General features: G+C 48.8%; 48 protein-coding genes and 2 tRNA genes (2 of these 50 cut by a window edge). 40 read left to right on the forward strand and 10 right to left on the reverse strand.

What is annotated here, in order from left to right; translation table 11 throughout:
• From BUB73_RS07355 to BUB73_RS07380, 6 genes are all read left to right on the forward strand, one after another.
• On the forward strand, positions 1-1,850 hold the final stretch of the coding sequence (locus BUB73_RS07355; RefSeq protein ID WP_073284759.1) for a cadherin repeat domain-containing protein. The gene continues 6,046 nt to the left of window position 1, outside the view; the window shows 1,850 of its 7,896 coding nt (coding positions 6,047-7,896); the start codon falls outside the window, past its left edge; it ends in the stop codon at positions 1,848-1,850.
• Positions 1,851-1,954: 104 nt separating this feature from the next.
• Positions 1,955-2,281 (forward strand): SUI1 family translation initiation factor, encoded by a 327-nt coding sequence (locus BUB73_RS07360; protein WP_073159914.1) that lies wholly within the window; start codon positions 1,955-1,957, stop codon positions 2,279-2,281.
• A 118-nt stretch (positions 2,282-2,399) separates the two neighbouring features.
• Positions 2,400-4,034 carry a FecR family protein gene (locus tag BUB73_RS07365; RefSeq protein WP_073236788.1) on the forward strand — a complete coding sequence of 545 codons (1,635 nt, stop codon included), beginning with the start codon at positions 2,400-2,402 and terminating at the stop codon, positions 4,032-4,034.
• A complete protein-coding gene (locus BUB73_RS07370; RefSeq protein WP_139259145.1) occupies positions 4,034-7,135 on the forward strand; it encodes a right-handed parallel beta-helix repeat-containing protein in 3,102 nt (1,033 codons plus the stop codon). Before BUB73_RS07365 ends, BUB73_RS07370 begins: the two co-directional genes overlap by 1 nt.
• Before the next feature lie 2 nt (positions 7,136-7,137).
• Positions 7,138-7,971, forward strand: a complete 834-nt coding sequence (locus BUB73_RS07375; RefSeq protein ID WP_073284764.1) for a deoxyribonuclease IV — start codon at positions 7,138-7,140, stop codon at positions 7,969-7,971.
• A 58-nt stretch (positions 7,972-8,029) separates the two neighbouring features.
• Complete coding sequence (locus tag BUB73_RS07380) at positions 8,030-9,790, forward strand: glycoside hydrolase family 9 protein (protein ID WP_073284767.1); 1,761 nt, start codon at positions 8,030-8,032, stop codon at positions 9,788-9,790.
• Here BUB73_RS07380 and BUB73_RS07385 read toward each other — a convergent pair.
• The 4 genes from BUB73_RS07385 to BUB73_RS07400 all read right to left on the reverse strand — a co-directional run bounded on the left by BUB73_RS07385 (position 9,770) and on the right by BUB73_RS07400 (position 12,927).
• Positions 9,770-10,591, reverse strand: a complete 822-nt coding sequence (locus tag BUB73_RS07385; protein WP_073284769.1) for a YdcF family protein — start codon at positions 10,589-10,591, stop codon at positions 9,770-9,772. The genes BUB73_RS07380 and BUB73_RS07385 overlap by 21 nt on opposite strands.
• A gap of 16 nt (positions 10,592-10,607) precedes the next feature.
• The gene (gene rimI, locus BUB73_RS07390) at positions 10,608-11,051 is read right to left on the reverse strand and encodes a ribosomal protein S18-alanine N-acetyltransferase (protein ID WP_073284772.1); all 444 of its coding nucleotides are present in this window, start codon (positions 11,049-11,051) and stop codon (positions 10,608-10,610) included.
• 18 nt (positions 11,052-11,069) lie between these two features.
• Positions 11,070-11,717, reverse strand: coding sequence for a tRNA (adenosine(37)-N6)-threonylcarbamoyltransferase complex dimerization subunit type 1 TsaB (gene tsaB / locus BUB73_RS07395; protein WP_073284775.1), 648 nt, complete (start codon positions 11,715-11,717; stop codon positions 11,070-11,072).
• Between the two features lie 175 nt (positions 11,718-11,892).
• Positions 11,893-12,927, reverse strand: a complete 1,035-nt coding sequence (locus tag BUB73_RS07400; protein ID WP_073159930.1) for a D-alanine--D-alanine ligase family protein — start codon at positions 12,925-12,927, stop codon at positions 11,893-11,895.
• 228 nt (positions 12,928-13,155) lie between these two features.
• On the opposite strand from BUB73_RS07400, the gene BUB73_RS07405 reads away from it, so the two are divergent.
• Positions 13,156-14,076 (forward strand): NAD-dependent epimerase/dehydratase family protein, encoded by a 921-nt coding sequence (locus tag BUB73_RS07405; protein WP_073159932.1) that lies wholly within the window; start codon positions 13,156-13,158, stop codon positions 14,074-14,076.
• A 117-nt stretch (positions 14,077-14,193) separates the two neighbouring features.
• Here the strand turns inward: BUB73_RS07405 and purF are convergent, their stop codons facing one another.
• Together purF and BUB73_RS07415 are read right to left on the reverse strand one after the other, a co-directional pair.
• Positions 14,194-15,579 (reverse strand): amidophosphoribosyltransferase, encoded by a 1,386-nt coding sequence (gene purF, locus BUB73_RS07410; protein ID WP_073159934.1) that lies wholly within the window; start codon positions 15,577-15,579, stop codon positions 14,194-14,196.
• 243 nt (positions 15,580-15,822) lie between these two features.
• Entirely contained in the window at positions 15,823-16,716 is an 894-nt protein-coding gene (locus BUB73_RS07415) for a geranylgeranylglycerol-phosphate geranylgeranyltransferase (RefSeq protein ID WP_249269332.1), read from the reverse strand.
• Positions 16,717-16,838: 122 nt separating this feature from the next.
• Between BUB73_RS07415 and BUB73_RS07420 the strand changes: the two genes are divergently transcribed.
• The 12 genes from BUB73_RS07420 (at position 16,839) to BUB73_RS07475 (ending at position 28,686) form a co-directional block, all read left to right on the forward strand.
• The gene (locus BUB73_RS07420) at positions 16,839-17,216 is read left to right on the forward strand and encodes a desulfoferrodoxin family protein (RefSeq protein ID WP_073236767.1); all 378 of its coding nucleotides are present in this window, start codon (positions 16,839-16,841) and stop codon (positions 17,214-17,216) included.
• A 93-nt stretch (positions 17,217-17,309) separates the two neighbouring features.
• Positions 17,310-17,639 (forward strand): hypothetical protein, encoded by a 330-nt coding sequence (locus BUB73_RS07425; protein ID WP_073159940.1) that lies wholly within the window; start codon positions 17,310-17,312, stop codon positions 17,637-17,639.
• Positions 17,629-18,894, forward strand: a complete 1,266-nt coding sequence (rsgA, locus tag BUB73_RS07430; protein ID WP_073159942.1) for a ribosome small subunit-dependent GTPase A — start codon at positions 17,629-17,631, stop codon at positions 18,892-18,894. The genes BUB73_RS07425 and rsgA overlap by 11 nt, the downstream gene beginning before the upstream one ends.
• A 1-nt stretch (position 18,895) precedes the next feature.
• Positions 18,896-19,303 (forward strand): hypothetical protein, encoded by a 408-nt coding sequence (locus tag BUB73_RS07435; RefSeq protein WP_073159944.1) that lies wholly within the window; start codon positions 18,896-18,898, stop codon positions 19,301-19,303.
• Entirely contained in the window at positions 19,300-19,929 is a 630-nt protein-coding gene (locus tag BUB73_RS07440) for a hypothetical protein (RefSeq protein WP_073159946.1), read from the forward strand. The genes BUB73_RS07435 and BUB73_RS07440 overlap by 4 nt, the downstream gene beginning before the upstream one ends.
• Entirely contained in the window at positions 19,919-20,560 is a 642-nt protein-coding gene (locus BUB73_RS07445; RefSeq protein WP_073159948.1) for a nicotinate-nicotinamide nucleotide adenylyltransferase, read from the forward strand. Before BUB73_RS07440 ends, BUB73_RS07445 begins: the two co-directional genes overlap by 11 nt.
• Positions 20,561-20,743: 183 nt before the next feature.
• Positions 20,744-21,736: an RluA family pseudouridine synthase gene (locus BUB73_RS07450; protein ID WP_073284780.1), complete on the forward strand. Its 993-nt coding sequence runs from the start codon at positions 20,744-20,746 to the stop codon at positions 21,734-21,736.
• 91 nt (positions 21,737-21,827) lie between these two features.
• Positions 21,828-21,900: transfer RNA gene (locus tag BUB73_RS07455), tRNA-Asn, on the forward strand.
• Between the two features lie 84 nt (positions 21,901-21,984).
• Entirely contained in the window at positions 21,985-22,383 is a 399-nt protein-coding gene (locus tag BUB73_RS07460) for a hypothetical protein (protein ID WP_073159952.1), read from the forward strand.
• A gap of 32 nt (positions 22,384-22,415) precedes the next feature.
• Entirely contained in the window at positions 22,416-23,834 is a 1,419-nt protein-coding gene (locus tag BUB73_RS07465; RefSeq protein WP_073236755.1) for an MBOAT family O-acyltransferase, read from the forward strand.
• Positions 23,835-23,892: 58 nt separating this feature from the next.
• The gene (locus tag BUB73_RS07470) at positions 23,893-26,988 is read left to right on the forward strand and encodes a hybrid sensor histidine kinase/response regulator (protein WP_139259146.1); all 3,096 of its coding nucleotides are present in this window, start codon (positions 23,893-23,895) and stop codon (positions 26,986-26,988) included.
• A complete protein-coding gene (locus BUB73_RS07475; protein WP_073159958.1) occupies positions 26,989-28,686 on the forward strand; it encodes a Na+/H+ antiporter NhaC family protein in 1,698 nt (565 codons plus the stop codon).
• An 87-nt stretch (positions 28,687-28,773) separates the two neighbouring features.
• Here the strand turns inward: BUB73_RS07475 and metK are convergent, their stop codons facing one another.
• Entirely contained in the window at positions 28,774-29,970 is a 1,197-nt protein-coding gene (gene metK, locus BUB73_RS07480) for a methionine adenosyltransferase (protein WP_073284783.1), read from the reverse strand.
• Positions 29,971-30,170: 200 nt separating this feature from the next.
• Positions 30,171-30,243: transfer RNA gene (locus BUB73_RS07485), tRNA-Asn, on the reverse strand.
• A gap of 353 nt (positions 30,244-30,596) precedes the next feature.
• Here BUB73_RS07485 and BUB73_RS07490 point away from each other — a divergent pair.
• The 7 genes from BUB73_RS07490 (at position 30,597) to ribD (ending at position 37,913) form a co-directional block, all read left to right on the forward strand.
• A complete protein-coding gene (locus BUB73_RS07490) occupies positions 30,597-31,358 on the forward strand; it encodes a Nif3-like dinuclear metal center hexameric protein (protein ID WP_073159961.1) in 762 nt (253 codons plus the stop codon).
• Between the two features lie 266 nt (positions 31,359-31,624).
• A complete protein-coding gene (locus BUB73_RS07495) occupies positions 31,625-32,545 on the forward strand; it encodes a M23 family metallopeptidase (protein ID WP_073160051.1) in 921 nt (306 codons plus the stop codon).
• A gap of 84 nt (positions 32,546-32,629) precedes the next feature.
• Positions 32,630-34,069, forward strand: coding sequence for a hypothetical protein (locus BUB73_RS07500; RefSeq protein ID WP_073284786.1), 1,440 nt, complete (start codon positions 32,630-32,632; stop codon positions 34,067-34,069).
• 8 nt (positions 34,070-34,077) lie between these two features.
• Entirely contained in the window at positions 34,078-34,791 is a 714-nt protein-coding gene (locus BUB73_RS07505; RefSeq protein ID WP_073159965.1) for a hypothetical protein, read from the forward strand.
• A gap of 21 nt (positions 34,792-34,812) precedes the next feature.
• Positions 34,813-36,051, forward strand: coding sequence for a PAS domain-containing protein (locus tag BUB73_RS07510; protein ID WP_073284789.1), 1,239 nt, complete (start codon positions 34,813-34,815; stop codon positions 36,049-36,051).
• A gap of 13 nt (positions 36,052-36,064) precedes the next feature.
• Entirely contained in the window at positions 36,065-36,508 is a 444-nt protein-coding gene (locus BUB73_RS07515) for a rhodanese-like domain-containing protein (RefSeq protein ID WP_073159969.1), read from the forward strand.
• A gap of 43 nt (positions 36,509-36,551) precedes the next feature.
• Positions 36,552-37,913, forward strand: coding sequence for a bifunctional diaminohydroxyphosphoribosylaminopyrimidine deaminase/5-amino-6-(5-phosphoribosylamino)uracil reductase RibD (gene ribD, locus BUB73_RS07520; RefSeq protein ID WP_073284792.1), 1,362 nt, complete (start codon positions 36,552-36,554; stop codon positions 37,911-37,913).
• 26 nt (positions 37,914-37,939) lie between these two features.
• On the opposite strand, the gene BUB73_RS07525 is transcribed toward ribD, so the two are convergent.
• Positions 37,940-38,314 carry an FISUMP domain-containing protein gene (locus BUB73_RS07525; protein ID WP_073284795.1) on the reverse strand — a complete coding sequence of 125 codons (375 nt, stop codon included), beginning with the start codon at positions 38,312-38,314 and terminating at the stop codon, positions 37,940-37,942.
• A gap of 361 nt (positions 38,315-38,675) precedes the next feature.
• On the opposite strand from BUB73_RS07525, the gene BUB73_RS07530 reads away from it, so the two are divergent.
• From BUB73_RS07530 to BUB73_RS07580, 11 genes are all read left to right on the forward strand, one after another.
• A complete protein-coding gene (locus tag BUB73_RS07530; protein ID WP_073159982.1) occupies positions 38,676-39,275 on the forward strand; it encodes a riboflavin synthase in 600 nt (199 codons plus the stop codon).
• Positions 39,262-40,473, forward strand: a complete 1,212-nt coding sequence (locus BUB73_RS07535; RefSeq protein WP_073284798.1) for a bifunctional 3,4-dihydroxy-2-butanone-4-phosphate synthase/GTP cyclohydrolase II — start codon at positions 39,262-39,264, stop codon at positions 40,471-40,473. Before BUB73_RS07530 ends, BUB73_RS07535 begins: the two co-directional genes overlap by 14 nt.
• Positions 40,474-40,482: 9 nt before the next feature.
• A complete protein-coding gene (gene ribH, locus BUB73_RS07540; protein ID WP_073159986.1) occupies positions 40,483-40,944 on the forward strand; it encodes a 6,7-dimethyl-8-ribityllumazine synthase in 462 nt (153 codons plus the stop codon).
• Between the two features lie 47 nt (positions 40,945-40,991).
• On the forward strand, positions 40,992-41,429 hold the full coding sequence (nusB, locus tag BUB73_RS07545) for a transcription antitermination factor NusB (protein ID WP_073159988.1): 438 nt from the start codon (positions 40,992-40,994) through the stop codon (positions 41,427-41,429).
• 1 nt (position 41,430) lies between these two features.
• Entirely contained in the window at positions 41,431-44,517 is a 3,087-nt protein-coding gene (locus BUB73_RS07550; RefSeq protein WP_088658714.1) for a glycosyltransferase family 117 protein, read from the forward strand.
• 36 nt (positions 44,518-44,553) lie between these two features.
• Positions 44,554-45,477, forward strand: coding sequence for a glycosyltransferase family 2 protein (locus BUB73_RS07555; protein WP_073159990.1), 924 nt, complete (start codon positions 44,554-44,556; stop codon positions 45,475-45,477).
• 55 nt (positions 45,478-45,532) lie between these two features.
• A complete protein-coding gene (locus BUB73_RS07560) occupies positions 45,533-46,249 on the forward strand; it encodes a polyprenol monophosphomannose synthase (RefSeq protein ID WP_073159991.1) in 717 nt (238 codons plus the stop codon).
• A gap of 18 nt (positions 46,250-46,267) precedes the next feature.
• Positions 46,268-47,854: a glycosyltransferase family 2 protein gene (locus BUB73_RS07565; protein WP_073284801.1), complete on the forward strand. Its 1,587-nt coding sequence runs from the start codon at positions 46,268-46,270 to the stop codon at positions 47,852-47,854.
• Positions 47,855-47,915: 61 nt separating this feature from the next.
• Positions 47,916-48,161, forward strand: a complete 246-nt coding sequence (locus BUB73_RS07570) for a Trm112 family protein (protein WP_073159995.1) — start codon at positions 47,916-47,918, stop codon at positions 48,159-48,161.
• 14 nt (positions 48,162-48,175) lie between these two features.
• Positions 48,176-51,070: a tetratricopeptide repeat protein gene (locus BUB73_RS07575; RefSeq protein WP_073284804.1), complete on the forward strand. Its 2,895-nt coding sequence runs from the start codon at positions 48,176-48,178 to the stop codon at positions 51,068-51,070.
• Positions 51,070-52,179: a type IV pilus twitching motility protein PilT gene (locus BUB73_RS07580; protein ID WP_073159999.1), complete on the forward strand. Its 1,110-nt coding sequence runs from the start codon at positions 51,070-51,072 to the stop codon at positions 52,177-52,179. The genes BUB73_RS07575 and BUB73_RS07580 overlap by 1 nt, the downstream gene beginning before the upstream one ends.
• A gap of 186 nt (positions 52,180-52,365) precedes the next feature.
• On the opposite strand, the gene BUB73_RS07585 is transcribed toward BUB73_RS07580, so the two are convergent.
• Positions 52,366-54,525, reverse strand: coding sequence for a carbohydrate-binding domain-containing protein (locus BUB73_RS07585; RefSeq protein ID WP_083539691.1), 2,160 nt, complete (start codon positions 54,523-54,525; stop codon positions 52,366-52,368).
• A gap of 344 nt (positions 54,526-54,869) precedes the next feature.
• On the opposite strand from BUB73_RS07585, the gene BUB73_RS07590 reads away from it, so the two are divergent.
• The 3 genes in view from BUB73_RS07590 to BUB73_RS07600 are tightly spaced (at most 22 nt apart) and all read left to right on the forward strand, a layout consistent with a single transcriptional unit that may run on beyond the window.
• Positions 54,870-56,297: a hypothetical protein gene (locus tag BUB73_RS07590; RefSeq protein WP_254794929.1), complete on the forward strand. Its 1,428-nt coding sequence runs from the start codon at positions 54,870-54,872 to the stop codon at positions 56,295-56,297.
• A 6-nt stretch (positions 56,298-56,303) separates the two neighbouring features.
• On the forward strand, positions 56,304-57,614 hold the full coding sequence (locus BUB73_RS07595; protein ID WP_073160004.1) for a U32 family peptidase: 1,311 nt from the start codon (positions 56,304-56,306) through the stop codon (positions 57,612-57,614).
• Positions 57,615-57,636: 22 nt separating this feature from the next.
• On the forward strand, positions 57,637-57,671 hold the start of the coding sequence (locus BUB73_RS07600) for a hypothetical protein (protein WP_073160006.1). The gene runs 406 nt beyond the window's last position; the window shows 35 of its 441 coding nt (coding positions 1-35); the start codon lies at positions 57,637-57,639; the stop codon falls past the right edge of the window.

Below are 57,671 nucleotides of genomic sequence, written 5' to 3' on the forward strand. Positions count from 1 at the left end.
CTAATGGCGATGCTGCAAATGCTCATAACATCTATACCATCGTCGAAACTCCGGATGTTTCTGATACTACGATTTACGTAAATCACGAATCCAACGATGTGGTTATTAAGATTCACGATCCCGCCAAGGAAATGCTGGGCGACAAAAAGTCTGCAGATACCGTTATCGTGATTTCTATGGAATTGGGTACGGCTAAGGTTGATTCCAAGACCTACACCAACCTGGACAAGGTTGTAAAGGAAACTGTGGCCCTGGATCTTGATGCTGCCGCCGATGCCAAGCGCAATGTCAAGGCCGATGGCAAAACCGATGTGTCTTACACCGAAAAGGTGGCTGGCATCCAGGTGACTATCAGCTACACTGAAGACAAGCATGGCGACGTGGTGAAGGTTCCTGTTGTTCAGGATAATGGCAAGGTGGAAAACATCGAAGTCATTAAGGTCAGCTATGTCACTAAGGACCAGAAGGGTAACGAAATCACGGTTTCTTACTATGCCGATGCTTACACTGGAGTGGCCCTCATGTCTGATTCTCAGGGCAACCTGATGACCAGCGGTGCCGCAAGTAAGCAGGAAGGTGCTTCTAGCAAGACTTCTACTGTGGGTATCTACAACGTATCTTACCTGCCTACTATGGAATCTAAGGATACCTTGCTTGTGTCTTACACAGTGGATCGTAAGGGTAACCTGATCAAGAATGCTAGTGGCGATATCGGTTACCATGTGTCTTACACTTATACCGATGCCTGCAACAACTCCATGACCAGTTCCGTATTCATTGTGCTGGATAAGGTTAAACCTGAAGTTGTGATTCTTTCTCCTGCAAACAGGGACATTATCTATTCTAACTTCACGGAAGTGATTTGGACCGTAGATGGTGTTAATCAGGATACGCTTACGACACAGGGATTGCAGCCTGGTGGTAATACCATCGTGCGCTTCTTCCGTGATAAGGCCGGAAATGAGGCTTCCGACACTGTATTCGTAATCATGAAGGACGGCAAGAATGTTGTGCTTTCTGTTGAAAATCCGGTGACCGAAGTTTCTAAGGAAAGGGTTGATAAGTACTACAGCAAGAATCCTCCCTCCGAGGGACAGACTTATGCTGTAACCGTGCAGAATCCCAAGACCGGTAAGGAAGTTGAAACCATTAAGGGTGGCAGCTTCGGTACCAAGAAGGGCAGCGGAAAGGAACCGTATCCGGGTCTTGATGAAGATGAAGGTCACCTCGGTCCCACCTTGGTCATGGAAGTCAAGCTCCCCGTTATCTCCGGTAAGGACGGCCTGGCAACCTTGGACGACATCTTGAGCAAGGATGGTCTGTATGTTCTTAAGGAAGGTATTGACGCCGCTTCTGGTGATATCAAGGGCGTTGATCCTCTGACTGGAGAGGTTCCGGATGACGGCAAGATTCTTATCGCCGACTACGTCAGGGAACATTGCGTTGATGAAGTCCAGAACAGCTACAAGCCTGGCGATGACCTGAGCAAGCTGAACCTGTATGACACCAAGGTGAACATCAAGCTCTGGATCTACACCACGATCGGCGGCTTTGTGGATTACTACACCTTCAGCCAGGATATGAACAACCCCGACTATACCGATGAAACTGGTATGTCGAAGCTGTTCTTTGAACTGAAGCCGGATATCAATGGTAATGTTCGTGCTGAAGATGGACGTCTGATTGCTACGGGCGCCTACCTCTACAAGGTTGAAGCTTCTGTCCGCGCCAAGGCTCGCTGCGACATTCCTTCTCTGACCAGTTCTAACGGTCGTAAGAAGAATGACGTGGTCAAGAACGATGATGACCTGCTGAAGAGCTTCGGTTACAAGCGCCCGACAGAGAAGTAACTCTAACTTTTTAAAAGCGAAGACGCCCGGACATAATCCGGGCGTTTTTGCTATTTCGTGCAAAACTTTTGCTAAAATTGTGAAAAAACAGAAAAGGGTTTAATATGGGTATTGAAGAACGTTCTACACTTGTCTATTCTACCGGAGTCGGCCGCATTAAGGAAGAAAAGCCTAAGGCTGAACGCCCTAAGGGCGATGGAGTCGTCCGTATCATGTTAAAACGTCTGGGTGGCGGCAAGATGGCTAGCGTGGTCACCGGTGTGCCCATGGACGAGGATGAACTGAAGGAACTGGGACGCCAGTTGAAGCAGAAATGCGGTGTTGGCGGTTCTGTGAAGGACTTTGCCATCGAAATTCAGGGTGATAAACGCAATATTTTGAAGGCTGAGCTGGAAAAACGCGGTTTTACCGTGAAATTAGCTGGCGGTTAGCTTGATTTGTATCACCTATTGTAAAGAATACTTGACGTTTCCCCTCAAAAAAGCATATTTTTAACATAAAAAGTGTACGAGGCGGTGCCAAAGTACGTTCTTTAAAAGTTGAGGGATTATGTTCGGTAAAATCCTTAATTCTCGAGTAAAGTTTGATTTTAGACTGGCTGTCGCTGTGGCCTTGCTTCCGGCGATGGCATTTTCTGCTCCTGCCGTGGGTAAGGTTCGTTCTGCCTTGGGTACTGTGGACCGTATCAAGATTAAGCAGAGTGAATGGTCCGCCCTTCGCGTGGGGGCCCACGTCTATCAGTCTGACCGCGTTCGTACTGGCGTGGAATCCGAAGTGATTTTTGGCCTTCCTGATGGAAGCTCCATTACTATTGCCGAAAATGCTGAAGTCGAAATGACTAACCTTCTTGAACCAAATAACGAAGGTGGCTTTGAAACCCGCCTCGATATTAAGAAGGGGCACCTTAACTTTGCTGTTCCCAAACTGCTGAAGGACAAGTCCAAGTTCATCTTCAAGACCGGAACTGCAACGGCATCTATCCGTGGTACTGAAGGTTATATTGGCGGCGAAGGCGTTTTCTTTGCTGGTCTGAAGACCGGTAAGCTGGAAATTTCTCCCAACGGTAGCGAACAGAGCGTGGCCATCGTTGCTGGCGAAACGACTTTCGGAACCGACTCCCTGGTGGTCTTGAAGTTGGCTTCTTCCGGTGAAGCTCGCTTTGCCAAGAAAATCGAGAAACTTCTGGCCGACAAGTCCAAGAATGTTGCCGACTTGATTCCCGAAATTCAGAAGGCTGACTCGACCTATCAGGAAGAACTGAAGGAAGAAGCTCGTAAGGCAGCCCAGTCCCTTCCCGAAAACGGTTTCTCTGTTTCTACGAATTCTCCGGTGGATGTCTGTGACCAGGGCCTGATGGTAGAAGGCTTCTACCGTACCAAGGACGAAGCGGCTACCCTTATTCTCAAGGTTGGCAATTCCTATCAGTCTGCAAACCTGATCCGTGTTGCCGATGGCGTATCTCATTCCTTTGCCCAGAAGGTTGTCCTGACCGATGCAAATGGTCTGTGGAATGTCAATAAGGCTACTCTAACCTTTATGAGTGCCGGTTCTGTTACTTCCAAGACAATCGATATCAATGTCAACAAGGCCTGTTCCGAGGTTAACACCAAGGCTCCCGTGGTGACTATTTCTGCCTACGATTCTCTGCGCTGCTCTGCAACTGCCTCGGTGAGCGAAATGCAGAATGATGCAGGCGATGTTTCTGTGGAAATGGAAGGATCTCCTATTTCTGGATTGTCCATTACCAAGAATGCTCAGCATCGTGTCAAGCTGATTCCTGGCAATCATGAATACTTTGTAAGAGTCAAGGATCAGGCCGGTAACGTTTCTACGATTTCCAAGTTTATGGGATGCTATCCCAAGAAGCGTTTCAGCGTAGATGTTATCGGTGGTAATCGACAGCTTCTGAATCCTCCGCCTCCTCCGCCGGGAATGGATAATCGTATCACCCAGACATTACAGTTTAGAATAAAGATGTCTGAAAATAATCCGACTTATCTGTATAAGGTTGTTGTAAAACAGAATGGAAAAACTATATTACAAGAAACCCAATCCCAGATCCAAGGCTTGGATTATCAGATTCCTGTGGAATTGAATCGTGAATCCGTCAACAAGTTCGATATTGAAGTCATTCACAAGAGCGGATATAGGGTAAAGGCTAAGAAGGTTTACGAGGTCCGTTAATGAATTTTAGAGTTCATGCTCTAATGACGATTTTTGCAGCAGCACTCCACGTGAGTGCTTTTGCTGTTGAAACGGAATTGGGGGGCGTTTTTTCGGGTTTCATAAAGAAGGAAGGTTCTCCTTACCTTGTTAAGGAGACGTTGATTGTTCCTGATGGCAAGTCCGTTTTGGTGGAACCTGGTGTTGTCGTGAAATTTGCTGAAGGGGCTGGCCTGGATATCCGGGGTGGTTCCTTGGCTGTCGTGGGCGACTTGAACAAGCCTGTAATTTTTACGTCTGAAGATGAATCGGGTACCTGGAACGGTATTTCCATTACGGGTGTCAAGAAATCTGAAGCGCAGTACCTGCAGGTGGTGAATGCTGAATTTGGCTTTGCTGTAGAAAGCGGTGTGCTGGAACTTCGTGACGTCACCATCGACAATCCGCAGCAGGCGGGTGTCTATGTGCGAAATGGCTCTGCGGAAATGCAGTGGAGCAAGATCCGTAATGGCGTCAATATTGGAGTCTGGGCAACTCAAAGTGCCGAGGTGACTCTTGATGGTTCCACCTTAGAGAATAACCGAGTGGCCTTGGTTTCTGCAGAAGGTTCTTCTGTGATGTTGCAGCGTTCCAAGTTGCTGAACAATAAGATTGCCGTTCTCGACTTTGGACACAACGACCTTAAACAGCGGAATTCCCTGATTCAAGGCAGCAAGATCGGATATTTGTCTAAGGATTTGCCGTCTGCAGACATTAAGCGTTCCTTGAATGACAACGAAACTGCTGTCGCCCAGAATGTGGATGGCGTTGCGGAAAATTTGGGTGATGAACCTCGCAATCCCTATGCTGACGGAACAAAATCGTATAACATGTTTAGCGGAATCGGAGAAGTGGATCCTTGGAAGGTTTCAGGAAACCTGGCTCTCGATGTTGGTTACCATAAGGTGTTGATGCGCCATAATCCTACAGGTGCGGACTACCTTGCTGGTCGTGATACGGTAAAGCCTGGTGACTATTATAAGAACTATTTCCAGGTTCCGGGCTTGTTTGCCAACTGGAATGCCAGCATGGTGATGGAATCTCCTTCGGGCCAGACCATCGAATTTAATGCAGACATTTCTAATGATTCCTGGGATAAGTTTAAGGTATATACTCTGCAGATGGTTTATACCGACCAGATGAATTCCTTTACTCTGGGTGATTTTTCTCTGAGTGCCGGAGACACGTACCTGGCAGGCATTAATGCCTTTGGCGCCATGTATCAGCTGAATCTCTTTAAGAACGCCGCAGGAGAACCTCTGTTTGTGGGTACTGCCTTTGCTGGTGAAGCTCAGGCTCCCAAGATTGTTGGCGAACGCAATTATGACTTGTACAACGAATATATTGAAGACGGCGAAGCCGAAGCTCAGAACATCGTGGTGGGTGGTCGCGTTCGCTGGAATATGCACCGTCGCTTCAATGGAACCTTGGGCTTTATCGGTAGCAAGGATTACCTGGAAGATCCGTTCTTTAGGGATGGTCAGCCTGGTGATGTAAATACCGTGGACCCGCTGGTAACGTCCCGTAATTTCTTCGCCGATGGTAACTGGCTGTTCTTCCCTGGTGATATCAAGTTAAATGGCCAGATTGCTGTTGGTGCCGCAGATACGGCAAACGCGGCGAAGATTCGTGCGATTAACCAGGTGTTCCTGGGCGCCGGTCTGGATGCCTCTAACTTGGGCTTGCTCAATAAGCTGATGAAGAATCCCCAAGAGGTGAATGGCCTGTCTCGCGACCAGTTGGCATCTATTTTTGGCGAAAGCAGCATGCTTACTCCTTCCGAGATGCGTGAAGAATTGCGCAAACTTCTTGACAAGGCTTCTAGAGTCGCAAAGAATACCGTGGTTCAGGATCTTGACCCTACCAGCGGAGAATTGTGGGATCACAACCATGTGGCCTTGGCTGGATCATATGAATGGTCTAACGAGAATACGTTTATTGAAGGCTTCATGCGTTATGTGGGCAAGGAATACTACAGCGCCGGTTCTCCGGACTTGCAGCAGAATTCCCGAATGGTCGGTGGTAATTTGCGACAGAAAATCTTTGACTTCTGGCGATTCTCCTTTGGCTACGTCATGAATGTTGAAAATGCTGCCGGCGAAGGCTCCAGCTATAACATCATGGGCATGGGCGAAGGTACCAAGTGGGGTATGTTCTCTGGTGCAGAAAAGGATTGGCTGGAGGAACATGAACAGGACGAAAATAGAACGCTCTACACTCATGACGCCTATGTAGGAAACCAGTTTAGGCTGAACAAGAATATTGACCTTTCTCTTCGCTATGCCGTGAACTATAGGACTCGCAGTACCGCCCAGAGACTGTACGCCAACTACAGTGTCAATTCCGGTATTTATAACGATGACTGGTTTAAGGCAAGGGATGGCCGTCCTACAGTGGATGTGATTAACGGAAATGACACTTTGAAGATTGACTCTGCCCACTGGGCCCATTACTATGGCTTGTCTAAGTACGAATATCTGGCTACGCAGTTTGATGAAAAGATCTTAAGACATCATGCCCAGATCGGTTTGACATTTAAGTTGCCGATGAACGTTTTGAAGGTTGGCGCCTCCCTTATGGTTCGCAAGGATTATTCGGAATTTGTTCAGGATAAGTTGCTGAACGGTCTGGACTTGTCTGATGAATCTTTCGGTATTCTCGGATATCAATTCCATGGCAGTGAATTCTTTGAACAGCGCTATCCTATTTCTCTGGCAACGACTGTTGGCGGATTCAAGAATGTGCTGTCTGTGACTCCCCGTTACAAGATTTTCAATCGCAACAACATGACTGAATTTGAATGGATCCTGGATGAAAATATGACGTTCCCCATGGCAAACCAGTTCCTGGAACTGACCTTGAATGGTGGCGTTCGTCAGAATTTCCTGGACTACGAAGTCAGAAAGCAGAAAATGGATGAAATGGAATTGGATCTGAATGGTTCTGTAGCTCTGCGCGTAAATCATTCCGATAAACTTTATACGGTTTGGACTCTTGGTACGGTCATGAATTACAGACCCGACAATCTGGCTGACGAATATAAGGACCTTTATATTATTGCATCCCTGAATTACTCATTCTAGTTATGTTGCATATCGGTTGTCATCTTTCTTCTTCGAGCGGTTTCCTTGCAATGGGGCAGACCGCTCTTTCTATTGGTGCAGATACATTCCAGTTTTTTACCAGGAATCCTCGTGGCGGTGCGGCCAAGCCTTTTGACAAGGCGGATGCTTTAAAACTGGTTGAATTGCTGGAAGCGAATCAGTTTGTCCCCATTTTGGCCCATGCTCCCTATACGTTGAACGCCTGTGCTGCAGATGAAGGCTTGCGTCAGTACGCAGAAGATGTAATGGCCGATGATATTTTCCGTATGGATCATTTTCCTGGAGCGATGTACAACTTCCATCCCGGAAGTCATGTGAAGCAGGGGGCTGAAGTCGGTATCGAATTTATTTCGGCTATGCTGAACCGTCTGCTGAAACCGTCCCAGAAGACGACTGTCCTGCTGGAGACCATGGCTGGAAAGGGCTCTGAAGTGGGTCGAACCTTTGAGGAATTGAAGGCTATTCTCGATAGGGTAGAACTTTCTAGCAAGATGGGTGTCTGCATGGATACCTGCCATGTCTTTGATGGTGGTTACGATATTGTGGATCATCTGGACGATGTGCTGGAGCTGTTTGACAGGGTGATTGGTCTGGACAAGCTGAAGGCGATACATCTGAACGATAGCAAGAATCCCATGGGTAGCCATAAGGATCGCCACGAGGTTATTGGTGGCGGTTTTATTGGCTTGGAAGCTTTAACCCGTGTGGTAAATCATCCTTCCTTAAAAAATTTGCCGTTCTATCTTGAAACCCCCAATGAATTGCCAGGCTACGCAGCCGAAATCGCCTTGATGCGGAGTCGGTTCCAAGAGTAAACGTTATTTTCAAATAAAGGAGTCCATTTGTCGGGCTCCTTTAATATATTCTTAGGGTATGGACGCCCAAGAACAGTTAAACATGCCGATTCGATATAACCATATAGGTTATTTGCCTAATGGTCCCAAGGTTTTCTTTTTGAATCCCCGCTGCCTAGATGTGGAGGAGTCTCAATGGCCGATGCTGTATTACCGTATTGTCGGTGCGTCGGGTTTTGCTGATTACAAGGGCTGTTTTGAAAAGGGCTCTTTCAAAAATGACGGCGTCTGCGGTTATACGGGGGAATCCCTCTGGAGCGGAACTTTTTCCAATGTTCACGAAACGGGCTCCTATCGTATTCTGATTTTCTTGGGTAGAAATTCCGGTAATGACCGTCTGCTTTTTGAGTCGCCTGCATTTGAAATTTCTGATGACTGGGTTCTTAGACAGCTGAAGGCCAACATCAAATCTTTTTATTTTCAGCGTAGCGGTGTTGAGCTGACCCGTGAATTTGCAGGACCGTGGGCAAGGCCTGCAGCCCATTTTGACGACTGCATCAAGTTTCATGCCTCCATGAACCGCGAAGGCGTGTGGAATGCCCATGGTGGCTGGTATGATGCCGGTGATTATGGCAAGTACATTGTGAATGGTGGCGTTTCTGTAGGAACCCTTTTGCTTGCCTGCGAACTGTGTGATGAACGTTTGCGCCAAAAGAAGGCTAAGGGAACTCTTGCCGAAGATGTGATCAACGAAGGTGGAACCTTCAATTTGCCTTTTAGTCTGAAAGATGAAATTCGTTTTGAACTGGATTTCTTCTTGAAAATGCAGGATGAAGATGGGGGCGTTTTTTTCAAGGTGACTCCCGAACGTTGGGATGGCTTTGTGACTCCGACGGTTTCTGATTCCACGCAGAAGCGTTTGATTCTTGGTAAGTCAACTACATCGACCTTGAATTTTGCTGGGTGTATGGCTGCGGCCAACCGCGTCTATCGTGGTTCCGACCGCGCTTTTTCCAATCGGTGTCTGGGGGCTTCTATTCGGGCCTATCAGTGGGCTTGCAGGAATCCTGAGGCGGATTGGCCTCATAATACAGAAGGCAGTGGCGGCTATGGAGACTCCTGTTATACGGATGAGTTTTTCTGGGTCCGCAGCATGCTTTATCGTGAGTTGCAAGGCGTGAAGAGTTTCCCGAAAAAGTCCATGGATAGTTTGCGTTCAATCCTCTTGAAGGATATGGATAAGAACAAGATCAAGCTGGGACTGGACTGGCGTGATACCCAGAATTTTGGGTGGATTGCTCTGGCCTTGCAGGACTTTGACGTGGAACTTCGAGATCGAGCCCGTAAGACTCTAGAGGGTGCCGCCGCCGAGATAATTCGCTTACAGCAGGCGGATCCTTACGGATTGTCGATACGGAGTTTTATCTGGGGTAGCAATGGTGAAATTTCTAACCATGCGCTAACCTTGATGGTTGTAAACACCTGGCGGAAAACCGTAGAGGGGCAATCCTTGATTAAGTGGAGCCAGGAACAGTTGAATTTTGTCTATGGACGTAATCCGTTGAATGTCTGCTTTGTGACGGGATCTGCCTGGAGTTCGCCTAAACGCCCTCATCATCGTTTGAGCCATTCAGACAAGGTGGTGGACCCTATTCCGGGGTTGCTTGTGGGGGGAATCAATGCGGATCGTCAGGACTTGCATCGTTTTCCGACATATCCTAATGAATTGCCCGGATACTCTTACTCCGATGAACAGTGTTCCTTTGCCAGTAATGAAACAGCCATCAACTGGAACGCTCCGTTGACGGCTGTATTGGCTTTACTCGTTGCTTATAACTGAGTCTGTTTTTTCTTTAGCAGGCTCGGGAATGGTATCCACGGCCTTGCTTTTTTCTGAAACCTTTGGAATCAAGGACTGCAAATCTACAACAGGATTTTTCTGTTCTTCAAATTTCTTGAGGGACTGAATCCTTTTGTAGAAGGCGGAATCATTGGGTGTTAGAATTCCTGCCGGCCAGAGTTCAAATGTGGCCATAGCCAAGGCTGCCCATTCTCTAATCCAGGTCTTGCGGGATTCGCGATTGGTGTACCAGGAATCGGCGTTGTACTGATAATGGTGGATGTCTACGGTCTTGTATACAGGTTTTTCTCCAGAAAGGGTCGAGAATATTTTCTTGACTCGGTGGGAGGCGGCTGCGGAAGTCAGCAGCAAGACCGTGTCGGCATTGTGTTTCTTTAGCCAGGGGATAATGGTGAAGGCTTCGCCGATGGTGGAGGCATCGTCGTGAGGGGCGAGGAAGACCGCGTTGCTGTCGAAACTTCCTAATCTCATAAATTCTTCGACGTAGAATTCCGCGTTGCTGCGGTTGCGTAGGCAACGTCTGCCTAAAATCAAGACGGAGTCGGCCTGGCCATTAGCGACAAGGTCTGCTGCGTAGTCAATACGTTCCAGGTCTGCTGATTGTCCGTCGAGAACGGCAACCCAGGTAACGTGGTTTATTTCGTCATCGTCAACCAGCCAATGGCCGCTTTCTGTGATGACCAGATAGAAAAGGATGATGACAATGACTGCTGCCGCTGCGATGAGGCTTGCAATAATGCGGCGTGCGCGGATCTGCTTTTTGCTGAGAGACTTTGCCAATTGAAACTCCTAATATTTAGGAACCTGTCTTGTAGAGTACAGCATCCTCTCCATCGGAATAGTACTTCTTGCGGGTGCCATAAATTTTGAAACCGTTCTTCTCGTAGAATCGTCTTGCCTTTTCGTTACCGACTCGGACTTCCAGAAAGCAACAGTCTCCTTCCGCGAAATTTAGCTGGCTGAATCCTGCGTCCAGAAGTTGCTGACCGATTCCCTTTTGCTGTTGATGGCCTTGGGTGGCGATACTTAACAATTCGGAGTCGGGGCCTAGGATATGGAAAATTGCGTAGCCGAGAATAGCTGGTTGCGGTTCGTTGTCGGATTCGTACACCAGACAGCTGGCGTAATTTGCGCGGATCTCGCTGGCGAACTGTTTTTCGTTCCATTCCTGAAACTGCAGTTCTTCCTGTATGGAAAGAACTGCTGGAATGTCTGCAATTTCCATTTTGCGGATTGACATCGATTCTCGGGTAAAACTCTATTTGAGTTTTTCGAAGTAAGATGGCTGGATGTAGTTGGCTTCCTGAATCAGACTGGGCGGAACCTTGGTAAATAGGGACGTCCACATGTTCAGAGGCTTGCCGGTGTCAAGAACGGCGGCTGCCGCGATTTCTGCAAACAGTGCGCTCAAGGTTTCATCGGCGGAGGCCGCTTCATCCACAACGACGGTCTTTACGGGATGTGCCTTAAGGCGTTCTACTACTTCGGTGGTCTCGATAAAGCTTTCTTCGGCCTTGCCATCAACTGTCTGACGTAAGTACCAGTAACCAGGGCGTGCACGGATTACCACGGCGACTTCGGCTGAATTGTCGTTACCGCCAAAGCATTCCAGAGCCTGCAAGGTACTGACTCCACAAAGTTCACGTTTGCCGCTAAAGCAAAGTCCCTGACAGAAAGCGACTCCCGTACGGAGACCGCTAAAGGATCCCGGTCCCACAGTGACTAGCACTCGCTTGATGTCGTCTAGCTTTGCGCCTACGCGGGCAAGCAGATCGTCTAGAATAGCGGATGCGGTTTCGCCACGGGCAGAAGCATCTACAGTCTCCTGGTACAATCCAGACGTGCTGTCGGATAATCCCATGGAAATCCCCTTACGGGAAGTATCTACAAAAAGATCAAGTTTCATTTGCTCTCATTTACAAAGTATGAATTATGAAGTACGAGACTAAATAATCGCGGCCTTGCCGCCTTACTTGATCTAATAATTCATAATTCGTAAGGCTAGTGTAAAGCGGAAAGGATAAAGCGTAAAGAAGAATCTATATCCTTTAACCTTTAACCTTTAACCTTTATTTATCCTCTTACCTCTTAATGTACAGGCTCTTTTCGATAATCATGTCGATGAGCTGGCTGTAGGTAATACCGTTGCAGGCGGCCTGCTGGGGCAAGAGGCTTGTGGGGGTCATGCCGGGCAGGGTGTTGGTTTCGATAGCGAACAGTTCACCGTCCTTGGTAATGCGGACGTCGGTACGGCTATAGCCTGCACCACCCAGAGCGTAGTGAGCGTTCTTCACCAGTTCCTGGATGCGTGCGGTCAGTTCCGGAGCAAATTCAGCCGGGGTCACTTCCTTACATTCGCCGTTGTACTTGGCTTCGTAGTCGAAGTATTCGCGGGTGGTCATGCGCATTTCGGTAGGCGGCAGGGGCTTTTCACCTTCGATGTAGCCGCAGCTAGCTTCGCCACCGGCAATGAACTTTTCGCAGAGGAGGCGGTTGGAATCCTTGAACAGGTCCTGGGCGATCTTGCCTGCTTCGTCAAGATCCTTGGCGATGCCGATACCGATGGAGGAGCCGCCCAGCGGGTCCTTGATGACCAGGGGGAAGCCCAGTTCGTCAGCAACACTTACCAGGGTGTCGCCAGTAAAGTCGTGCTTGAATATCACGCGGTAGGGCGGAGTGGGAATGCCGTTGGCGCGATAGATTTCCTTGGACTTGATCTTATCCATGGCCAGAGCGGAAGCCAAAAGACCGCAACCGGTGTAGGGGATACCCCAGTTTTCAAGAAGAGCCTGCACATGGCCGTCTTCGCCCCACTTGCCGTGGAGTGCCAGGAAGGCGATGTCGGCGTCGGGAAGTTCAGAAAGGGCGGGGTTCTTCTTGGTGTTGGCGGCAGTGCCTTCCAGACCGCGGAAGTAATTCACGGAGAAATTGTCCTTCTGGTAGGGGGACAGCTCGCGGGAAGACCAGTGCCAGGTGCCATCCTTGTCGATAAGAACCGGGTGGATGTTGTATTTGTCGGGATTCATGGCGCGGACCACACCGGTACCGCTAACTACAGAAACATCATGTTCGGTGGACGGACCACCCATCAAAACGAGAACGCGCATGCGTGCCATATAAAACCTCTTGAAAATCTTACCTTGACAATGTAGTAAATATACAGTGGTTAGTGGTTAGTGACCTGCATCCCGAAGCCCAAACCTCTAGGAGCGAAGCTCCGACCTCATACCTCAAGCGAAGCGTTCCTCAAATGTCCCAATGTGTTTACGGGGGAAAACTTTTTTGCGTCCAGTTTTTTTGTTTCTGGGTTTTGCTATGTATATTTCTAAAAAAAGAGGTAAAATATGAAGGTCTTTGTTACCGGTGGAACTGGTTTTATTGGTCACTATGTAGTCCGTGCCTTGCTTGCCAAGGGGCATGAAGTGGTTATCGCCACGCGTCATCCTAATAAGGTTCCTTCTTTACAGAAAATTCCCCAGGTTAGCTTTGTTGAATGTGCTTTAACCGACTTTGAAAAGATGGCTCAGGGCTTGGTGGGCTGCGATGCTTGTATCCATGTGGCTCTGGGGTGGGGTGAGACTCCCTCTACCATGCTGATGAACGATACCCGTGCGACCGTTAATTTGTTGGAAAGTGCGGCGGCAGCGGGGTGCAAGAAGTTTATTTATACCAGCAGTACCGCAGCCATGGGACGTATACGTCCTGTAATGCGGGAAGTAACCTGCAATCTGCCCATGGATCTCTATGGGGCTACCAAGGCCGCAGGCGAAGCTTTTGTGCTGGGATTTTCCCATGGTTACGGGGATCAGTTCCCCAAGGTGGAAATGGCTCGCAATATTATCCGCCCGGGGTATACTTTCGGTAATCCCGCTTACCCTGATGGTTGCTGCCAGCCGGACCGTCGCTTCTTCGATATCGTAAAGGCCGTCAAGGAAAACCGCGACATCAATATTATCAAGAATGATGGTACCCAGTTTATTTTTGCTGGTCATCAGGCTGAACTTTATGTGAATCTTCTGGAATCCGACTTGAATGAGGAAATCTTCCTCGGTATGTCTGAATGCTGGGTGAGCTGGAAGGAAATTGCCCAGATGGCTCTTTCTTTGAAGCCGGATTCCACTTCTAAAATTGTGGAGAAGGATTTGGGTTGGGGCGATGATCCGATTCTGTTCGATGTCAGCAAGATTAAGGATCGTTTTGGCCTAGCTTTTGATCCCCATGAACAGCTGATGGAACATGTGAAGTGGACCTTTGACCAGGTCTAGTAAAAAAAGGCCTTCCATTGGAAAGCCTTTTTAGCGTAAAGCGTTAATTAGCGTAAAGCGGAAAGGTTAAAGCGTAAAGGAATATCTTTAATCTTTCTCCTTTCACCTATATCCTAGTTAGCCGCAGCGATTCTTGCTGGCGTCAATACCGATATAGTCGGGATAGTCGTTGTTGAAGCAGGCGGCGCAGTAATTTTCGCCTTCGCCGGTACATTCCTTCATACCTTCTACGCTGAGGTAACCCAGGCTTTCTACGCCCAGCATCTTTGCGATTTCGTCGGGAGTCATGGAACTGGCTGCAAGTTCGCCCTGGCTGGGGAAGTCCATGCCGAAGAAACAGGGGTGTGCTACCGGAGGTGATGCAATACGGATGTGGACTTCGAGAGCGCCTGCATCGCGGAGCATCTTGGAAAGGATCTTCAGAGTGGTTCCGCGGACGATGGAGTCTTCCACCACGCAGACGCGCTTGTTCTTGAGAACGCCTTCGATGGGGTTGAACTTCAGTTTCACCTTCTGTTCGCGGACGTTCTGGGTGGGGTCGATGAAGGTACGGCCCACATAATGGTTACGGAGCAAGCCAATTTCAAAGCGGATGCCGCTGGCCTGTGCGTAGCCCAGGGCTGCGGTAGTGGCACTGTCCGGAACGGAAATGACGATGTCTGCGTCTACGGGACATTCCTTGGCCAGCTGCTTGCCCATCTTGCGGCGGACCTTGTCGCAGGACTGCTCGAAGATCTTGGAGTCCGGACGGCTGAAGTAGATGTACTCGAAAATACAGTGGGCCAGACGGTCCTTCTGGGTGAAACGTTCGGAATGGAGGCCGTTATTGGTAATGGTCAGGAATTCGCCGGGCTGGATATCGCGAACGTAGTTGGCTCCCAGCAAATCGAAAGCGCAGGTTTCGGAGGCCACGCACCAGGATTTTCCCATGCGGGCGATGCTTAGGGGGCGGAAGCCGAAGCCGTCGCGGGCCACGTACATGGTGTCCTTGCTGATGAATATCAGACAAAAACAGCCGGTGAATTTGGTAATAGCTTTCTTGATTGCTTGTCCCAAGTCATCGGCTTCTGTGCGTGCGATTTCATGAAGAAGAATTTCTGAGTCTGAGGTGGTCTGGAAGATGTGACCTTCGTTTTCCATTTCCTGACGCAGTTCGGTGGCGTTGGTGATGTTACCGTTGTGAACTACTGCCAGCTGGCCCCACTTGCAGCTCACCAAAATGGGCTGGGCGTTTGCCAAGGTGCTTGCGCCAGTGGTGCTGTAACGAACGTGGCCGATGCAGGTGTTACCCGGGCATTCGTCTACGTTGTGTTCTTGCAGGAGGGTGGAAACCAGACCCATGGACTTACGGACGCGAATCTTGTCGCCGTCGGTCACTGCAAAGCCTGCGGATTCCTGGCCGCGGTGCTGCAGAGCGTACAGACCCATGGTAACATTGCGGACTACGTTCTCGCCATTGAAAATGCCGATGACGCCGCATTCTTCATGAATTTCTTCGAGCATAACGCCTCTTTGGAAATGAAATTCCCTCTGCCTCAGGGGCCGTAGCTCACCGCATTTGGTGCAAGCAAGGGAATCAAGCGGCAAAAAAGTTAAACTCTGCCGAAAAGGACGTTAAGGGTCTTTTTTTGTTATTTTTTGACGAATTTTGCCTAAAAAAGCGGTTTTTTTACAGACTGTGTAAAAACGAACCTTTTTTCAAGTTTGCTTTTACATTTTCTGTCACCCATATTTTGGGCTTTCGGTCTATATTGCCGTGCTGATCACCAGGGCGATTAGGCCAACAAACATGGATATCTTGACTAGCTTCTGGGATTTGCGGTAGTTCTGTTTTTGTGTCTGGATAAGAATTGTCGCAAATGTGGGGGTCAGGGTCGCCAGGGTTAGAATCAGAAAAATGGTGGAATAATATCCTTGGATCGTGGGAAGGGGGAGGAGCATCCAGGTAAAGATCAGGATGGCTCCGGCCAGGCGTCGTGCTGTAGGGGCGCCTGCGGCAATGGGGAAGGTGATGATGCCTGCCATCAGGTCGCCAGATTCGTCTTCAAGGTCCTTGTAGATTTCGCGGACGGTGGTCAGCAGGAATGCAAACATCATGGCGGGGTACAGAAATCCGAATTTCGCACTCAGGCTCATGGGTTCAATGTCGGTTTCTCTGGGGATAATCGGGTAGATGAGAGTGAGGATTAGCGGGGTCGTGCATAGGAATGCCACGGTCATGTTCTTCAGCAGGGGAATGTGCTTGAGCTTCTTGTTGTAGGCGATAAGCAAAAGGACAAGAGCCGCAAAGAACAGGGAGGGCGTCGCATAGGCTCCGGATAAAATGCCGTCGGCAAGTCCGCACGCAACGGTAAGAATTGCCATGACGATCCATGCTGTTTTTGCCGCGCCAACGCTGATTCGGCCACTGGGGAGAGGACGGTTCGGTCGATTCTTCTTGTCGCTTTCAAAATCAAGAACGTCGTTTTGAATATTGCCAAATCCGATGGCGCACGCAAAGCCCAAAATTTGGAGACTCAGGGTTGTAAAGCTGATGCCGCGAACGGTAACTCCCTCATCAACTCCGGGAAAAATTCCCAGTAAAAAATACCCAACTACCAAGGTAACCGAGGCTATGGCAATGTTGACAGGACGAGTCATTTTGATTAAGGTCATGAGCATATTTGAAAGATAGAAAGATGAAAAAATGAAAATTTTCATTTATGGTCTAAAAAATGACTATTTGGTATATTATTATCGCCTTTATCCTAAGGAGGTAGAATATGGAAATGGCATTTTATCGTTGCAACGAAAGTGGCAATATTATCATCGACGTGAAAAGGAACGAGGCTCCCTCGGAATGTTTCCTGAACATGGAAAAACTTGTTCCAAATACAGTTGATGCGGCCAAGGAAAAGCATGTTCCTGTTGTGGTTCTTACTGAAAACGCAGCAAAGGTTTCCGTAGGTTCCGTTGCACACCCCATGGCCGCTGGACATTATATTCAGTGGATTCTTCTGGAACTGAAGAATGGCTATCAAATTAGATACTTGAATCCGGGAGATGCTCCGGCCTGTGTATTCCCCATACAAAAGGGAGACGAGGTTATTGCTGTGTATGAATATTGCAACCTCCATGGCCTTTGGAAAACATCCGTCTAGTGAGTGAATTGTTAAACTTTAATTTGTTGGAGCCGCACCTAGGAAGTGCGACTCTTTTTTTGCAAGAAATACTTTTATATATTTGTTTCTTGTATGGCATTTTTCACGAAAAGCAAAATAGAAGACCTGAGAAGAGAGGCTGATCAGCTTTCGATTTGTATCGAACATTTTTTGTATGCTTCGGAAATCGTCCCCGAATGGGATTATAAGACTCGAGGCTTCTACGACAACTGTATCGAAAAATGTAATGGACGTCTTAAGGCCATCCACTTCATTATGGAATCCATTCGCAGGGGCCGCCCTGTGACGGAAGCGGAATTGGATGAAGCCCGCGAACGGGAAGATTCCGATGCGGGCCTGGCGGCCAAGAAACGTGTGGAAGAAAAGAAGAACTTGAAGAACGGAGTGGCCGATGAGAAATGACCTGGGTCGAAATGTCGACTTTGATCAGGATTTCGATGCTGAAGAAGAACTGCCTCTCCGTTCTGTGCGTCCGACTCGCCGCGACCATCGCAGCCGTCGTATTGACGTGATGAAGGAACTGGAAAGCGGTGTGGTGGATGAACGCCCCATTAAGGAACGCTACAGCCGCGAGTTCAAGAAAGCGAAAATCAAGAAGGTGAAAAATCCCATCGAGAATATCGGTGAGGAAAATTGCGTAGAGGGCTTGGTTCTTGAAGTCCACCGCCGCACCTGCGAAGTGCGATTAGAGACGAAAAACGAGAAATTTGAGACGAAAGACGAAAGTAGCTCAGAATCCCTTTCTCCTTTAAACTCTCCGCTTTCCGCTAATATAGTAACGGCCATGTACCGAGCCACTACATCCAAGACTTTGGGCGAATTCCCTGCTGTGGGTGACCGCGTGCTTCTTGGGCAGGTAAATGACGCCGAAGATGAAGGCGATGGTGTCGGTTCCCAGAAGTATTGTGTGGTACGTGTCTTGCCCCGCAAGAGCGAACTGAAGCGCCCCGGTCCCCGTGATAGCTTTTACAAACAGCAGACCTTGGCTGCCAACATTGATCAGGTGGTCATTGTAGCCAGCGTAACCCAGCCGGAATTCAACTATGGTTTTATGGACCGCTTCCTGCTGGCAGCAAATTTGAATGACCTGCCTTTTGTGCTGGTTTTGACGAAGATGGACCTGCTTCCCAATGGCGAGGCCGACCTTTCTGATGATATCCGCGACTTTATGTCTATTGCCGACAAGGTGATTCCCGTAAGCGTAAGGAGCGGTGAAGGTCTTGAGGTCCTTCGTGCGGAACTGGATGGAAAGTCTTCTGTTTTCAGTGGTCAGAGCGGGGTAGGTAAGTCCACCTTGATCAACGCCTTGGTTCCTGAAGCTGAACTTCAGACTGGTGCCGTCCGTGAACGTGATGGCAAGGGCCGCCATACTACAACGTCTTCTAGTCTGTTTGACCTTCCCCTGGAAGATTTCCCAAAGGGTGGTGTGGTCATCGATACTCCGGGTATCCGTTCCATTGGGCTTATGGATATGGAAGCTGAAACCCTGGCCAAAATTTTCCCGGGTTTCTTCGATGGAGACCTGTTTACCTGCAAGTACAGCAACTGTATTCATGTCAAGGAACCGGGCTGCTCCGTGTTGGCTTCCGTTGAAAATGGATCCCTATCCCGCGCTCGTTATGCAAGCTATCTCCGTATTTTGAATTCCAAGGATTGATATGGATTTTGTGGCTAAAATAACATTGGTTGCCGCGGTCATTCTGCTGGGATATAATCTTTACCAGCTAATGACTGGTTATGAGGCTGTTTGTGACAAGGTTGAAGAATTTAAACGTCTGGCTAAGGAAAGCGAATCGGATGAGATTGCTGTTAAGCGATCTAATTTTGTGCTGACTGGCTTGATGTCCCTGACGTTTGTTTCGCTGGTCTTCTTTTCAAACTTTGCCTATTGGGTTATTGGTTTTGTTGCTGCAAAGATGATCTGTACCGTCATTCTTTCGCACATGGAAATTGTACAGATTTTTTCGCTTTCGAAAATTGACAGAAAATTTTTTATGTGGACCAAAGTTGACGCGGCTTCGAATGTGGCTGTGGGTCTTGCTGTGGCTGTGGTGTTAGTATCATGAAAAAAATTATTGCCATTGTTCTTTTTTGTATTTCGGTTGGGCTTGCCCAAGTTGCCGGTGCTACCGGTTATACGGGGGCTTCTGGGGCCGCTGGAACTTCTGGCGCTGCCGCTGGAGGGAATGCCGAAGGTTCTGCGTCTACCACGGGAATTAGGACTCCGTTTTTCGTGGGTGCAGCCTTAGGTTTTGGTTCCGGAACTGGTGTTGGTTCTGAACGCGGCCTGGGACTTCGCCAGATAGAACCGATGGTTGGTGTCTGGTATCCGGGATTTGGCTTTGTTCGCGTGGGCTACGGCTTTTTCGATTATGAAGAATCCCTAGACGGTAAGAATGACTATGAAATTGAGCACTCCGACTTTGATGTTGTGCTGGGTATTCATCTTTTGGGCGAACTTTACCTGATGGGAACCTATTCTCGTGTAAAGGAATTGAGTGATCTCGGAGACGTTGCCTGGAATGAATGGGGTGCCGGTTTTGGAACGATACTTAACATTTTTTCGAAGACGATGCTGGTTGCCGAAGTGGAATACCGCTGGGTCCTGGATCACTTCGATCCGTTTCTCGAAAAGAACGTGAACGGAAGTCGCTTGCAGTTTAATATTGGGTTTGCCGCTTATGTCTTCTAGCAATTTTGAAAAAAATGTAGCTGTTCTGGGCGGTGCGTTTGACCCTGTTCATAACGACCACATCCGAGTTGCGAAAATTTGTCTGGAACGAGGCTTCTGCGATGAGGTATGGTTCATGCCTAGCCCCGATCGTTGGGATAAGATTCTGAATGCTAGCGCTGAAGATCGTTTTGCCATGTTGGAACTGGCCTTTGCTGGTGACAATCGTCTGGTTCTTTCCGATCTTGAAATAGAGCAGGGCGATTATCGCGGGTCTTATGTGTTCCTTATGGGGCTCAAGGAAAAATTCCCGGAAATTAATTTCCGGTTGCTGACTGGAGCTGATACTTACGAAGGAATTCCTCATTGGCGTGATCCCATGAATTTCTTTGGCACGAACTACAATGGGCACCTGTTGTTGCGTGATATCGAGTTGATTGTGTTTGCCCGCAATGGGTATCCGCAACCTGATATGAAGAAGCATAAGGCTAATGGTTATGCAGATCTTCTATGGCTTGGGCCTGATGAAGGCTTTGAAGGGATTTATTCCAGTACTGCCATCCGCAAGGCTCTGTTGTGTAACGAAAAACCCGAAGGCCTGGATCCAAAGGTTTATCAGTATATCAAGGACCACAACCTGTACAGAGACTAGTTGGGAGCGAACAATTAACAATGAACGGTGAAGCGTGTGCGTGTCATTCCGAGCGGAACAACGTGGAGTCGAGGGATCTTGCAGTTTAATTATGAATTATCAATTACGAGATACAAATTAATAAGCAAGACGCCTCCGACGCGACAATACTAACTCATATCTACTACCAACTTCCTACTATCTATGCCCGTTCCTTCTGATATGTATTTTGAAAGCGTGGTTCAGCCGGAACATAACGGCTGGCTCTTGCTGGATTCCTTGTGCGCCCGTTTTACCTATCATAGCAGGACTGATTGGTCTGAAAAACTTTCCCGCGGTCTGGTAACGATTAATGGGGTTGTGGCTGACGAAAACTCTGTGGCTCATAAGAACGACAAGGTGGTGTACCATGTGGAAAATTACACCGAACCTGAAGTTCCTACGAACTATGACGTGGTTTTCGAAGATGACGAATTCATGGTAATCGCCAAGCCTGCCGGCGTTCCGGTTCATCATACAGGGCGTATTTTCTATAATACTTTTACCTCCATTGTTCGTCGAGGAACGGATTGCGAAACGGCGACTCCCATGCATCGACTTGATCGGGATACGGGAGGCTTGATGCTGTTTGCCAAGTATGCAGAAACCGCTGCCCGTTTTCAGAAAAATCTGGACCGAATCTTGCTGAAGAAGTTCTATATGGCGGTGGTCCGTGGGAATTTTCCTGAGGAAGCCGTTGACTGTCAGATGCCTTTACGCGAAGATCCCAATGACCACCTGCGCTTGCGCATGCACCATTTTGACGACGGAAAACCGTGTCATACGGTTTTCCGCAAGGTCGGGGCAGGGGTAGCCTCTGCCGGGAATTATTCCGTGGTTGAAGCGGAACTGATCACCGGACGAAAACATCAGATTCGCGCACACCTGTCGGAATTAGGATATCCGATTCTTGGGGACCGCCTATATAGTTTTGATGGCCGTTTTTATGAAAAAATGTCTGATGCCGTGGCAGAAGCCCGTGCCCGAGGTGAGCTGAGCAAGGAAGAGGCCTTGTCCGATGAAGATTATGCGATTCTCGGGGCTAGAACCCAAATGCTGTACGCCTATAAAGCTGAAATACAGTTGCCCTACTGGAAAGAACCGCGAACTTTTGAGTGCCGGAATTTCCCAGACGAAATGAAAGCCCTGGTTCCATAAAGATTTTTCACTTTTTTCGAGAGAAACCCTTGACAATAGTGCAGAATAATCTATCTTTGGCACCATCAATGAGGAAACTCGCTGACCTGATTGCTTCATAGCTCAGTTGGTAGAGCCCGCGACTGTTAATCGCGTTGTCCTTGGTTCGAGTCCAAGTGAAGCAGCTTAAGAGACCCGTTCGAAAGAGCGGGTCTTTTAGTTTTTCTAAGGGGGATTTAGTTATATTTAGAGAAAAACTAAGGAGCTTTATGTTTAAGAAGTTTGCGCTTGTTCTTTTGGCTTTTGTTGCCTTTACTTTTGCCGATCCTATTTCTGTGGAAGGTCGTTTGACTGAAATTCCTGGTAAGATGCCGTCTAATGACCTGTACAGCTATGTGTATGTGTTCAAATATAAAGTTCTGGCTGTTACAGCCGGCAAATTGGATGCCAAGGAAATTCTGGTAGGTGTCTATAATCCCCTGATCGCCCGCGGTAAGGTTACCGACAAGATGGCTGACAAGGCCAAGGGTAATGTTGGCGAGTTCAAGGCCAAGGCCAAGCACAAGCTGAAGTTGATTCCTCTCGAGGGCAACTGGGATGGTGCCGTAGAAGATGAATACTTCGACGACGAAGCTCCCCGCTATCTCGCTGTAGAAGTTAACGAATAGTCCTTCGCCTCTCATACCTCATACCCTTTTTCATGGTCTTTTCTTCCCAGATATTCTTGTTCTATTTCCTGCCGACGTTCCTGGTCGGCTATTTTGTGTTGTTCAAGTTGGGTGCGAGACATTCCTACCTGAACTTTTTCATAACTGTCTTCAGTTACATCTTTTATGGTTGGCTGGAACCTTGGCTAGTGTTCTTGATGCTTGGTTCCACGCTGGTGGTGTACTATTCCGGAAAATTGATTTCTGCGGAAGGGGCTTCCCGTTTCCAGCGGAATTTTGGGCTTGGCCTTGCCATGGTGGTAAATATGGGGGCGCTGGCCTTCTTTAAATACTACATGTTCGGCATGGGAGCCATTAATACCGTTATAGAAAAGTTCGGGGGCGAACCTTTCCATGTGATGACAGTCCTGCTTCCGGTGGGTATTTCTTTCTATACATTCCAGTCCATGAGCTACGCCATTGATATCTGGCGCGGTACTGCACCTCCTGTCAAGAACCTGGCGACCTTTGCCTGCTATGTGGCTCTGTTCCCCCAGCTGGTGGCTGGTCCTATTGTCCGCTATAATACGGTGGCCGAGGAACTGGATTCACGTACTCATACCTTGGAAAACTTTGTTCGTGGTATAATGTTCTTCTGCTTCGGTTTTGGCGAGAAAATTTTCCTGGCCAATAACGTAGGCATTATTGCAGACAGAGTATTTGCCGCCGATGCTCCGGGCGTGCTGAATAGCTGGTGGGGCGCTCTGGCCTACATGTTCCAGATTTACTTTGACTTTTCTGCCTATTCCAACATGGCCATCGGTCTTGGCTTGATGCTGGGTTTCCACTTTCCTAGGAACTTTAATGGCCCGTACAGAGCCAAGAGCATTACGGAATTCTGGAAATACTGGCATATTTCCCTAACCAGCTGGTTCCGTGACTACCTGTATATTGCCCTGGGTGGTAACCGCGTAAGCAAGGGCCGCTTGTATCTGAACCTGTTCCTGGTGATGTTCGCTAGTGGCGTGTGGCATGGCGCAAACTGGACTTTTGTCTGTTGGGGACTCTATCATGCGTTCTTCATGATTATTGAACGCGCCCATAATAAGGAAGCCTTGTATTCTCGCGCTCCGAAGCTTGTTCAGGTGATCCTGACTCAGGTGATTGTGTTGTTTGGCTGGGTACTGTTCCGTGCAGACAATATTGGCGAGGCTTTTAGGATGTGGAAATCCTTGCTTGGTCTTAATGCTGTCAGCGGAGCCGACCCGATTCTTGCTGCGGAGATATTTACACCGAGCTGCGTATTCTTTATGGGTGTGGCGGGGCTTTTGTCTTTCTGGCGTTTCCGCTCATATGATTGGTGCAGTGAGATTTCTACAAAACGAGTGATTCTCGCTCTTGTAGTTTTTGTTGTGGCGGTGCTGGCCTTGTTTACGCAAAGCTATAACCCTTTCTTGTACTTCCAGTTCTAGTTCTAGCGAATAGGCGAAATTTACTTTTTTGTTATCTTTCTTCATAAGGAGAAAGATTGTGAAGTTTCGTAGCGTATTGACATCTAGGAAAGGATCGCTTTTCGAGGAATTGCGACGTTTGTCTCGCATGAGCCTCATTGAATATGTCTTGACCTTGATTGCCATGATTTCAGTTTTGCTGGTCGTGGTTGTCTACATATTCAATTCCTTCTATAAGGTGGTGAAAGACCAGACTTTGAACGATGGGCTGACCAATGTGGGTATTGTGGCTGAACGTTTGGACAATACCATCGAAAGGGCAATTGATGCCGTCAATGTTAGCAGTTATTCCCTGGAATCCCTGGTTGAACCGTCTTATGGGAACCTGGAAAAATTCCTGGTGACCCAGAACAAGATTTATTGCGAAAGCGTAAGTAACAGCTTTAGTTCCATCTATGTGCGCTACGACAGCATTTTTGTCAGCGGTGATGGATGGATTCCGCCGGAAGGTTTTGACTTTAACTCCCGTCAGTGGTATAGCGAGGCTCGCAAGCATCCTGGCGAGGTGGCTATCATTACCCCCTATGTGGACGAAGATACCAGGAAGCAGGTGATTTCCATAAGCCGGACTTTTGCAGATGGTCATGGTGTGGTTTCTGTCGATATTCACATGGATGTTTTCTCCAAACTTCTTGAAAACGTTAATCAGGCCGGCTTGAAGAATAGCTTCATCGTTTCTAAGGATGGCTTTGTAATGGTCAGTGCCGATTCTTCTATTACAGGGAAGAATTTCCTGGAGATGGATTTCTGGCAGACCGAGAATGCAAATCTGGTTAAACTGTTGTTGCAGAATGATCGTGTCGAATCCCAGAAGGATACAGTCCTTACCAATAGGGTGCTGAAGACTCGTCTTCATGGGTCGAACAACGTCGTGTTCTATCGCGTTGTATACGATTCCTTCTTTGTTGTCATGGTGGCCGATGAAAATGAACTTTATGATTCCGTGCAGCGAATCCTGATGCTTAGCATTATCCTTTCGTTGTTCGTGATTCTTGTGATTGGTGCGTTTGTGACGACCAGCTTTATCAATGGTGCTGTCGCTAGTCGAGCCGCACGTGACCAGCTGAAGATGAAGAAGGAACTCCAGAAGAACTTTGATATTATTAGCACCTTGGCTGGTACTTTTGATTCTGTTTGCTATGTGGACGTCTCTACCAAGTTGGTGTTCCCTTATTCTATGGGGGATACCTTCGCCGAAAAATTAGGGTCTGCCGGTTTTGTTGACTTGTCCTATGATCAGGCTTTGGTGCTCTTGCTTAGGTCTATTGTCCATCCGGATGATATGGAACTTGTTAGTAGGGAGTCTAGTTTCCAGAATGCGATTGAAAACCTGAGAGGAAAGAAATCCTTTGGTTTCCAGTGTCGAGCTCTTGAACATGGTGTATACCGTTTCCACAAGATTTCCTTTATCAAGTCTGACGCATCCGAAGAGGTGTCCTCCTTTGTCGTGGCCATTGCCGACGTAGATGATGAAATCCGTCGTCTTCAGAGTTACCAGCTTGAGCTTGAAAATGCAAAGACCCGTGCAGAAGAAGCCAATGTGGCCAAGAGTAGTTTCCTGGCAAACATGAGCCATGAAATCCGTACGCCGATCAATGCAATCATGGGCATGAACGAGATGATTCTTCGTGAATCCAGTGAATCTCAAATTCATTCCTATTCTGAAGACATTAAGGGCGCAAGCCAGATGTTGCTTTCCATCATTAACGACATTCTTGACTTCTCCAAGATTGAAGCGGGTAAGATGGAAATTGTGGAGGTCCGTTACGATCTGGGATCTGTCTTAAATGATGTGTCTACTATGATCGGGGTAAAGGCCGAACAGAAGGGCCTTGAACTGAATGTCTATGTAGACGAAACGATTCCCAGTTTGCTGTTTGGCGATTCCGTTCGTATACAGCAGGTGATGCTGAATATCCTTAACAATGCCGTGAAGTACACTGAAGCGGGACATGTGGATTTCCGGATCAATATGGAAAATCGTAGGGTTGATCCTGAGTATGGAAACATGGCTGACCTTGTTATCCAGGTGGAAGATACGGGTATTGGTATCCGCGAACAGGATCAGTCCCGCCTGTTCAAGAGTTTCCAGCGTCTGGACTTGGTGCAAAATAGAACGATTGAGGGTTCTGGACTGGGCTTGGCCATTACGTCAAAACTGGTGGAATTCATGCATGGTTCTATCAGTGTGAATAGTGTATACGGCAAGGGTTCTACGTTTACCGTTGTAATCCCCCAGATGATTATCGGTAGCTCTCCCATTGGAAATTTGCAGAAACGTTATCTGGATTCCAAGAATCAGGATTCTGTTTCTCAGGATTGTATGACTGCGCCTGATGCCAAGGTACTTGTTGTGGATGATAACAACATGAACCTGCGTGTGGCTCAGCACTTGATGAAGCATACGCAAATTCAGGTGTCTACATGCAACAGCGGTATGGAATGCCTGGAACTTATGAAAAAGGAACATTTCGATGTCATCTTCCTGGATCATATGATGCCTGGTATGGATGGTATGGAAACCTTGAAACTTTCGAAGAAGTTGTTCGGAAATAAGTGCGCAGGTGTTCCCATTATTGCATTGACGGCTAATGCTATCGTTGGTGCCAAGGAAATGTACCTGGAGGCGGGTTTTGATGGCTATATAGGCAAGCCAATCAGAATCGAGGACCTGGAAAAGGCTCTCTTGAAATTCCTGCCTAAGGATTTGATTCGCTATTCGAAAAAATCATCTCCCGTAATAGAAAATGTTTCGGAAGTTGTTTCGGAACCGGAAGAACAGCTGATTGATGAAAGTGTCGGTATGAATTACTGTTCCGGCAACCGCGAATTTTATATGGAAGCGCTGGAAATGTATGAAGAAGCGTTTGCAGAAAATGAATTGCGTTTGAAGCGGAATTTTGAAAATAAGGATTGGCAGGATTATAGCATTGTCGCACACTCCATCAAGAGTAATTCCATGATGATCGGAGCCCTGAAATTTTCTGAGTTGGCCAAGAGTCAGGAATTTGCAGGAAGAGACTGTCAGGAAGCGCAGATTCTTTCGCAGTTTGAAACATTCCTTGCTGATTACAGGAAAGTATGCGAAGCCTGTAGAAAGATTAGGCAGGCTTAGATGAACTGGATCCGACGTCATAAATTTGTGGGAGCCATAAGCTTCTTTATCGTGCTTCATATTTGGCTGTTGCTGGTCTATGAAGAAGGAATGGTGGGGTCTGTCTGGTGCCTGTTGCCTGCTATAACCGCCATTTCCATGTGTGTTGTGACAAAGGAAGTTTTCTCGTCGCTGCTTTACGGGTGTTTTTCCGGGGCTATTCTGATGATGTCTACCAATGACCTTGCAGATATTCCTGGTAAGGCGCTCCTCTGTATGGTGGGCGGCGATGGAAGCAACGTGGGGCTTCTTGACATATTGGGCAATTCCAGTAACCTTGGAATTATTTTGTTCCTGGTTTCGGTGGGAATTGTTGTGGACCTAGTTAACAGAAGTGGAGGGCGTTTGGCCTTTACCCTTTGGCTTTCTTCCCATGTGAAGAATCGTCGCGGGGCCCTACTGTTTACCCTATTGCTTGGTGTTGTCTGCTTTATTGATGACTACTTCAACTGCCTTACCGTCGGGACTGTGGTCCGCCCGGTTACAGATTCCCATAAGATTAGCCGTGCGAAGTTGGCGTACCTTGTGGATTCTACTGCAGCCCCTGTTTGCATGATCGCTCCGCTATCTTCCTGGGTTGCTGCCGTTTCGGGTTATGTCGAAACCGATAAGATTAACGGCATTGACCTGTTCTTTATGCAGATTCCCTACAACTTTTACTGTCTGCTGACAATCCTGATGATTGTTTTCATTTCGCTGCTGAATATTGACTTTGGCCCGATGCTTCGTCACGAAGCCAATGCGCAGCTTAATGACGATGTCTATTCTACTCATGACCGCCCCTTTGAAGATGAAGAAAAGAAGGAATCTCTAGAACATGTAGGTTCCATGTGGGACTTTATCATACCTGTGGTGGCTTTGTGCGTGTGTAGCCTTGTGGGCATTCTCGCGACTGGCGGTCTTTTTGACGGGGTTGGCTTCCTGGATGCCTTTGCCAACAGCGATGCTTCCAAGGGACTTGCCGTAGGTGGTTTTGTAACGAACATTTTTGCCCATTTCTATTTTAGATTACGTCAGAGCGTTTCCTTTGCGGATTCCATGAAGTCTATTCCCGACGGCATTAAACAGATGGTGGTGCCCATTGCCATTTTGACTTTGGCCTGGCTCTTTGGAAATATCGCTAGACAGGGGCTTGGAATCGGAATTTTCTTTACGACTTTCATTGGCGATTTTGGTGCCTATGTGAAGTTCCTTCCGGCGTTTATCTTTCTGCTGGCTTGCTTCATGGCGTTTGCGACGGGGACAAGCTGGGGAACGATTGCGATCTTGGCTCCGATTGTTGTTTCGATCCTTAACTACGCGCAAACTCCGTCAACCTGTGTGATTGGCCTGTCGGCGGTCTGTGCGGGAGCAGTCTGTGGAGACCATAGTTCTCCTATTTCTGATACGTCCATTATGGCTTCTACGGGCGCTCATTGTTCCCTGATGGACCACATTGTTACGCAGCTCCCCTATGTGGTTCTTGTAGTATGCATTTCCTTTATCGGCTTCTTGATGACAGGCTTTGTTCAGAATCAAGTTATCTGCCTGTTCATGACGGCGATTCTCTTGATGGCATCCCTCTTGGTGATCAAGGCGATTGTCATGGTTCGGCATGTGGGACTATTCGAAGAAATGGCCGATGCCAATGGTGATTTTAGCGATATAGATGAATACTAGGTCGCGGGCCTAGAACGCTAACTTTATAGAGAACATAAAAAAGAGGGCCGTTGAAAAACGGCCCTCTCTTTTCGTCTTAAACGGAAGTTACTTGAGCTTAGCGGCTGCGGTCTTTAATGCAGCTGCCTTGTCGGTCTTTTCCCAAGTGAAACGTGCGCCTTCACGACCGAAGTGGCCGAGGGCTGCAGTGGACTGGTAGCCGGGCTTCTTCAGGTCCAGCATCTTTACGATGCCAGCGGGAGAAAGATCGAAGTTCTTAGCGACGATAGCTTCGATGTCGCGGTCGCTGATCTTGCCGGTGCCGAAGGTGTTCACCAGCACAGAAACCGGCTTGGAGTAGCCGATGGCGTATGCCAGCTGGACTTCGCAACGGTGGGCGAGGCCTGCAGCCACAATGTTCTTTGCAACGTAGCGGGCTGCGTATGCGGCAGAACGGTCCACCTTGGAAGGATCCTTACCGGAGAATGCGCCACCACCATGACGACCCATGCCGCCGTAGGTGTCCACGATGATCTTACGACCGGTGAGGCCGCAGTCGCCGTGAGGTCCGCCAACCACGAACTTGCCGGTGGGGTTGATCAGGTAACGGGTGTTCTTGTCGAGAAGCTTGGCAGGAACAACCTTCTTGATGAGCTTTTCGATGATTTCCTTTTCGATAGTCTTGTGCTTCAGTTCCTTGCCGTTCACGAATTCATCGTGCTGGGTAGAAATGACCACTGTGTCTACGCGGACCGGCTTGTCGTTTTCGTCGTATTCCACGGTGACCTGGGACTTGGCATCCGGACGGAGCCACTTGATCTTGCCCTTTTCGCGGAGGTTCTGAATTTCTTCCATGAGCTTGTGAGCCAGGCTAATGGGCAGAGGCATCAGTTCCTTGGTTTCGTTCACGGCATAACCGAACATCATGCCCTGGTCGCCTGCGCCCTGCTTGTCGTCTTCCTTACCGTCGGCAGCCTTGGCGTCCACACCCTGAGCGATATCGGGGGATTGCTTGTCCATGGCGACGAGAACGGAGCAACCCTTGTAGTCAAAGGCCAGTTCCGGATTCACGTAGCCGATGCCCTTGATGGTCTTGCGGGCAATCTGCTGGTAGTCGATCACTGCCTTGGTGGTGATTTCACCGGAGATAACCACGAGGCCGGTGTTCACGAGAGTTTCGCAAGCGACGCGGCTGTTGGGGTCCTGTGCAAGGCAGGCATCCAGGATGGCGTCGGAAATCTGGTCGCAGACCTTATCCGGGTGCCCCTTGGATACGGATTCAGAAGTAAAGAGATAATGTGCCATTATTGGCTCCTTATGTAACAGCACCGAAAAGAATGTCGCGTTTTTGACAATCCCAAGCGCTGAAAAACAACTATTTGTGTCGACCCACGAATTTAGCAAAATGCGTAAACATGGACCATGAAGCGAATCGTTAAATCTGTAAAAAACGTCTAGTTTTTTGAAAAACTAAAAGACCCGTTCTTTCGAACGGGTCTTCTAAGCTGCTTCACTTGGACTCGAACCAAGGACAACGCGATTAACAGTCGCGGGCTCTACCAACTGAGCTATGAAGCAATCAGATCAGCGAGTTTCCTCATTGACGAAGCCAAATATAGATAGTTTCCTTAAGTTGTCAAGGGGTTATGACTAATTTTTGTTGAAATGTGTATGGAAATCTGGTCCAAAAGGGGGCTTAACCTAATTTTCAGAGAGGTTGAGTCGTTGCGAAATAGATTCAACCTGTTTTTGTTGAAAATGGGACGCCCCTAAAATAGACTCAATCTATTTGTTTATGCAAATTTTAAAGATATAAAAACTATTATTCTTTAGAATAATCATATTTCTAAAGTTTTCTTGGATATTTATATATTAGTGCTAGATTATGTATCATAATTGTAGTGTTTGAACAGTTATGGGAGTAATGAATTATGGATATTAATTTTTTCTCTGCCTGGTTGAATGATTTGCTTGACCCGAAGTCCTTCAAGGATTATTGCGTTAATGGTCTTTGTGTCGAAGCGAATACTCGGGTGACTCGAGTGGTTACTGGGGTGAGTTTCCGGGACTGTCTGATTGATGCCGCAATTGAAGACGGCGCTGATTGCATTATCGTACATCATCCCAATGGATTTTGGAAAAATGAAGACCGTGTGCCAGTAGGCCGTTTTGGCGCTCGCATGCGCAAGCTTTTTAATAATGGCATAAATCTCTATGGTTACCACTTGCCTTTGGATGGCCATATGGAAGTGGGAAATAATGTTCAAATTGCCAAGGCGATGGGGCTTAGCAACGTTTCGGGATTCTTGCAGGAAGGTGAAAAGACCATTGGCGTAGTTGGCGAGTGGGAAACTGCTGCGACTCAGACGGAATTTATGGAAAGCGTAGCCAATGCGTTCCCTTATGGATTGCAGAATGCCTTGATGTATGGTTCTGATACCATTAAAAGGGTGGCTATTTGCAGCGGCTCGGGCTCAAGCGCCATTGAAGAGGCTATGAAGTTGGACTGCGATGTCCTGGTAACAGGGGAAATTAAGGAACATGTTCCGATTGACTGTGAGGAATTGGGATTTAATTTGGTCAATTGTGGTCATCATCGAACAGAGGTCTTTGGCGTTCGTGCCTTGGCCGAAAAAATCCAGGAAGAATTGAATATTCCTGCAAAATTTGTTGATTTTGACAATCCGGTTTAACACTTGATTATCATTTTTTGAAAAAATACTTTGTAAATTACACATTTCGCCCATTGGGGGCGAAATGAATTGTCTTGTTTTTCCCTATTGCGATTTTATATATGTAACTTGTTGATTCTCATGGAGTTAACGGTTTTACAAATCTTTTTTATGTAGAGAAATCTGACAAAAAATCCAGCTTTTTGTGTAAAAATTGTTCCCTCCATGTCTCATGTTGTGTGAATTTTTACGTTCGCTTGGTCATATTTTTTACTATCTTACCCGCCGTGAATTTTGTTAAGACCACCATACACTTCCAGAAGTCATCGAAATCGATGACCCTGCATGTGCCTGCCGTCCTGTTCAAGGCATGGCCGGTGCTGCGTGTTTTTGTGGTTATTGGCGCCATCCTTTTTGCTGTGCAGATGGTGACTACCACCATTTACGAAGGTGTGTTGAACCACCAGCTGGATGAACGTCACCGCCTGGATAGCGAAATGTCCCAGATCCAGGGGACTCTGGATTATCTGGCTGGCACCACGTCTGACTTCCTCCGTGACGAAAATCGCCTTTATGCTCGATTCAGCCTGCCCACTCAGGATGAATCTTCCCGTGAAATGGGTACCGGTGGCGCCATTGGCGAGGATTCCCTGTTGCTGCGCACCACGTCTCCTGTTGTAGAACGAATGGCTCTGCTGGGCGAAACGGCCAAGCGTTTGCAGTCCAAGCTCCACAATAACGACGCTTCTTTCCACAACTTGGGCAAATATATGGACCAGAAACTTTCCATGTGGCGTTTCGTTCCGTCTATTTCTCCTACCCAGGGGCGTTTCGCTTCTTCTTTTGGTCCCCGTATTCACCCTGTCACGGGTGAAGTGGGCAAGATGCATCAGGGTGTCGATATTTCTAATGAACGCTGGACTCCGATTTTCGCCCCCGCCGACGGTGTGGTGGACGTTGCTCAGCTTAGTTCTTCTTTTGGTTACTTCGTGGCTATTGACCACGGGAATGGAATCAAGACTCGTCTGGGCCATATGCAGATGTATATTGTTCATCCGGGTCAGTTCGTTCATCGTTACCAAGTTATTGGATACATGGGAAATACAGGTCGATCTGTCGGACCCCATCTTCACTACGAAGTGTGGGTGAACAATTCTCCTGTAAATCCGCTTGCCTATATGTTGCCCAACGATCATTCTGTAGATTGATTTCTACCGATCGTAGGCAAACCGCCCGAGAAAATGGCGCCGGCTCGAACTGGCTAAAGGCGGCTCACCCCAAGGGGTGATTTCTTGAAAAATCTAGGATTCGGGGCTGCAGTTCTTGCAGTTCTCTGCTTTTTATGTTTTGGCTTGGGTTCCGCTCTTGCCTGCCCTCGTTTTGTGGAATTCTTTTCTGATCCCAAGGATGTTCCTGATCAGGAAGGAGAATTCGTCGAGATTCGTCTGGATGATTGTGGGGCGGAAAGCCTATGGGTGCAGATGGATGAAAAACCGGCTTTATCTTTTGCCTTGCCCAGAGGTAATTCCTGGGAGTCCGGTTCGACCTTCAAACGATTCGTCCTGGTTCATGATAGCCTGTATTGCCCTAAGGGGAATGGGGTGGCGTGTGGCTTATTGGGAAAGTTAAGTCTTCCGAATTCCAGGAGGTCTACGTGGCGTCTTTGGGCGGGTTCGTGTGTGGATTCCGTTGAAATTCCAGAGCCTAAGGCGGGAATGGCGTTACAGCGGGTGAAAGATTCTGACCGTTGGATTTTTGCGGAACCGACCATAGGGTGCGCTAACCCGCAATATGAAGTCGGAGTGGCTGACTGCGGCCTCGCTCCTGTTTTGCGGGACCATGACAAGTATACGGTTTTCTTGACGGGGTGTGATTCTGCCTGGCTACGGTTGGAGCGCATCCCCCTGGATGGAAGTGCAAGTGTGATTGACTCCTTGTGGGTGGTTGGGAATTTTAGCTGGGAATCTTCCCGGGATTTTTGGATTCGCGGGAATCTACCGCCCGATGAAGCTCCCTATAACGATTCGCTAGACACCTTGCTATTTGCGCCAGGTGGGGGGCCGCTGGTGGTTTCGGAGGTGCATCATTGCCCCCGGGAGCCTGAACCGGAATGGGTGGAAGTGTACAATCGTAGTGCGGTAGCCGTCCCTCTCGAAAAATTTCGCTTTTGTGGCCGAGGTGGAAGCTGGGGTGCCGGGTTTATAGACCCTTATGAGACCATCGTGCTGACCAAGGATACCGCACAACTCAGGGAATATCTTGGCTATAGGGATGTGGGGCTGGTTCAGGTTGCGCTTGGTTATCTGAATAATTCGTCGGGATGCATTTCCATTTGCAGCGGGGAGGCTGTGGTGGATAGCGTTTGCTGGGATCGGCATATGGTGTCATGTCCGTCAGGCTTTAATCCCTTGACTATGGAATCGGAGAATACCCCAGGTTTTGTGCGGTCTAATGGGACGAACGAAAAAATCCAGTCTCCTTTTACATACAAGCTTTCTTCTAGGGTGGTTCGCCTAGGAGGTAATTCGTTAAGAGTTTATGTTGAAAGCGAATTTCAGGTATCTCTCCGTCTGCTGGATTCTGCTGGGCGGGAGCGTTGGAAGGCCGATGTGCCCCCTGGATTTAATGCCTGGCGTAAAGTGTCTCTTGATGGAATGGGCTTGGGGGTTGCTTACGTGTCTATCTCGACGGGCAAGTTTGAAAATGTTGTGGGAATTCTGATTCGTCCGTAGGGCTTCGTATGAATAAAATTGCGTTTTTGCTTCTGCTGGTTGGGTTCGCCTTTGGTAATGATATTTCCTGGCTTCTTTCTGATTATTCCTCGTCGCCGGCTCGTTTTGCGAATCCTGGATTCAGTATGGATTTTTACCGTTTGCCGGAAACGGATCAGTTGGCATCTTCTGTTTCTGGGGAATGGGGCGACTCCAGGTATCGAGGGGCTTTTATTGGTTCTTATGAATCAATGGATTCGTTATACAGAAAAATTTATACAGAATGGGGCATGTCTGTGAATGGCGATTGGCTTGCTGTTGGGGGCGCCTATGGACTTTCAATGGAGTGGACTCCCGGTGATGAATTGTGGACGTCCCATCGTTATAAGGCGGGCGCATCTATTGTGTATGGACGATTAATTTTGTGGACGTACCTGTGGAATTTTTTTCATGAACCATTAAAAAATATGCAGTACCTTTCTGGCGTTACCATAAAACCTGGCGATAGCCTAGATGCTTTTTTTCAATGGGATGGCCGTTCTGCTTATATGGGTTCTTCTCTAAATTTTAGGTTTGTCTCTTTGTCTACTTTTTACCGGTTTCCCGGTTTTTGTGTGGGGCTAGGCGTGAATTTTCATTTTGATTTGTGGAATGTTGGTGGTTCTATTGGAAAATCTGATCATTCTCTGGACTGGTTTGGTCTAAGTGTTAAAAAGAAAATTGGAAAAAAGACTATCTTGTAGATTGTAATTTGGACTGAATTTATGTTTATCTCGCTGAATATCATTGCGGCTTCACTTTTTGCCTTTTTCCTGGTTGGGGTGGCGTTGGTCATTTCGATCTTGCTGATTAGGGATTCCCGCGAAAAGCAGAAGGCCTATTCCAATTTTTCGGAATACCTGGGTGAATTTCAGGTGGTGCTTTCTATGGATGGCAACCTGATTGATGCCACGCCGCGATTCATTGCGGATCCTCTTTTTGAACGTATTTGCCAGGAACAGAACTTCAAGAAGATTCTTTCGGCTCAGGAATATGCACGTCTGAAGGATTATACCAAGGGGTTGGCCTCCTATCCGGATATTCCCTTTATCTTTAGTTACGATAGTGAATTAGGCTTGCGCTGGTACGAGTTGCGTGCTTTTATCCAGAAGAAGACGGGCGAAGATAACACCGTTCTTCTGATCAAGAATGTGACCTTGGATGTGGAGTCCAGAAACCAGCGCGATGAACTGAAGCAGAATATCGATATGCTTCTGCAGAATACGGGGGACTTCCTGTGGTCTCTTGATGTGGATTCCCGTCGCTTCACCTTGCTTACGCCTCTTATCGATGAAGAAGGTCGTGTGGTTCCCCGCTCCGTGGGTGTTCAGAACCTTAAAAACATGATGCCGGCGAAAGACTGCGAAATTTTTGAAAAGATGCTGAATTCCCGAATTGTGGATTTTAGGGCGTCGGGTCATGATAGCGAGGATCGTCGAGGTATTTGCCTTCGTTTGCTGAGGTCTGACGGGGCTACGGACTGGTACTCCTTTAATGGCCGTTTGACCATGGAAGAAGGTTCCAATATGGTGTTTAAGGGGGCTGCCCGCCGCATGGAACTGCTGCAGGATAATCCTGTGCTGGAGGATGGCGTCGATAGTAGCGATTTGCTGGCTTCTGCCTTGAGACTCCCGGATATTCGTGTGGTCTGGGTTGACAGAGATTATAAGATTGCCGGGTGCAATCAGGCTTTTTCCCTGGCCTTTGGAAGGGAATCTCCCAAACAGGTCGAAGGGGTTCGTTTGCTGGAAGTGGTGCGCCCGAAGTACTTCTCGCTTTTCCATAGATATTTGTCTGAGGTTTTTGAACGAGGACGCGCTGTTGCCTGGAAAGGTGTTTTTGGGGCTTCAGATTCTTTGCTTTGGATGAATGCCGTTCCGATTAAAAATCTAGACGGTGAAACGCACAAGATTTTGATGGTGTATATGCTGCTTGGCGTAAATGATTTTATTGAAAAAAAATAGTAGGAGTAATAAAATGAATAAGTTGATGATGTTTGCTTTTGCCGGAATGTTCCTGATGGCAGGCTGTAATGAACAGAAGGCTGCTGAAAAGGCTCCTGAAGCTGCTCCCGTGGCTCAGCCGGCTCCGGCTCCTGCCCAGCCTGCAGCTCCCAGAAACATTGTTGATGAAGTGAAGAACATTGACTGGAATAAGGCCATGGAAATGAACGCCTCGGGTGCAATGTACCTGGACGTTCGTAATCCGGACGAACTGAATGATGGTTATGCTCCCCATGCCGTGAATATTCCTCTCAGTGAATTGAAGTACCGTCTGGCTGAAGTGCCCAAGGATAAGGACGTCCTGGTTTACTGCCGCTCTGGTCGCCGCAGTGAAGCTGCTACCTTGATTTTGATGCGCAATGGTTATGACCGCGCTTACAATGTTCTTGGCGGTTTCTTGGCTTATCCCAAGAAGTAGTGGTTAGTTCAATAGTACGTTTGACTAAAAAACGAAGCTGTAAATGAACTTTCTTAGGTTGGCTCTTGATGAGTCCGTCTTTTCTGTTGGCGTGAGCCGCCCCAATCCGGCGGTGGGTGCCGTTGTGGTTAAAGATGGAATTATCGTGGGGAAGGGGCGTACGCAGCGCCCCGGAAGTGCCCATGCCGAAGTCATGGCGTTGCGTGACGCGGGCGAACTGGCTCGTGGTGCGTCTATCTACGTGACTTTGGAGCCCTGCTGCCATTACGGCCGCACGCCTCCCTGCACCAAGGCCGTCATTGACGCTGGAATTGCGAAAGTCTTTTACGCTCACGGGGACCCCAATCCTGTTGTCCGCGGGAACAGCCGTAAGATTTTGGAAGAAGCCGGAATCGAAGTTTTCGAAGGCGTGGACGCCTGCATCGCCGCTGAAGTGGATGATGGCTGGGACGATTGTGGATGCGGCGAATGCAACTGCCTGAGTGAACCTTCGCATGTCATGCTGAGCGAGTCCTCGGGTGTCATGCTGAGCGAAGCGAAGAATCTTGCAGGAAAGTCTCGCGAGGCGGAAGGTCGTACCGTCTTCCACGACGTAGAACGTTACTTCGAAGCTTACGATTTCTACGTTCGCAACAAGCGTACTTTTGTAGAAGTAAAATGCGCCGTCTCCCAGGAAAATTTCATGGGCGTTGTTGGTTTGAATGGCGAACATTTGCCTGTCCGCATTACTGGTGATGGGGCCAACTGCTGGAATCATGAACTCCGCGCCATCAGCGATGCTGTTCTTGTTGGGGCAGGAACCGTTCTTGCTGATAATCCTAGCCTGAATGTCCGTAACGCTGCCGGAAACGATCCCGTAAAAATTGTGTGGGCGGGACATCATAAATTTTCCGCAGAAGAAGTTTCGAAGCTGAAAGTCTTCTCTCTGAATCAGGAAAAAAAGATTCTCGTTTTCTCCTGCGTCCCACAGCCTGCTTTTTCTGAACGCTCCCTCCCGTGTCATTCTGAGCGAAGTGCGGAGCGCGAAGTCGAAGAATCTAACGAAGTGCCTTGCGTCATTCTTTTGACTGGATCCACTTTCGCTGAAAATTGGACTTCCATGATCGACGATCTTTCTGCCCGTGGTATGCATCGTCTGATGGTGGAACCGGGCGCAGGTCTCGCCAATCAATTGTTTGCCGACGCCGTTTCTACTGGCGAAACCATTGTCGCTCCCAAACCTCTTTGGAACCGCCTGAATATCTGGCGCTCCACCGACTGCCGCATCGACGATGCCATCGCAGATCTCGCTGCCTCTGGCAACATCAAGGAAGGCCTGGAATTTCCGGAACTTCCCAAGAACATCGTGGCCAAGGAATCCTTCATGGCCGGCTCTGATGTGCTTACCGTCTATTATCCTGCATAAACGCAATAATCGGGTTTAGTAGTCCTTTAAGCAACGCACTGAAAATGCGTGGTATTACTAGATCCCCAGCCAGATTGGGCTTTAAGGATGTGTCCTGCAACTTTATTGCCTCCAAGCTTGTTCACCAGATCGTTCCATTCTGTCTGATTCGGCAAATGCCATCCTTCAGGGCGCACTCCCTGCGTTCTTTCTGGAGGATCACAGATTACTCCGTATTCGCATTGGTCTATATTGATGGCGGTGTCCCATCTGTAGAGGTATCCATGGGTTTCACAGTTGGTTGAATCCATGTCATAGCAGTAGCTGTATCTACCTTCAACCGGATAATCAAGATTTTGCGCAGTCCAGACTTGGTTGGATATTCGGATGGTCTTGTATACCTTGTTATTTCTCTCGTCCAAGATTACTCCGTATTCTCCCTCAGTCAGGAGTTTCTGGTTTCCGTATTGTTTGTTACAGGATTACTTGACTCGTCGTCTCCACAGGCGACTAGTATAGACGCTGTGGTAAAGCCAATGATGGCTGCCTTTATAGGGTGTTCAAAAATAATCATGATTCCTCCGTCCCAATGAGATAATTCCTGTGGGTAAATGTAGTATACCCCCCCCTAGCCATTACCTGTAGGAAATTACCGTTGTATAACATGAATGTTAGTTAAATCTAACTTACAGTACTGGTCCGACCTCAAAATCAGCGTTATTCGCCTGTTTTCACTCTCGTCTCTCGTCTCTCGTTTCTCGTCTTTTTCTAAATTTGGCCCGTATGTTTACTGGTATTATTCAAAGTACGGGAACCATCCTTTCTCTGGAAACGAGAGGGGATGCGCTGACCATGCGCTTATCCGCACCCGGTTTCTTTAAGGGTTGCAATTTGGGCGATAGTGTCGCTAACGATGGCGTGTGCCTTTCCATTGAAAGCTGCACCGACGACGAGGCTACCTTCTGCCTGATGCACCAGACGGTGGAAAACACCTCTTTCAAGCAAGCTGAACCGGGAAAACTTGTGAATCTTGAAAAGGCCTGCAGGGCAGATTCCTTTATGGGCGGTCATTTTGTGATGGGCCATGTGGATACTTCCGTGAAGGTCTTGGCCGTTGCCAATCGCGAAACGGGCGTGGAAGTGGATTTGGAACTCCCTAAGGACTTGCGCCGCTATGTAATTCGTCGCGGTTCCGTGTCCTTGAACGGCATTAGCCTTACGGTGGCCGAAAAGTTCGAGGATTCCATCCGCGTATGCATTATTCCCGAAACGCTGGCCCGCACCAATTTGCGTAACTGGGTTCCCGGTACTATTGTGAATGTAGAAGTAGATATGCTTGGCAAATATATCGAAAATTATTTGAAGGAGCGTGACCTTGCTTAATACGATCGAAGAAGCCCTTGAAGACTTCAGGGCCGGTAAATTCCTCATTGTCGTCGATGACGAAGATCGTGAAAATGAAGGCGACTTTGTAATCGCCGCCGAAAAGATTACACCGGAAAAGGTGAATTTCATGCTCCACGAAGGCCGTGGCGTTCTTTGCTGCCCGCTGCCTATCAAGCGTTGCCACGAATTGAATCTGACTCGTCAGACCGCAGAAAACACATCCATTCTGGGTACCCCGTTCACTATCATGGTGGATAAGATCGAAGGTTGCTCCACTGGCGTTTCTGCCCATGACCGTGCCGCCACCATTCTGGCTCTTTCCGATCCTGCTTCCAAGCCCAGCGATTTCGGCCGCCCTGGCCACATTTCTCCGCTGTACGCCCAGGAAGAAGGCGTGCTCCGCCGCGCAGGCCACACGGAAGCTGCCGTGGACCTGGCAAAGCTGGCTGGACTTCGCCCGGCTGCCGCTCTCATCGAAATCATGAACGAAGACGGCACCATGGCCCGTATGCCTCAGTTGCAGGAAGTGGCCAAGAAGTTCGACATCAAGATTATCTCTATCCACGACTTGATCGCCTACCGCCTGAAGAACGAAAAGCTGGTGCAGCGTGTGGCTGCTCCCAACGTCCCTACCAAGTACGGCGAATTCAAGGCCTACGCCTACCGCAGCTCCACCGACGGTGTGGAACATGTGGCCTGGGTTGCTGGCAATCCGGATTTCAACAAGCCGGTTTATGTTCGCGTCCATAGCGAATGCCTGACGGGCGATATTTTCGGCAGCATGCGCTGCGACTGCGGTGAGCAGTTGGAAGCCTCCATGAAGTTCATTGGTGAACATGGGGGAGTGCTCCTTTACCTCCGCGGCCAGGAAGGTCGTGGTATTGGCCTCTGCAACAAGCTCCGCGCTTATGAATTGCAGGAAAAGGGCCTGGACACCGTAGAAGCCAACATCAAGCTGGGCTTCAAGTCTGATTTACGCCAGTATGGTACCGGCGCACAGATCTTGGCTGACCTGGGTGTGAAGCAGATGCGTTTGCTCACCAATAACCCCAGCAAGATCAATGGTATTTCCGCTTACGGTCTTGAAATCGTGGAACGTGTTCCTATCGAAATCAAGCCCAATAACATTAACCGTTTCTATCTGCGAACCAAGAAAGAAAAGATGGGCCACGACCTGAAGTTGGACGAGGCTTAAGGGAGTATTATGAACGAACTGAAGAATTCTCTGAATGGAACTGGCCTGAAGGTGGCGATCGCCGTGGCCCGCTTTAATGAAATCGTGACGGATAAACTGCTGGATGGTGCACTCCGCCAGCTGCAGATCCTTGGCGTAGATGAAAAGGATATTACCGTGGCTCATGTTCCGGGCGCTTTTGAACTGCCGGGTATTTGCCGACGCATGGCGGATTCCAACAAGTTTGATGCCGTTATGGCACTAGGTGCAGTTATCCGTGGCGAAACTGGCCACTACGACGTGGTTGTGAACAATTCTACCAGCGGTATTGCCGGTATTGCCGCCGAAGGCAAGGTTCCCATGATTCTGGGGATCCTCACTACCGATACCGTAGACCAGGCTATGAACCGCGCAGGCCTTAAGGCTGGCAACCTGGGTTGCAGCTGGGCTTCTACCGCCGTCGAAATGGCAAACCTCTACAAGCAGATTTAATAAAAAAAGAAACGTAAACTGAGACTTATAAAAAACGAGAAAGTTTTATGGCACAAGTAAGTTTTAGACCCGCCCGCGTATTTGCAATGCAGTTGCTGTACGCCATGGAAATCACCGGACAGACTGTGGCTCAGGCCCTTCCTGGAGTTCTTGAAGCTCAGGAAATTCACGACAACCAGAAGAAGTATGGCATGAGACTGGTGGACCTGATCCAGGAACACCGCGCTGACCTTGACGAAAGCATCAAGGCTGCCGCCGCTCATTGGGAACTGGACCGTATGGCCAGCCTGGATCGTATTCTTCTGCGAATCGCCATGGTGGAACTGACTTACATTCCCGAAGTCCCCATGAAGGTGGCTATTTCCGAAGCGGTTCAGATTGCTGCCAAGTTCAGCACTGATTCTTCCTCGTCTTTTGTTAATGGTTTGCTGACCGGCTTCTTGCAGAGCCGCGGCATCGTGATTCCGGGTACTAAGGAGAAGTAACGTGTTCAATAAAGAAAAGTGGATGAAGCATATTTTTGCAGGTATCACCTGCTTGGTTGCCTTGGTTGTCTATGCCATGACCATGGCTCCCACCGTTTCCTTCTGGGACTGCGGTGAATTCGTGGCCTGTGCTAACACCCTCGGTATTCCCCATCCTCCTGGAACCCCCTTCTTCGTTTTCTTTGCCCGTGCAGTAATTGTTCTTCTGCCTTTTGTTGAAGAAATCGCAAAGCGCGTGAACTACATTTCTGTGGTTAGCTCCGCTGCGACTGTTTATGTTACCGCCCTTTTCGCCTGGGAACTTCTGGCAACCGTCCTTAAGACCGACGCCCTTGCTCAAAAGATCTCCGAAAAGGTTCGTTATATTGTTCTCGGTACCGCAGCCCTGGTGGCTGGTTTCTTGCTGACCTTCTCTGATACCTTCTGGTTCAACGCCGTGGAAGCTGAAGTTTACGGCATTGCCATGCTCATCTTGATGCTGGTGTCTTACCTGGGTCTGGTCTGGTACAACAAGCGCGAAGATGAAGATTATGCAAACCGCATTCTGATTTTCATTTGCTACATCGCATTCCTCGGTGTTGGCGCTCACTTGTACACAATGCTTACCGTTCCTGCCGTGTTTGCCTTGCTGCTGGTGGCAGAACCTAAGAAGATTGTGGAACGCATTCCTGTGTGGATCACCGGTACTCTCCTGTGCTCCGTGATTTACATGGTGTCCGCCTTTATTGAAATTTCCCTGGGTTGCCTTGTGGTCTTGGCTATCCTCAGTGTTGCAAAGCCTTTCCGCCCGCGCATGAACAAGGCTGTACGCCTTTCTCTTGCCTTTGCTTTCTTTGCCCTGATTGGTTACAGCACTCATCTTTATATTCCTATCCGATCTGAACTGAACCCCACCATCGACGAAAATAACCCGGAAATCAACATCCGCGATGATCAGGGCAACCTGCAGTTGGGTAACCTGTTCAAGGCTGAAAACTGGGATGCCTTTAACGCCTTTATCGAACGTAAGCAATATGGCTCCGAAAGCATGATTAGCCGTGCCTTCTACCGCCGTGCCCGTACCGCCCATCAGTTCCTCAGCTTCCCTCATATGGGTTACGGTGGATACCAGATGGCCCAGTACCTGCCTTACAAGGTGGGCGAGGTGAACTATGCCAATGGCGTTTACACCTTTGATTCTGCAGACAATCAGCCTGTGGAACGCTTTGGTTTCAAGTTCCCCACTCAGATGAGCTTCATGGGCGATGCTGTCTTGCCGCAGCTCTTGATCTTCCTCATCTTTAACGGTCTTATCGTTATGGTTTGCGTCTTTATCTGGAGACGTAACAAGAAACTTGGCGTATTTACTTCTATTCTTTATGCCCTTTGCTCTCTCGGTTTGCTGTTCTACATCAACTTCGCCGATGGCACCCGTATGGAACAGCGTGACCATGACTACTGGGTCAGCGTCATGACTCGTAATGTTCAGGATCTGAATTCTCGTGGTGTAGGCATTAACGCCCTGCCGGATCCCAACGAACTGATCGACATGCGTCAGAATATCGAACATACCAAGATCCGCATCGAAATGCTGAAGGGTCGCGAAAATACCCAGGGTCGTATTGCTGAATTGCAGAAGCAGCTGGAAACATACACCAACTCCTCTGTATGGCAGAACTGGACCAAGATCGAACAGGGCTTTGCCCAGGTGGGTAGCCGCGCACCGTTCCCCGAATCCGTTCATCTCGAAGTTCGCGAACGTGACTACTTCTATACTCCGGCCTTCATTTTCATGAGCCTCATCTTCGGTATCGGCGCTGGTATCCTGGTGTTCCTTTGCGCTACCGGAACTATGCCTACCTTGGCCGCTCCGCTGGCAGCCGCCCTGGTGCTTGTTTCCTTTGTAATTCCCTGTGCTTCCAACTACAAGGAACATGACCGTTCTGGCCTGTGGGTTCCCTGGGATTACGCATTCAACCTGCTGAACAGCTGCCGCCCCAACGCCATCCTCTTTACCAATGGCGATAACGACACCTTCCCGCTGTGGTTTGCACAGGAAGTGGCCGGAGTCCGTAAGGACGTGCGCGTGGTGAACCTGTCTCTGGGTAACACCGACTGGTACATCAAGCAGATGCTTGAAAACGAACCGATTCTTAAGCTGAGCTACACCAAGGAAACCATTGATAGCGATATGGTTCTTGATAATAGTTCCGCAAACAATCCCAACCACCAGACTTCTACTTGGGTCAAGAAGGCTCAGCGCCTGATGCCTCAGCTGAAGAGCCGCATCGACGCTATGGAAGGTCAGCAGCTGTCTGCCGCAGATTCTGTTAAGCTGCTGCAGTTCAAGGTCCACTATCAGGTTTGGGATGCCTTTACTGAATGGGCTGCCCGTACTCGTAGTTCCATGATGCTGACCCAGCATAAGCTGGTTGTCGATCTTGCTCTCCAGAATATGGATCGCCCCATTGAAATTTCTACCACCGTTGGAACCTCCAACTTCATGGGTCTCGAAAAGTACATGGTCCAGGAAGGCATGGTCTACAACCTGGTGAAGGGTGACCTGAATCCCAAGCGTAATGCATTTGACGCAGCCTATACCGCAAACCTTATTGATAACGTCTATAAGTACCGCGGACTTGGTGATGGTACCGCCTATATCAATGACGAAACCATCCGTCTTCTGTCCAGCTACATTTCTCTGTACCTGCAGATTTCCTTCGATGCTCGCGACAAGATCGAAAAGCTCCGCAACAGCCATCCCTTTACAGCCGACAAGAAGGCTCAGGTGGATAGCCTTGCTACAGCCTCCGCCAAGTATTTGGAAATGGGCATTAAGCAGTTCCCCGATGAATGGCGTAACTACTGGGCTGCCGCATTCGTCTACCAGGCTGCAGGTATGAAGCAGCAGGCTATCGAAGTGGCTAACCGCGGTCTCGAAGCCGTTCCGTCCTTCGAAGAAGGTGGCCGCGCCCGCTTGATGATGGCTATCCGTCAGGCAGAAACCCTTTCCGACGAACCTCTGAAGGTTGAAGAACCGGCTCCTGCCGCTGATTCTGCAGCCCCTGCCGATAGCGCAGCCTCTGCGGTTATCGCTGCTGCAAACTAACTGTTGAAACTTGAAACTCGAAACTAGCGATTTTATATGGATTTAAGTCTTGTTATCCCGGTGAAGGAAGAAAGCGAAAATCTTCCGGATCTTCTTAAGGAAATCGTTGCCGCTATTGAACCCACTGGCTTTACCTACGAAGTCATTATCATTGATGATGGTAGCCGTGACAGCACTTGGGAAGTGGTGGAGTCCCTGTCGAAGGAATATTCCTTCCTGAAGGCTTTCCGCTTCCAGTTCAATTGCGGTAAGGCTGCTGGCTTGGCTTTCGGATTCTCCAAGGCTACCGGCAAGTATGTGGCGACCCTTGATGGCGATCTTCAGGACGATCCTCTTGAAATTCCCAAGATGATTAAGATCCTCGATGAGGGATATGATCTGGTTTCGGGTTGGAAGATCCGTCGCCTGGATCCCTGGCACAAGACTTGGCCTTCCAAGTTGTTCAACTTGACTGTGTCTGCAGTTTGCGGACAGCGCCTCCACGATTTTAACTGCGGCATCAAGGCTTACCGCAGTTCCGTGGTCCGCTTCATTCACCTGTATGGCGATTTCCATCGCTTTATTCCGGTGATGGCCAAGTGGCAGGGTTTCCGCATTACCGAAATGCCTGTGGCTCATCGAGCACGCGTTCATGGCGTTTCCAAGTATGGCGTTTCCCGTCTGGTTTCTGGATTCCTGGATTTGCTTTCTCTCATGTTCCTGCGCAGCTTTGCCGCAAAGCCCTTGCATTTCTTTGGCTTGCTTGGCTTGATCTTTATGCTGGCCGGTTTTGGCATTTGTGGCTACTTCGGCTATGAATGGATTAAGTTGGGCGCCCTGCATGTTCGCCCCCTCTTGCTGGCTGGCGGTTTCTCCCTGGTCATGGGCGTGCAGTTCTTTAGTCTTGGGCTTCTTGGTGAAATGATGAATGGAAACAAGAAACAGACTTATCCTGTGGCGGAATCCATTAACGACAAGTAATGTTTGTTATTTTAACTGTTGATTTTTGATTAGAAACGTTTTGGAGTACAAAAGCATGTCTTATCCTAAGAGTTTGGTAATTGTTCCCACCTACAACGAGAAGGAAAATATCCTGCTGATCATGTCTGCTATCTTGAAGCAGAACGAATGCCTGGAAATCCTGGTGGTGGACGATGGATCTCCCGATGGTACCGGAGACATGGTTGAAGCGGAAGCTGCAAAGAATCCCCGCATCCATCTTCTTCGCCGTCCCGGCAAGATGGGCCTGGGTTCTGCTTATGTGACTGGCTTCAAGTGGGCTCTTGAACGTGACTTCGAACGCGTCTTTGAAATGGATGCCGACTTTAGCCACAATCCTGCCGACTTGAACCGCTTCCTGGAAGCTGCAGAAAATGGTGCTGACCTTGTGCTGGGTAGCCGTTATCTGGATCGTAAGATTAGCGTGGTCAACTGGGATCTGAAGCGTTTGATTCTTAGCTATGGCGCTAATGTCTACACCCGTATTGCAACTGGTCTTCCCATTAGCGATGCTACCGGTGGATTCAAGTGCTACTGTCGTAGCGCCCTGCAGGCTCTGAACCTGGACAAGATGAAGAGCGATGGCTACTGCTTCCAGATTGAAACTACCTTCAAGATTTGGAAGAAGGGACTTACCGTCAAGGAAATTCCCATCGTGTTTACCGACCGTACCCGCGGCACTTCCAAGATGAGCGGTGGCATTATTTCTGAAGCATTCTTCCTGGTCCTTAAGCTGCGTCTGGGTTTGGCATAATCTAAACAAGGGTGTTCCATGGCTGTAGATTATTCCTGCTCCGTTATTATTGTCGCCTACAATTCCTGTGACTTTATTCCTGCCTGTCTAAAGTCCGTCCGTGACGCAAGTGAAGGCTTGGATACCCAGGTCATTGTGTTGGACAATGGTTCGCCTGAACCCATATCTGCAGAAATCAAGGCGTTCTTCCCTGAAGTCCTGTGGATAGATTCCAAGGAAAATCTGGGCTTTGGTAAGGGATGTAATCTTGCTGTAAAGTCGGCTACCAACCCCTATCTGTTCTTTATCAATCCGGATACTCTCGTTTCCAAGGATTCCTTCCGCAAGATGCTGGAATTCGTGCAGGAACATCCGGAAACGGGTCTTGCCGGCAGCCGTATCCTGAATGAGGATGGTTCCCTGCAATTGGCTTGCCGCCGTTCGTTCCCCACGGCGTTCTCTGCCATTTCAAAGACGGTGGGGCTGGCCGCCTTGTTTCCCAAGAGCAAGCTGTTTGCTTCCTACAACATGACCTACGCCGACCCCGAAGAGGTTACGGAAGTGGATGCCATCAGCGGATCCTTCTTCTGCATGCGTCGTGACTTGTACGAACAGCTGAAGGGCTTTGATGAAGACTTCTTCATGTATGGTGAGGACCTGGACCTTTGCTTCCGTGCAAAAGTGGCTGGTTTCAAGAACTATTACACTCCGGCAACCAATATCCTTCATTTCAAGGGACAGAGCTGCAAGACTCGCCGTTGGAAATCCTATGTGGATTTCTACAAGGCCATGATTATTTTCGTGAAGAAGCATAAGGACTTGTACTTTGTGCCGACACTGTTTGTGACTTTGGGTATCCTGTTTGCTGCCTTTGTGGGAATGTTCTCCCGCCTGATTCCAAAGTTCTGGAAAATCTTCCTGGATTTGGGTGTGGTGGCTCTGTGGGGACTTGTGGCCAACGTCCATTTTGAAAACGGCTGGTTGATTGCGGGTGTTGTAGCCTTGATCAATATCGTCTTCCTTACCTTTAGGGGGGAGTACGCTAACGGTAGTTTGAAGGGGGAGAGATTTATCCGCTTTCTGCTACCTCTAAATATACTGGCTGTGGCAGGAGTCTGTTTGCCTTATTTGTTGCCTCTGGACGACATGCCTAGCGCTAAGAGTCACTTTATTCACGCTCTGCTTGAATTGGAAGTGTCCTGCTTATTTATCCCCCTGGCCCTCAAGGCCTGGCGTCGTGTGGCTTTCTGGATAAACTATTTCTACCGCATTTTTGCCAAGAAACGTCATCGTTCCATTTTGCTGGGCGGCTCCCAGGATTCTCTGGACAACTGGTTTGACCGTTACAACGTGATTCCCGGTATCGAAATTCTGGGTTGCGTATCCAATGACCCTAAGGCGGTTTCCGAAAGCAATCGTCAGCACCTGTTGGGCCCCCTTTCCAGTATGGAGTCTGTTTGCAATCGAACTGGCTGCCGCGAACTTCTGGTGGTGTCCAATTTCTCTGGATATTGTGAGCCCTACGACGTAAATTGGCTTGAAAAGTTGGGTTTACGTGTGTTTTTGCTCATAGGAAACGGAAAAGATGGCGATTATGCCCTTGTAAACCTTAAATACCTCCATTAGGTCTACAACGTTTTCGCGAAATGATATTATTTTTGTGTAAGTAATTGGTAATAAAGGTCTTATGTTAGATTCTAAGCTTTTGGATATTATTTGCTGCCCCGAAACTCGTGCAGCCCTCAAGTTGGCAGATAGCGAACGTCTTTCTGCCTTGAATAGTGCTATTTCTGCCGGAACCCTCAAGAATGTGGGGGGTGAAACAATTACTGAATCCTTGACCGAGGCTTTGATTACTGCTGACGGTTCTAGGGTTTACCCTGTCCGTGAAGGAATTCCTGTCCTTTTGTCTGACGAAGCAATTTTGCTCTAATTGTAGAGGTGTTTATGGCGGTGACGTTGGAATCTCTAAAAAAGTCTGTAGGCAAGAAAAACAGTAAGTCCAAGATTTTTGCCTGGCTTGCCGATATGGAACTTGCTGCAGGTGATTTGGACACTGCTCTTCAGAGAGTCAACGGTGGTTTGACCCTTTATCCTGGTGATATTGCGGCTAGACTTGTTCGTTCCAAGATTCTCTTTCAGAAAGAAGAATTTGAAGATTGCGTACAGGAATGCACCAACATTCTTGTGATGGATCCGTTTAACCTGGCTGCCCAAAAGATTATGGGCGACGCTTATGATCGCCTGGGAAATGTCGCCGAACGTAACCGCTGCTACCGTCGCTACCATGACATGGATCCCCTGAACAAGTTCTGGAAGGATGAATACGATGTCATTCCTGAGGCTGCAGTCGTGGCCGAAGCCGCTGCTGTTGCTGGCGCCGCTACCGAAGAAGTTTCTGGTGGCTTTGACGTTCCGTCTGATGGTGACGATTCTCTGAACTTCAATCTTTCTGATGCCCTGTCATCCGGAAATGATGATGAATCCTCCGATGGTGGTCTTTTCGAAAAATCCAATTCTAATACTGGACTCTTTAGCGGTCCTGATGATTCTGCTGACGATGAATCTCTTGGGGGAGGCTTGTTTGAAAAGTCTAACTCCGGTGGCCGCTCCTTTGAAAAGGCCTTTGGTGAAGCTTTCGGCGAAACCTCTGACGATGATGTTGCTTCTGAAAGCATGGGTTCGTCGGGTTTGTTCAGCTCCGGTATGCAGGAGGATGACGCTCCTGCAGAACAGTCTTCCTCTTTTGGTTTTGGCTTTGCTTCAGAGAGCAGTTCGTCTAACGATGATGATCCGTTTGCTGCTCTTGCCGCCATGCTTCCGAACAGCGATTCCGGTGATGATGCCGCAATCGATGAACTGACTGCTTCGCTTGATTCTGTTATGGATTCCATTAGGGCTGACGATGATATCGATAAGCCCATTGAAGAATTCCCTGCAGATGACAATGTTTCCGGCAACGATGTTAATGCCGCCCTGTCGGATATGTTCGGCCTAGATGATGATCTTGAAGCCGAAGAAATGCCTGCTCCCAAGGCTGCTGATTTCTCTGCATCTGTTGTGGATGAAGCTGCCGAAGCAAATGCATCCAAGATTTTTGAAAGCCAGTCTACAGCTTCTGCTGACAAGCCCCTGAGTGTAGATGACGCCTTCGATTCTATTTTCGGTGAAGATGAACTTCCTGAAGAATTCGGTTCCGCACCTGCAGCCTCTGCTGCAGCTCCTGCCGCTCCGGCACCCGTAGAACCGGCTGCCGAAGAATCTTCCTTGTTTGAAAAGTCATCTTCTTTTGCCGATGATTCCTTCTCTTCTTTGACTTCCTTCGAAGAACCCGCTGCACCTGCAGCTCTGGAAGAACCTGCCGCTCCGGCTGCACCTGCCGCAGACAAGCCCTTGAGCGTGGACGATGCCTTTGATTCTATTTTCGGCGAAGATGAACTTCCTGATGAATTTGGTTCTGCACCTGCCGCTCCGGCTGCACCTGTTGAAGCCGCAGCACCTGTAGAAACAATTGCTCCTGCTGCCGAACTTGCTGACGAGCCGGCTGGTTTCTCGATGTTTGAAAAGTCCGCCGATGCAGACTTTAGCACTACATCTCTGGATTCCATGTCAGACGAACCTCTGTCTGAATCTATTTCCGCTTTGTCTGATATTCCTGCCGTACCGGAGGCTCCGGTCGCAGCCGCTCCCGCTGCCGATAAGCCTGTGAGCGTGGATGACGCCTTTGGATCTATTTTCGGTGAAGATGAACTTCCCGAAGAAAATCTCTTTGAAAAGTCCAGCGAATCATCTGAACTGTCTCTTGGCGGTGATGACAATCTCTCCTTCGACGCTCCGGTTGACATGCTTGCCGAAGGTCAGGCTGAACAAGCTGCAGAAGAAACATTTGAAGTTCCTGCCCTAGAAACTACCGAAGAACCGAAGTTTGTATCGGAAGTGGATGTTCCTTCCGATCCGCAGATCGCTTCTCCCATGTCGTTCATGGATGACGATTCTGAAGTTGGTTCTGCTTTCAATTCCATCTTTGGCGCGGATGATGATCTGCCCGAGGAAAAGGCTGAAAATACACTTGTTGAACAAGTTAATTTGGCTGAATCGGAATTGACTATGCCCGAAGCCCCTGTTTCCGAAAAACAGGAATCTACTGATATTGCTCAGGAAATGGGCGGTGCATTTGCATCCATGTTTGGTGATGACGATGATTTGGATTTGCCTGGCATGAATTCAGAAACCGAATCGTCTGACTTGAATTTTGAATCCGCACAGCAGCTCACGACTGCCGCTGTAGAAGAATCTCTGCAGAATCCTGCATCGGGTAATTTGGAAACGGATTTGAATAAGTCCTTCGACAGTCTTTTTGGTGGCGATGATGATTTTGTCGCCCCTGAGGTTGGTTCCGCGGCTCCTTCTGAAGTTGCTCCTGAGGCAGACGTTTCTTTCGTCGAAAAGCCCGTTGCCGGAAATCCGGACCTGGCTTCTCTGGAAAGTGAAGTTTCCGGTGCCTTTAAGGGTCTGTTCGACATGGAAGATGATGCGCTGACCGAAACACCCAAGACTACTGGCAGCGGCATGGATTTCTTGATGTCAGGTGACTCTGACGATGAAATCACTGCTGGCCTTGTAAAGAATCCGGATGCTCCTATCGAAAGGGGCGCACTGAATCTTGATGATAGCATGGGAACTAGAACCTTGGCAGAAATCTATTTTGACCAGGGACTTTATGCCGACGCTCTCAAGATGTACCAGGAACTGGTTCAGCGTGAACCTGGTGATCGGGAACTTGCGGCCCGTAAGGATGAAATTGAAAAGATTTTCCGTGACAAGTTTGGAGGTAACACCTAATGGCAGAACAGGCTCAGCTTCGTATTGAACAGCTCTTGCGCGAAATGGTGAATCGCAAGGCTTCTGATATGCACATTCGCGTGGGTGTACCTCCGGTCTACCGTATTAACGGTGCCCTGACTAAACCTTTCGACATCCGCGTCGATGGCGGTATGATGGATTCCTTCCTGGATGATATCATGAATCGTGACCAAAAACTGCGTTTTGAACAGAATAAGGAATGCGACTTTGCTGTGGGCGCCCGCGATATGGGTCGTTTCCGTGTGAACGTGTTCCGTCAGCGCGGTTCCATCGCTATCGTTATCCGTCATATTAAGGCAAAGATTCCTCCCTTCGAAGAACTGCACTTGCCTGAAATCATCAAGAAGTTGGCTTTGACCAAGCGCGGCCTTATTCTGGTGACGGGTACGACGGGTTCTGGTAAGTCTACCACCTTGGCTTCTATGCTGGATTACATTAACCAGAGCGAAGCGGTGAACATCATTACCGTTGAAGATCCTATCGAATACCTCTATAAGGATAACGTCGCCATTATTTCTCAGCGTGAAATTGGCGTAGATACCCTTTCTTATGCGAATGCCCTTCGTGCCGCTCTTCGTCAGGACCCTGACGTTTTGCTGGTGGGCGAAATTCGTGACCTGGAAACCATGCAGATTGCCATGACCGCTGCTGATACCGGTCATATGGTGTTTGCTACGATTCATACCACCAACGCAACTGAAACTATTCACCGTGTGCTTTCTATGTACCCGCCGCACCAGCATGATGAAATCCGTCTGCTTCTGGGTGAAGTTCTGGCGGGCATTATTTCTCTGCGCTTGCTGCCCACCAAGGATGGCAAGGGTCGTGTTCCCGCAGCAGAAATTCTGGTGAACACCGGTGCCGTTCGTGAGTACATCCAGGACAAGGATAAGAACGATCTTATTGAAGAAGCTATCGCTGATGGTCATATGCAGTACCAGAGCCAGACCTTTGACCAGGCCTTGCTGGAACTGTATCAGACCGAACAGATTACCCTTGAAACTGCAATGAATGCCGCTACCAACCGTGATGACTTCGATCTTAAGATCCGCGGTATTTCCGGCACTTCTGATCGCGGCTGGATGTAATCGTTCTAGACCTTGCGAATATTTCCGCAAATTTTGCAAAGAACACCGGTTAAAAGCCGGTGTTTTTTTTGTTTTCCTCAGGGGTAAACTGCGCGGAATTTGATTGCTGGGGGAGGTGTGCGCTGCTTTTGGAAAAGGACCCTCCGACGAATCGGAAGGTCCTTTGGGGGTTAGGAGGGTAATTTCTTAGTTGTAGTAAACGGTGCTTCCGTTGGGGAAGGTGACGTTCTTGCTATAACTGTTGATGTTGCTTATGGTAGAAACCTGGCTGGTGCCTTGGATGTAGCTGCCGGAAGTAGTGGGCTTGAAAGCGATGCTGGAGTTACCGTAGTAGCCGTTGGTGTTGAAGCTTACGTTGTAGCTGGTGCCCGCCTCGGACTTACTTTTGCTGAAGCCGAGAAGTGTCTTTGTGGTGAGTGTTGCTGTGCCGTCAGAGTCGAAGGAACCGCCCATGCCGCCGCTAATCTGGCATTCTACCACCACGACGCCGCCGGAAATGGTCAGTTCGCCGTTGGAGTCGATGCCGTCGGTATCACCGGAACCTGTCTTTACGTAGTGTACGCCACCGGTTACAGTAAGATGTCCGCTGGAACTGCCCATGCCGCCCATGCCTCCGCCGAATCCACCGGGACGATTGCCCCAGTTGTTGCCTCCAGTCTGCGTGCTGTTGCCGGAACCGTCATTGCCACCAGCTGCATTCCAGCCGTCATCGGAACCGTAAACGTCAGTAACGCCACCGCTGATGGTGATGTACCAGGCCTCAAGACCTTCGTAGGAGTCCTTCACGTAGACGGTACCGTTTGTGATGCGTAGGGAGGAGTCTGCATGGACTCCGTCATTGCCCTTTGCGGTAATCGTTGTAAATCCGCCGTTGAAGTCAATATTCAGATTGCTGTGGACGCCGTCGTCGCCGGAAGTCACCGTGTTTTCGCCGCCGTTGATGTAGACGCGGTTCTCGGAAACGATGCCTTTGCCCGTGGAATTCACCTTGATGGAAGGAACCGAGACGCTATCGGAAATCATCACATAGTTGAAGGCCTGAATGCCGTCATCACCGGCCTTGGTAATGTTGATGGAGCCGCCCTTGATGCTTACGATGCCCTTGCCTTCAATAATAGTGGTATCGCTTCCGTTTACGGTGCATTCATCGCTCTTGATGCCATCGCCGGAAGTGGCTATGATGGTGATGTTGCCTTTTTCAACATCTACGAGGCCCTTGCCCTTGATGCCGTTGTTCTTGGCGGTGACATTGATGGTGGTTTCGCCGCGGAAGCGGAGATCGTTGGAACTCTGGATGCCGTTATTGTAGTTGCCGGTGACGTTCAAGGTGCCGGTTCCCTTGAAGGTCATGTCGTCCTTGGAGTAGATGGCTGCGTTTGTGGTGTCTGTTTTAGTAACGCCGTTGCTGTTGACGTAGGTATGGGTCTTGGTGCGGGTGTTTCCGTCGCTTAGGGTGTTGACGGTTTCACTTTTTGCAACTACGAAAGTCTTGCTTGCCTGTTGCACGTAAATGGGAGCGTCTGCGGTGTTTTCGAGTGTGAGACCGCGAAGGTTCAGGTAGACTCCGGAATCTGCCTTGGGGGAGTTGACGCGGATCTGGGCGTCGGCTCCCTTGTAGCTACCGCTAAATTCATATTCGCCGGCGCAGGTGATTTCTACTTCGCCTCCGTTTACAGTAACGCAGCCGTTGTCATTTGTGAGGGTTGCGCCAGATGTAGCGTAGGTAATGGTGGGGGAGTTCCCGTTGGAGGCGGATTCGTAGCTGCCGCTAGAAACGGCTATGCCTGTAGAAGAGGAGCTGGCGGCCCCAACCGGATTTTCTGCGACGCTTGTGCTGGAAGCGGGAGTGTCCGTACCCTCAATGGGGTTCGTGTCGGTAGATGGGGTGCCGGCCGTGGGTTGGGTCAAGATAATCTTGTTGCAGTTGGCGTCGTACATGTAGGTGCTGCCATCTGCGCTAGAAATGACAGTGTTGATGGCGACGGTTCCGTCAACGGGATCGACGCATACTTTGGTCGCCGGAATATCGGGACTGGGATTTTCAATGGACGGATCGCCAGAAGGAGTGGTTTGTGTTGCATCTCCGATGGTGGCGTTGGTGGTGTTTCCTGCGGCGTCTACAAAATATTGCAGCTGGTTGTTTGCATCGAAGCAATAGGTCGTGTTGCTGGTTTCATCAAACAGAGAAATCAAATCACCGCACAGGCTCTGTGTGCCGGCTTCGATTCCGCCCTGACCCAGTACTTCTGCAGTGTTTGCATCGACGGAACTGTCTGAACAGCCGCCCATTAGACCGAAAGAGAGGCTTGCGAAAGCCGAAATACCCAAAAACTTCCTTGATGTCATAATAGCCCTTTGAATTGAGTTTTCCTTACACTGCCTTGAAAGATATGTTTTGATTGAATTGTCTAGATGAAATAAAATGATGAATTTTATGGTAAGCCTACTATTAAATGGGATGAATTGTTCCAGGTGGAACAAAAATGACCGAAATCGTGTTAACGTACTGGTCCCCTAGAAAAGCAGGACGAAAAAAACTAAATTTATGGTCCACGATTCTTGAAAAATCAACATCTATGAAACATTATTTCTTGAAACCCATTTGTCTTTGGGCCATTTGTTGTAGCCTAGTTGTTTCAGCTTTTGCTGCATCTCCTGTCGTAGCTCCTGAAAACGTTCGCAATTTGCGGTTGCTTGAAAATTCACCCATGCTGTTTGAATTGCATCAGGTGACAACAGGGGAGGGACGTCAGTTCTTCTCTTACCCGCGTCGCGATACCACCTTCCGCAAGAATTTCCTGAAGACCGAAGGCAATGCTCTTCTGGGTTATGATAACGTCCACGGCGGATCCATTTTAGGAAAGGGACGTAGTGCTGATAGTGCCCAACCGAGAATTGCCTTGGCCGTTTCACTGGTGGGTGGCCTGGATTATCGCGGTGGTGAGGCCTTGGGTGATACCGTTTGGCCCAGCATTGATGGTGGAATCTATCTGCGGGGGTTTGCGGATTCTGTTGATTTTGTTCTTGATGCCCGCATTTATGATGAAGGCCATTCTGCATCCAATCCGAAATCTTTTGACGGCGAATTCCTGGAAGTTCAGAAAGAGGAGAACAACTCCGGTATCGAATATACAAGCTATGCCCGCTACAGAACACACTTCGCCTTTAATCATGACTGGTTCAGGTTGGATTTAGGTCGAGATGTCTTGCACTGGGGCCCCGGCTATTACAATAACTTGTCCTTAAATCAGTTTGCGCTCCCGTACAACATGTTGACCATGGATTTGACCTTTGGTCCGTTGCGCGTTGTATCTTTCTATGCCGATCTTCGTATCTACTCCAGTATGAGTATGAAGAATAAGGATGAAAGCCGCAACCTGTTTGGACATCGTTACGAACTTGCTGTAGGGAACGGCACTTTCGGCATCAGTGAACTGCAGATGCTGTACGATAATATGAAGCCTTGGCTCTTTGTTCCTACGGCTCCGCTGTTCATGGAAAAGGGCAACTACTCCGAAGACAGCAATAATGGTTCCTTGTCCTTTGATTTCAACTATCGTCTCTTTAGGTCAGTCCGTCTGTATACGGAATTCTTCCTGGATGATATGGAAAGCCCGGTAAGCCTGGTCAAGAACGACAATATCGAGGCCAAGTGGGCTTGGATGGCAGGCCTTCAGGGGGCTCATGACTTTGTTATAAAGGGACATCTTCTGGAAGCTGGTACCATTGCGGAATACGCCCGCATCGAACCTTACGTCTATTCTCATTTCCACAAGAACACGGCCCAGTTGGCTCATCTTGGTCGCCCCATTGGCAATCAGAACGGCCCTAACAGTCAGACTATTGACTGGACTGTTTATGGTCGATTGGACCACCGCATTTTCGCTTCCCTCCGTAATACCTGGTATTGGAAGGGAACGGACTATGGTAGTGCTTTGAATGATACCACGCCTCGTGTGGACCATATGAAAATTCACAAGGATTTCCTGAATGGTGCCAAGATGGAATATTCCCTGACGCCGTCTGTAAGCTACGAAGGCGAACGCCTGTTCTATCTGGCCGAAATAACTTTGTTCAACGATGAAAAAGTCTACCTCCGCGGTGGATTTAAGTGGTAAGCTCCTATGATCAAGCCTGAACTCCTTGCCCCTGCCGGGGACCTGACCCGAATGAAGTATGCCTTTGCCTATGGTGCCGACGCCGTATACGCTGGGCAGCCCGCTTTCTCTCTGCGTGCTCGTGAAAATGGTTTTAAGAATCTGGATGATCTGGCAGAAGGTATTGAATACGCTCATAAGCTGGGCAAGAAATTCTACCTGACCAGTAACGTTATTGCCCGCAATACCAAGGTGGAGGCTTTCCAGAACGCTCTTCTGGCCGCAATCGACAAGGGCCCCGATGCGCTTATCGTTGCCGATGCCGGTATTATCGGTTGGCTTCGCCAGGTGCGCCCCAACGTAGAAGTTCATGTGTCTGTACAGGCCAACACCACGAACTACATTACGGCAAAATTTTGGCATGATTTGGGTTGTACCCGCGTGATTCTGAGCCGCGAACTTCGCCTGCCCGAAGTCCTTGAAATCAAGGAAAAGAATCCGGGGCTTGAACTGGAAGTGTTCGTGCATGGTGCTGTATGCATGTCCATGTCTGGCCGTTGCATGCTGTCTAACTGGGTGACTCATCGTGACGCTAATCAGGGTGCCTGTGACAACTCCTGCCGCATGCCTTACCGCCTATATGCCAATGAAGGTCCTCAGGTGGAAGATTACCGCGAACATGAAGGCAATTTCACCTTGCAGCGTACAGACCGCCCGGAACTGGATCCCATCGCTCTGGATGAGGATACCTGGGGTACCTATTTCATGAGCAGCCGTGATCTTTGCGCCATGGATGTGATTCCCGAATTGATGAAGAACAATCTGGAATCTTTCAAGATTGAGGGCCGAACCAAGTCTGTCTATTATCTGAGTCAGGTGGTTCGCGCCTACCGTCTTGCCATTGACGCCTGCTATGCCCAGGCCCAGGCCGGTCAGGAAATGAGTATTCCCGATGTGGCTCGCGAGGCGATTTCCTTCCTGGACGGTCGTGGTTTTATGACGGGTTTCATGAAGGGACCGCTGCCCCAGAACTATGAATCGACCCATCTGGACGCCGATGCCGGTTGTGTGGCTGCCCAGGTTCTTGATTATGACCCTGATACCCGTTCCTGCCGCGTCAATGTGAAGAATCCGTTTACGATGGATGATTCCCTGTTGTTGATGACCCCCTCTGAAATGGCCCCCTGTGAAGTGGTTTCCATGAATGATTTTAGGGGAGGCGCTGCCGACCGTCTGAATCCGGGAACTGAGGGAAGAATCTTCTTACCGGAAGGTGTAAAAATTTCTTCTGAAAATGCTAAATTCTGCTTTTTTGTGAAGAAATTCCCCAATAAATAGGAATATTTGATAAATTTAAAGCATGGCCGTAGACGAAGCTACCAAAAAACAGGACGA

Origin of the sequence: Fibrobacter sp. UWH6 (genome assembly GCF_900142465.1) — a bacterium.
Lineage (GTDB): Bacteria > Fibrobacterota > Fibrobacteria > Fibrobacterales > Fibrobacteraceae > Fibrobacter.

What these genes read in the sequence shown, in the direction of transcription:
- BUB73_RS07360 (WP_073159914.1), top strand. Translation starts at nt 1,955, where the DNA reads ATGGGTATTGAAGAACGTTCTACACTTGTCTATTCTACCGGAGTCGGC.
- BUB73_RS07365 (WP_073236788.1), top strand. Translation starts at nt 2,400, where the DNA reads ATGTTCGGTAAAATCCTTAATTCTCGAGTAAAGTTTGATTTTAGACTG.
- BUB73_RS07370 (WP_139259145.1), top strand. Translation starts at nt 4,034, where the DNA reads ATGAATTTTAGAGTTCATGCTCTAATGACGATTTTTGCAGCAGCACTC.
- BUB73_RS07375 (WP_073284764.1), top strand. Translation starts at nt 7,138, where the DNA reads ATGTTGCATATCGGTTGTCATCTTTCTTCTTCGAGCGGTTTCCTTGCA.
- BUB73_RS07380 (WP_073284767.1), top strand. Translation starts at nt 8,030, where the DNA reads ATGGACGCCCAAGAACAGTTAAACATGCCGATTCGATATAACCATATA.
- rimI (WP_073284772.1), bottom strand. Translation starts at nt 11,051, where the DNA reads ATGTCAATCCGCAAAATGGAAATTGCAGACATTCCAGCAGTTCTTTCC.
- tsaB (WP_073284775.1), bottom strand. Translation starts at nt 11,717, where the DNA reads ATGAAACTTGATCTTTTTGTAGATACTTCCCGTAAGGGGATTTCCATG.
- BUB73_RS07400 (WP_073159930.1), bottom strand. Translation starts at nt 12,927, where the DNA reads ATGGCACGCATGCGCGTTCTCGTTTTGATGGGTGGTCCGTCCACCGAA.
- BUB73_RS07405 (WP_073159932.1), top strand. Translation starts at nt 13,156, where the DNA reads ATGAAGGTCTTTGTTACCGGTGGAACTGGTTTTATTGGTCACTATGTA.
- purF (WP_073159934.1), bottom strand. Translation starts at nt 15,579, where the DNA reads ATGCTCGAAGAAATTCATGAAGAATGCGGCGTCATCGGCATTTTCAAT.
- BUB73_RS07415 (WP_249269332.1), bottom strand. Translation starts at nt 16,716, where the DNA reads ATGACTCGTCCTGTCAACATTGCCATAGCCTCGGTTACCTTGGTAGTT.
- BUB73_RS07420 (WP_073236767.1), top strand. Translation starts at nt 16,839, where the DNA reads ATGGAAATGGCATTTTATCGTTGCAACGAAAGTGGCAATATTATCATC.
- BUB73_RS07425 (WP_073159940.1), top strand. Translation starts at nt 17,310, where the DNA reads ATGGCATTTTTCACGAAAAGCAAAATAGAAGACCTGAGAAGAGAGGCT.
- rsgA (WP_073159942.1), top strand. Translation starts at nt 17,629, where the DNA reads ATGAGAAATGACCTGGGTCGAAATGTCGACTTTGATCAGGATTTCGAT.
- BUB73_RS07435 (WP_073159944.1), top strand. Translation starts at nt 18,896, where the DNA reads ATGGATTTTGTGGCTAAAATAACATTGGTTGCCGCGGTCATTCTGCTG.
- BUB73_RS07440 (WP_073159946.1), top strand. Translation starts at nt 19,300, where the DNA reads ATGAAAAAAATTATTGCCATTGTTCTTTTTTGTATTTCGGTTGGGCTT.
- BUB73_RS07445 (WP_073159948.1), top strand. Translation starts at nt 19,919, where the DNA reads ATGTCTTCTAGCAATTTTGAAAAAAATGTAGCTGTTCTGGGCGGTGCG.
- BUB73_RS07450 (WP_073284780.1), top strand. Translation starts at nt 20,744, where the DNA reads ATGCCCGTTCCTTCTGATATGTATTTTGAAAGCGTGGTTCAGCCGGAA.
- BUB73_RS07460 (WP_073159952.1), top strand. Translation starts at nt 21,985, where the DNA reads ATGTTTAAGAAGTTTGCGCTTGTTCTTTTGGCTTTTGTTGCCTTTACT.
- BUB73_RS07465 (WP_073236755.1), top strand. Translation starts at nt 22,416, where the DNA reads ATGGTCTTTTCTTCCCAGATATTCTTGTTCTATTTCCTGCCGACGTTC.
- BUB73_RS07475 (WP_073159958.1), top strand. Translation starts at nt 26,989, where the DNA reads ATGAACTGGATCCGACGTCATAAATTTGTGGGAGCCATAAGCTTCTTT.
- metK (WP_073284783.1), bottom strand. Translation starts at nt 29,970, where the DNA reads ATGGCACATTATCTCTTTACTTCTGAATCCGTATCCAAGGGGCACCCG.
- BUB73_RS07490 (WP_073159961.1), top strand. Translation starts at nt 30,597, where the DNA reads ATGGATATTAATTTTTTCTCTGCCTGGTTGAATGATTTGCTTGACCCG.
- BUB73_RS07505 (WP_073159965.1), top strand. Translation starts at nt 34,078, where the DNA reads ATGAATAAAATTGCGTTTTTGCTTCTGCTGGTTGGGTTCGCCTTTGGT.
- BUB73_RS07510 (WP_073284789.1), top strand. Translation starts at nt 34,813, where the DNA reads ATGTTTATCTCGCTGAATATCATTGCGGCTTCACTTTTTGCCTTTTTC.
- BUB73_RS07515 (WP_073159969.1), top strand. Translation starts at nt 36,065, where the DNA reads ATGAATAAGTTGATGATGTTTGCTTTTGCCGGAATGTTCCTGATGGCA.
- ribD (WP_073284792.1), top strand. Translation starts at nt 36,552, where the DNA reads ATGAACTTTCTTAGGTTGGCTCTTGATGAGTCCGTCTTTTCTGTTGGC.
- BUB73_RS07530 (WP_073159982.1), top strand. Translation starts at nt 38,676, where the DNA reads ATGTTTACTGGTATTATTCAAAGTACGGGAACCATCCTTTCTCTGGAA.
- ribH (WP_073159986.1), top strand. Translation starts at nt 40,483, where the DNA reads ATGAACGAACTGAAGAATTCTCTGAATGGAACTGGCCTGAAGGTGGCG.
- nusB (WP_073159988.1), top strand. Translation starts at nt 40,992, where the DNA reads ATGGCACAAGTAAGTTTTAGACCCGCCCGCGTATTTGCAATGCAGTTG.
- BUB73_RS07555 (WP_073159990.1), top strand. Translation starts at nt 44,554, where the DNA reads ATGGATTTAAGTCTTGTTATCCCGGTGAAGGAAGAAAGCGAAAATCTT.
- BUB73_RS07560 (WP_073159991.1), top strand. Translation starts at nt 45,533, where the DNA reads ATGTCTTATCCTAAGAGTTTGGTAATTGTTCCCACCTACAACGAGAAG.
- BUB73_RS07565 (WP_073284801.1), top strand. Translation starts at nt 46,268, where the DNA reads ATGGCTGTAGATTATTCCTGCTCCGTTATTATTGTCGCCTACAATTCC.
- BUB73_RS07570 (WP_073159995.1), top strand. Translation starts at nt 47,916, where the DNA reads ATGTTAGATTCTAAGCTTTTGGATATTATTTGCTGCCCCGAAACTCGT.
- BUB73_RS07575 (WP_073284804.1), top strand. Translation starts at nt 48,176, where the DNA reads ATGGCGGTGACGTTGGAATCTCTAAAAAAGTCTGTAGGCAAGAAAAAC.
- BUB73_RS07580 (WP_073159999.1), top strand. Translation starts at nt 51,070, where the DNA reads ATGGCAGAACAGGCTCAGCTTCGTATTGAACAGCTCTTGCGCGAAATG.
- BUB73_RS07585 (WP_083539691.1), bottom strand. Translation starts at nt 54,525, where the DNA reads ATGACATCAAGGAAGTTTTTGGGTATTTCGGCTTTCGCAAGCCTCTCT.
- BUB73_RS07595 (WP_073160004.1), top strand. Translation starts at nt 56,304, where the DNA reads ATGATCAAGCCTGAACTCCTTGCCCCTGCCGGGGACCTGACCCGAATG.